The organism is Brevibacterium aurantiacum (assembly GCF_007558825.1).
Classification (GTDB): Bacteria; Actinomycetota; Actinomycetes; order Actinomycetales; family Brevibacteriaceae; genus Brevibacterium; species Brevibacterium aurantiacum_A.
Genome location: NZ_VLTK01000015.1, coordinates 57,463 through 106,989, shown reverse-complemented (window position 1 = coordinate 106,989; position 49,527 = coordinate 57,463). Strand labels below are relative to the sequence as shown.

Here is a 49,527-nt window from a genome sequence, read left to right as displayed (position 1 = left end):
TGCCAGTCCGAAGACCTCGAATAAAGGAGACATGCCCTAGTTTCCTCGAGGATATTCACCCGAACTCGGATAGCAGGGAAGGTCTGTTCGGCACCCTTCTCCCAGCCTGATCAAGCAGCTCGCTCCAGAACGATTCAGGTAACAGTCGCCGCCTCGGGGTGAGCGGATCTAGGCGCCGTCGCGCAACATCGCATACAACACCTGCCACTATGCCGCGCGGACTGTAGCGCGATTCTGATAGCGCACTTCCTTGCACCTTTAGTATGCACTGAACAGATTCGATCCTTCAGCCCTAGAGCCGACCGCCCGAGGATTCGTAACTTTGAGGTATGAAATCTGCAAAGAGCACAACGACGCCCGAACCGAAACCCAACGCAAGCCCCATGCATTTCCCCAGGCTCGAAACGACCTTGCGCGAGTACCCACTAATCAGCTTCTTCGTCCTCGCGAATCTTCTCAGCTGGCTAGCCTGGGCGCCTTATATTCTGTCTCACGACGGTTTGGGGATTCTGGATTTCAGGGTCCCTGCAATACTTGGATCCGGCCAATTGCTGGGTGTGCTTCCTGGAGCCTATCTGGGACCGATCACCTCGGCGTTTCTGCTTACCGCTCTCATCGATGGTCGGGCAGGGCTGAAATCGTGGTTGGGTCGTCTATGGCGGTGGAAGACTCCCCTTCGCTGGTACGTGATCTCAGTTCTCGCGGTCCCCGCGGGAATGGTGCTCACGGGCCTAGTCTTCTCTCAAGGCCATATTGCCGCGCCATCGGTAACAGCATTGCTTGCATTCGTTCCGATGTTCCTTTTCCAAATGGTGACCACCGGTCTGGCCGAAGAACCTGGCTGGCGTGACTTTGCCCTGCCTCGCCTCCAATGCCGGTTCTCTCCCCTGAATGCAGCGTGCATCCTCGGGCCCTTATGGGGGATCTGGCACCTACCGCTGTTCCTCACAGAGTGGGGCGGCTACCCAGACGCCACCTGGGTGCGCCCAGCCGCCTTCCTCATCTTCTGCTTCGCGTTCAACATCGTCATGTCCTGGGTCTTCAACCGCACCGGTCAGAGCCTGCCACTTTCAATGATGATGCACGTCAGCGCCAATACGTTTGCCTCACTGATGTGGTCAGAACTCTTCCCATTACTCGATGCCGACGGGGAGCTCATTTGGATCGCCATGGCTCTCGGCTCGTCTATCGCCGCCGTGATCATCGTTGCGACCACCCGTGGGCGCCTTGGACACCCCAATCAGGACCCCGCAATCTCTCCGAGCTCCTGATGATGTCACGCGCTAAGTTCCGCCGCCGCAGCCGAAACAATGACTACCATCAAGACATGGAATCAAAGGGGCGATTTGGGGGGCGTTCCTTCGTGATAGTAGCGGGAACTGCCATTGTTTCGTTGGTTACGTTGATCGCCGTAGCGTCTATCATCTCAAGTGATCCCTCGCTGCACGAATCACCCCTCCCCACCAGCGCAGTCACCGCTACCGCCTGCGCCCTGCTCCTACAGTCTCTTGCACTTCTGCTCAAGCCACGTGCCCCGATCGCTTCTCTGCTCATCATTGCAGCTCTTCCCATCTCTCTGGCCTTCATCGAACCCAATGGGCTCTTCACTGTCACTGTGGTCCCGGTCGTTGTCACCGTGTTTCTCGTCGCTGCGCACGGTTCGGTCCTCCACACCGGCAGGCAGGTCCTCCTTGCAGTTCCATTGGTCGCGATTGGCCAGTTCATCAACAGCTTCCGCACAGGGCACCCGGATGTTACAGCGGCTATCTTCGAGGCTTTCGCTCAAGCAATCGTCGTCGTCGCGATGGCGTTCTTGCCGGCCGCAGTCCTCGCGTCTCAGCGTGCGACGCTCTTAGCACAAAACGCAGAAGTGCGGGCACTCACCCGGGAACGTGACGCCCAGATCGGAGAGGCTGTAGCCCTTGAACGCACCGCAATGGCCCGCGAACTCCATGACATCGCCGCACATCATCTCTCGGGGATATCGCTCATGGCCGCAGCGATCGCACGACAAGTCGAGTCTGATCCCGCTGCCGCCCGTGATGGGGCGCTCCATGTACGGCGACAGAGCAAACTGATCTTGCAGGACCTTCGACGTCTCGTCGGCCTTCTCCGCATTGGGGAAGACGACGGCCAGATCAAAACACTGTCGACTATCAGAGAACTCGTCGGCTCCGTACGAGCTGCCGGCTCGTCCGTGAACCTCGACATCCGTTTCGCACCAAACCGTCCTCTCGGACACGGTGTAGGCCCACTCGGGCACCTCGCGGCATACCGCATGGTTCAGGAAACCCTGACGAATGCCCTGAAGCATGCCCCCGGGGCGCACTGCCAAGTTCTCATCGACGATAGAGACACAACGACGGTCGAAGTGAGTGTGAGCAATAGTCCCGCAGAGAGCGCAGCCAAGGCAGACTCTGTGAACAGTGGGTTGGGCATCCTCGGAATGCGCGAACGGGCAATCCTAATCGGTGGCTCATTCGACACCGGTCCCACCCCCGAGGGAGGATGGTCATCAACGATGATTCTTCCCCGTGAAGACGACAGCAAAGGCAACAATCCCTATGGCAATAAACCCGACACTAAACGCGAGGATGGCCGATGATCCGTGTCATCGTGGCCGATGACCAGCCACTAGCCCGAGCCGGACTCACCGCCCTGCTCTCCTCCGAGGCAGACATCGACGTCGTGGCAACGGCAGCAACCGGTTCGGAAGCACTCGAACTCGCGTCCGAGTTGCGACCCGATGTGGCATGTCTGGACATCCGAATGCCGGGCAAGAACGGTATCGAGGTAGCCGCTGCTCTCTGCGGCCCCGGCGTCGCTCCACACATTCCGGTGCTCATCCTCACAACGTTCGACCTCGACGACTACATCTTCCGCGCCCTTGAGAACGGAGTCTCAGGATTCCTCCTCAAGGACTCCGAACCCGAGGAGATACTGCGCGCTATACGGCATGTAGCCGAAGGTTTCGGTACACTCGACCGGGCTCTAACACAGCGGATCATCAGTGAATACGTTCACCGAACGCGCCTGCAGCCTGTGACCACGCAACGAGCACTCGATGCCCTCACCTCTCGAGAATGCGACATTCTTATGCTACTGGCCGAAGGAATGACGAACAGCCAGATTGCGGACTCTCTGGTCGTCGAGCTCGCCACCGTCAAATCGCATCTCGCCCGCCTGCTGCCCAAACTCGGGGTGAAATCGCGCCTTCAGGCGGTGGTATGGGCCTACCAGAACGATGTAATCATCACGGATGGTCGGGGCCCGAACGAGCATCTTCGGTCCTAAGCAGGTACCCACCCAGAGTGAGTTCCTCTCACCTTCCTGCCAATCTCCACGTCGCGAATTTCTGGGACAGGTGGTCCACGGATTCCGACATGCCCGAACCATGGGTCCGTCATTGCGGCCTATTAGGAAGAGACCCCACGGCGTGAAATCGTCAACCCTCTTGTTGCCAAGTGCGGCACAGGTGACATGCGCCACCGGCTCTCCAGTGGCCCTTGGTCGAAGAACCTCAGCCACACGGTCGATACAACCACCTGCAGGGCCAGCATTGTCATCGAGATAATGAGGCCCGCGAGGTAACCGCCGTGCGTATCGAATCGGCTGAGGTCCGGCACAATCACATGGATGGCGACGATGATGATTGTCGCGCCGACATAGATACTCAGAGCCATCCGACCCAGCGGAGAGAGCACAGAACGCAGGACCGCTTCGGCCAGAGTACGCATTAAGATGACAAGGGCGGCAAGGTAGGTGAAATCCATCGTGATACCCAAGCCCGCGTTGACCCACTGGTGCATCTGGTGGGTCTCATAGTCGGTGACGAGGAAGCCTGTCACAGTGATCATCGCGGTCAGCGAGGCGAGTAGCACGAGGTTTCCGGGGCGATCGAGGGCGCGGCGGATCAGGCCACTGTGACCGGTGGAGAAGCCAAGGAGAAACAGCCCTAGAACCTCCGTCAGTCCACCGCCGGACGCGATCGCGGCGACCAGAAGGGCAGCGCCGAGGACCCAGGTGATGATGTCTAGCCAGCGACGGGGGATCCACGTCGAGGGCAGAAGGACTACGGTGCCGACTATCGCGTAGGGCAGGAGTGCTTCGCCGAGGTGTAGAAATTGGTGGAGACCGCCGATAGCTGCGAGAAACGCGAAGCGGCGGAACAACGCCAGGCGGGGTCGAGGGCTGCGATCAGATGCGCTCAGCCACATCAGGCCGAAGCCAATGCCGAAGAGAAAAGAAAAGATCGGGAAGAAGCGGTTCTGGATAAAGTCCTCGTAAAACCGGTAGAAGCCTATTACACCGTCGCTGACGCCGAGGTGGAAGAGCGGCGGCAGGTTGACCACGACTATCCCACCGAGGGCGAATCCGCGAACGACGTCGAGGGCGACGATTCGGGAGCGAGGGTCTGTCGGACTATCGACGGATGAATGCGCGGTTGTCATGACTTCCACCCCCGTCGCCGCGTGTGCTCGGGACATCGGCTCCGCAGCCGATCTTTCCTGGGCGAGGTCAGCCTTTCGGCCGATTCATCACACCCGACTCCCACATTGCTGCGGCGATCTCGACGCGATTGCGGGCTTCGACACGCGCCCGAATGCTGCCGAGGTGTGTCTTCACTGTGCTGAGCGAGATGAACAGCGTCTCGCTGATCTCTTGATTGGTCTGGCCACTGGCGACGAGCTTCGCGACTTCGTGTTCCCGCTTGCTTAGCCGGTCGAGGATGTGGGTGTCTGCGTTCGATGCTGCAACCCGCCTGCTCAACAGGTCGAGGGTGAGAGACGGCGAGATGAGGGCATCGCCGTTCGCAGCAGCCTTGACCCCGGCGATGAGAAGGCCAGCACCTGCGTCCTTGAGCAGGAAACCGCTGGCCCCTCCGCCCAGCGCCGCATCGACGTAGTCATCATCGTCGAAGGTCGTAACCATGATGACCTTCGAATGCTCGGTCAGGTACGGCAGGGCGGCAAGACCGTCGAGGCGGGGCATGCGGATATCGAGAAGGGTGACGTCGGCTTCTCCCGGCCCGCGAGTTCGATCGCCTCGACACCATCGGCAGCCTGACCGATGACGGAGATGCCGTCTTCGGAGTCGAGAATGAGAGAGAAGCCCATCCGCACCATCTCTTGGTCATCTACCACGGCTACGGTGATCATCGCTCCTTCTCCGACTGGTCGCATGCGGGTGCTGCCGGTTGTACAGCTGCCGGCAGGCAGGTGCGCACGCTCCACCCTCCTTTAAGGTCAGGCCCCACGTCGGTGCTCCCTCCTAGGCGGCTCACACGGGTTCGCAGACTACTCAGTCCTGTTCCACTTCCAGCTCCGATACCACCGGAACCCGGACAATTCGTCACCGTCATCGTCAGCGTCTCCGGCTGTGAGTCACACCGTTCGAGACGAACGCTCACCGCGGCGTCGGGGCCGGCGTGGCGGCGGACGTTGGTGAGCGACTCGACGAGCACGCGGTCGAGTACCGGCCAGACGCGCTCATCGATATCGGTGGCTGAGTCGGCGAGGTCAACGATATCGATGGTCGCGCGGTCCCCGAAAGCAGTGACTCGGTCCCGCAGTGCCTGCGAGCCGGAGGCAACCGGGACGCGGGTAGCCGATTCTGTACGGGTGTCGGAGACGATGTGTCGGATCTCTGTGAGCGCACGGCTTCCAGAATCCTCGATCTTTTGCAACACAGTCGCGGTAAGCGGCGAATTATCGCTTCGGCTAGCGGCTTGGGCAAGGACGACAATTCCGGTTACTTCGTGGGCTATGAGATCGTGGAGGTCGGTGGCGATGCGACGTCTTTCCGCCTCAGCGGCGGTGGCCTGCCGTTCCAACAGGGAGCGGTCCATTGAGCGTAGCATCACCCCGATCGCGACGGCGGCGACGACGACGGTCGTTGCCGCGAACCCAAAAGTCAGCCCGTCAGGCATGAGAAGTGGACAGGCGATGGTGGTCGCCGCGAGGATGACGATTGCGAGGATGTCGAGACGGCCAGAAGCGAGTCTCGTAAGCATTACGATGACCACGAGACTCAACCACAGTGTGGTTGTGCTCATAGTCGGAACCAACGCGACGACGCCGAGCGCGAGGAGTTGGCCGAAGGTAGCGAGGAGAAGTTCAGACGTCCGGTCAGGTGATCGCTGGACGCGGATGAGGACGGGCATTGCGGTGGCGGCCGCTAGGCAACTGGCTGTCGACAGTGGCCATCCGGCGCCGGTGAGTACGTCAAGAGCCAGGGCCAGTGGCACGGGAACCACCCACAGCCACGCGAAGAATCGTCTCATTGATCTCCAGTTTAGTCGGGCACCTAAGATCAGCGACTGGTAAACATGATGGACGGAAACTCGATTCGAGGAGCCAGGTTTCTTCGCTTAAGAAGTGTCTCTCTGCATAGTGGGATTCGATCTTCGGCAAATCAAGAATCCCCAGCATCTGCGGCCTCGACCACCGCTGATAGGGTCGTATCCCCATAGATTTAGTGTTGGTCCTAACACCGTTCCTTCTGCTCCAGTGGCACGCTGCGCTGTCGGCGCTGCTTCGTCCGGGCGATTCCGACCTCGACTGCCACGGTGGCCAGCGGTGAGCCGAGTGCCTCGGCGCAGTTGCGGGTGACGCGCTGCGCGATGTCGGTGACCACGGCATCGATGTCGGCGCGCTCGTCGACATCGACGTGGAGGACGAGTTCGGGCTGTTTCGCACTGCCGCGCAGAATCGCCTCGGCGTCGACGACCTCGGGGGTGGCTTCGAGATCCTCGGCGACCGCCTCGGCGATGACGTTCGCCGTCACCGTGGTCACGCCGGTGCGGGCATCGCGTTGCAGTCGCAGGGGTTTCGCGGCGTCCTTGCGGGGGATCTGGGCGGCCAGCCAGCGCAGTCCGATGACTGCGAGGATGATGGCCGCGACCAGCGCAAGCAGCGCCGAGAACGGGAGGGCGAAGACTCCGGCCACCGGCTGCAGATCGGACTGAGCGCCGAGCCCGGGGACGACCGCCTCGGCGAGGCCGAAGCCGATCGCGAGGATGGCCAGCCCACCGAGGGTCAACAGCAGTCCGATGAGGATCAGGCCGGTGCGGTTGGCACCTGCTGCCATTCGTCTCATGCCTGCCTCCTGAGTGCGTTGACCTTGACCACCGGGGTGCGGACGAAGGAGATGGAATCGAATCGCTGCCTGACCGCGGCCTCGACCTCGTCACGGATCGGGGCATTGTCGCGGACCGGCGCGGAGAACGTGACGATCGTCGAGTTCGCATTCGATGCCGCACGGACACTGGACACGCCGTCGACCGAATCCGCAGCGGCAGCCGCGAGGTTCGACAGCGCCGAGGTGGGCAGTGCCACCTCGAAGCGTCCGATGTGTTCGGCAGACTCCGCCCGATAGTCGCTGAGGCGGCGGGCACCGGGGGAGATGCCTGCGATGACGAAGACGAGTCCGAGCACTGCCAGGACCACGCCGACGCCGATGACCGCGGCCGCACCCCAATGCAGGATGCCGAGCGATTCGAGGCCGGGGTAGCCCGAAGTCATCGCGGCATCGACGGTGCCGGTGGCGACGATCGCCGCCACACCGATCCACCCGAGTGCCACTGCCAGGAGCAGCAGCACGATCGCGAGGATGACCGCCGGGACCACGCGGGCCGGTCGGGTGCGCAGAAGACGTGTGCTCATGCCAGACTCCTTGCTCCACGGCCGCCTGAGGCGGATTCGGGTTTGAGCCACCGGACGGCGATATCAACCTGACGGACGGTGACGCCGGTGAGGTGCTCGACCTCGGTGCTCAGGCGTTCGCGCACGGTCTCGGTCGCCTCGGTGATGGAGGACGGATAGCTCAGGCCCAGCTGCACCGCGAGGGTGCAGCTGCGACCGGAGAGAGTCACGTCCACGGACGGTCGGTTCTCCAGGCTCGAGTTCGCACCGATGCCGAGGAATCCGGACGTCGTGCCGCCGACTCCGGGCAGGCCCTTGAGGATCTGCGAGGCGGTCTTCTCGACGACCTTGTCCGCGATCGTCAGGGTGCCAGGTGACGACACGGCCCTACCTCCGAGTGGTCGAACGGGAACTGAGAGCGGCGAGGTCGAGGCGACCGTCGAGCACGAGGCCGACGACCAGGCCGAGCCCGCCGCAGATCGCGACGACGAGGAACGCGAGGAATCCTCCGAAGTAGGCGACGATTCCCAGCGTCAGGCCGACGAGGAGTCCGATGAGAGTTTTCGACATGGCATTCCTTCTGCCGAGGTGGTGCAGCGGATGAGGGTCAGTTGAGTTCCGGCGAATCCTTGGCCGGAGCCTCTTCGTCGTCCTCTTCGGGCAGGTGGACGTCGGTGACGTCGATGTTGACCTCGACGACCTGGAGTCCGGTGCCCTGCTCGACAGCGCGCACGACGTTGCGGCGGATCGCCTCGGCGACATCGACGATCGAGGTTCCGTATTCGACGACGATGGTCAGGTCGATGGCGGTCTGCTTCTCACCCTTCTCCACGGACACGCCGCCGGAGACGTTGGTCTGCGAGCCGGGGATGCGGTCGGTGAGAGTATCGAAGGCGCGGCGTGCGGCATTGCCCATTCCGTAGACGCCGGGGACCTCACGTGCGGTGATGCCTGTGAGCTTGGCGACGACGTTCTCGGCGATGGTGGTGTTGCCCATATCGGTCACTAAGGGGCTGCGTACAGAATCGTTAGTCTTTTGCTCGGTGGCGGTTGACTGCTGAGCTTCAGGCATTGCATTTCCTTTTCTCTCTGAGGGGTCTAACACTTATCCAGATGCAAGAACCGCTCGATCCTCACGCAATCGAATGGGCCTCCCAGCGCTTTCTACTGGTACTCCCAATCATGATCAGGCGGATGTACTCTTCGAACGGCCGGTAATGAGTCCCCACACGACGAGGACAATCAGCGAACCACCGATTGCTCACAGCCAGGTGGAGAGCGAGAAGAACTTATCCATCTCCGCACCGAAGATTGCGCCGCCGATCCATCCGCCGACCAGCGCACCGATGACACCGAGAACGAGTGTGGCGATCCAGCCACCGCCTTTCAACCCGGGACTTGACAGATCGGGGCGCGATCCCATCGACTCCAGCAGTTCGACCGCCCTTGTTGCCCCGCACTCGATCCCACCCTGCTACTAGGAAGGCCGGATCGTGGACAAGGTTGAACACATCATCGAAGACACGCCCCTCATCGGCGCGCGCCCATTGGTGCAATTTCGTCTGGATCGTAAGTACCCGATGCCATGCCGATGTGATATCGACTGGCCCCGACACACCCGTGTTCACCGGTGTCACTCCTTTTCATCCCTACTTCCATTGCGGGATTGACACTGAGTCCCTTCGCCATGTCGCCAGCTTTCCCAGCCTCGGACTACTACGAACTCTCCGCCCCCACACCTCCGGCATCAGTCGGCGACGGACCTTCCCTGTCGGCCACGTGTGGAATCCGTGGCAGGCAGGGACCGGTGGCGGGGTTCCCACGTTCACTGCTGAACCGTTTGACGGGATCGGTACCCAGCTATGCTCCTGCATCCTCGCCATAGCTTGGCCGCAGGCTTTCACTATGGCCTCCCAGACCGACGACATTCTCCGGCCCCGGAGTTCCCTCGACTGGCACACCAGTCAAGGTCTGCGATGCAACCCGACCCTGATCCACCAGATTTCGAGTCGGTGGGCTGGCTTGAGGAGCGTTCGGACACTGGTTCCTGTTCGTATACCTCTCCGTCGTGTTAGCCGAACCCGGACCATCTGGCAGTACTGGGACCGTCTCGGCGTTGTCAGGGCTGCTTCCCGCCCTCACCCCCGTCCCGGGGATCAGGCTGCCCTCAACTTCATCCGACTGCTGCGGCAATCGGATGGTGGTGGTCTCTCACCTCCACTCGGTTTAACAGCGCCTTGTGGCGCACGATGTCCGCGACCCACAAACAATTCGGGGCCGGTGCTGCGAACTCGCGTTCGACGAGATCATCCGGACACTCCTCAGCACGAGCTGAGGCCGTCTTCGGACGCTTCTGCTTCCGACGGACCCCATCGATGCCTAACTGACGCATCAACCGTTCCACCGTGCAGCGGGCCACCGGCCCGAACTCATCGGCGTATTCACGGTTGATCGCCTTCCACAACTTCCGCACCCCGTAACAGGAATAGGTCGCCTCATAGACGTCCTGGATCACCACCATCAGCGCCTGGTCCCGACGGGCCCTGGCTGATGGTTGACGCTTCGTGAACGCGTAATACGAGCTCACAGCAATCCGCGCAGCTGTCCCTTGCAAGGCGCGCACGATTGGCTCGACTCCGAACTCGTGACGATTGTCGTCGATGAAGGCGACGATTTCCCCGCAAGCGGGAGGTGCCCCCCTCTTCGATGGGCGGTCGAGCTCCGCCGCGAAGAAAGCCGACTCTCTCTTCAGAATCTCGTTGGCCCGCTTCGCTTCAGCCAACTCAGCCCGGAGCCGACGGTTCTCCGCTTCCAAATCCACGGACTCAGCCGGTGTGGCTTTGCCGGAATCCTTGTGCTTACGCACCCAGACCCGCAGGATCTCTTTGCTCAGACCGAGTTCGCCGGCGACACGGGTGATCGCACCATTCGCGGTGTCGGGATCGGCCTGGGCGTGGATGACGAGCTCGACGGCACGAGCCTTGAGTTCGTCGGTGTATTTCACTGCCAAGAGAGAATCTCCTTCTTCCAATCTCCCTGCCTCTATTATCCCCGGGGCGATTCATGTTCAACCCAGTCTTGCCCGTCGACGGCCAGGTGGATCTTCGAGGTCTGCCCTCCGCGGGGTCGACCGAGGCATTCTCCAGCCATAGCGAGGGCCTCGACCGGACCAGTGCAGCCCCGTTACCTTTTAAGTAGCCCCAACATCCGTCAGGATGGAAAGGGGTCGCTGGCCTGAGGACCCCGGCATGATTGATGCCCCCAGTCATCATGATCCGGGGGGTGTAGTCACCGGGGTTCGCAGGCGCCAGGGAAATCGCTGATAGGGGCCAGAACCACTGGCAGAACCCATGCCTTGAGCCCGACCGTAACGTGGATGCCGAGCCCAGGAGCCACCACCGCACTACCGGCCAGCCGAACCACAACCAAAATATTCGGTCACCTGAGTCGAAGAAGATGAATGACATGATCACCAACCACGCTGACATCGACGTATTCATCGGCATCGATGTCGGCAAACACAACCACCACGCCGTCGCCCTAGACCGCGACGGAAAACAACTGTTGTCAAAGGTACTGCCGCAGAACGAAACGAAACTCCGGGCTTTGCTTGGCCGGCTGGCCAAGCACGGAACACTGCTGGTTGTCGTCGACCAACCGGCCACGATCGGGGCACTGCCGGTCGCGGTCGCCTATCTGCCCGGGTTGGCGATGCGCCGCATCGCCGACCTACACCCCGGTGAAGCCAAGACTGATGCCAGAGATGCCGCGATCATCGCTGATGCGGCCCGGACCATGCCGCAGACACTGCGCGGTATCCGGGTGGCGGATGAGAATGTCGCGGAGTTGTCGATGCTGTGTGGGTACGACGATGACCTCGCCAAACAAGCCACCGCGACGTCGAACCGGATCCGCGGGCTACTCACTCAGATCCACCCCGGTCTAGAGACCGTCATCGGTCCACACTTGGACCACCCGGCCATTCTGGCCCTGCTGGCGAAGTACCCGACGCCGAAAGCGCTCAAGCGTGCCGGGAAACGTCGTGTCGAGACTCTGCTGCGTAAGCAGGCACCGAGGGCGTGGAAGCGGTGGGCCGCGGCGATCTTCACAGCCCTCGAGGGGCAAACCGTGGTGGTGTCGGGTACCGACGCTGCCGGACTCGTCCTGCCCCAGTTGGCGACGTCGCTGGCGCAGACACGAACGTCACGCGATGACGTGCTCGCCCGCATCGAGGAGCTGGTTGAGGCGCATCCGCTTTTCGGGCTCCTGACGTCGATGCCGGCAGTCGGCGTCAGGACCGCAGCACGAATTCTGACCGAAGTGGTCGGTAAGGACTTCGAGTCAGCCGGACACCTCGCATCCTATGCCGGGCTGGCACCGGTGACATGGCGGTCAGGAACGTCGATCCGCGGCGATCACTCGTCCCGTCGGGGCAACAAGATCCTCAAACGTGCACTGTTTTTGTCGGCGTTTGCTGCGTTGAAGGACCCGTTGTCGAGGGCGTATTACGACAAGAAACGTGCCGAACATAAGAAGCACAACCAAGCGTTGATCGCATTAGCCAGAAGGCGCTGCAACGTCCTCTACGCGATGCTGCGTGATGGTGCCTACTTCCACGCGTCCGAGGAGGCCACTGCTGCCTGAACCGTCCTGGAGCGAAGTGCCTGATCAGTCCGGGAGGCAGTTCCCGGACCGATCATCCCTGCCCTTGGACCCCGGGCGAACATTCTTGAAGAAACTGAGTGTTACCCCTTGACTTAAAACATAGGGGCACTCCCCTTTTCCGGGCACCAGCTGCGTGGTGGTGTGCCCGCACCGACGTCGAGTCCACGGAGAGCACCCACTCGACGTCACCGATCGCATCGTCTTTGACGACGGCTTCTTCGAGGATCTTCGCCCAGGTGCCGTCCAAGGTCCAGATCCGTAATCGTTCGTGGCAGGTCTTCCACGGCCCGTACCGGTCGGGTATGTCGCGTCAGGGCGTGCCGGTGCTTAGCTTCCACAGGGTTCCGTTGATCACCTGTCGGTGATCACACCATCGGCGGCCCTTGCCGTTGATCGGTAACAGGGGCCTGATGCGTTCCCAGGCGGTGTCCGTGAGTTCTCCCCGAACGATCATGCCCCAAGGCGAATAGATCCCGGGGCTGCTGAATAGCAGCCACGCCGCTGACCTGAACACTTACAGGACACATGCTAGTGAGCCGTGCCTGTACTCGCTGTCGTTCACATTGAGCGTTCGATGTGCTGGCGGTAAACTTATATTGTGCGATGGCAACGATCTGGTCGGCGAGAGCGCCGCCGATCGCGAGTGGCACGTAGATGGCACGACCGGCTATTGGAGCTGGAGTGGCTGCAGGATTTCTCGTCTCTCACCAGGCGGGACGAGGCCTGGGCATCCTGAGAGAGCAGGAACTGGGACTTCTGAAACACCAGGTCAGCGTCCCGTTCAGGCAGAAATGCTTGGGTGGGCCGCTTTCCTGTATTCACTCCCCGTCAGCAGCGGAATCGTTCTCTGCCCACGTTTTGCCCATAATTTGTTTCCGAGCCCGGTCCATTCTCTCGGCCACATCGTCCACATCCGTGTCGAATAGATCGCTGTATACGTCCAAGGTCATGGCTGCGGAGGAGTGCCCGAGCATGTTCTGTACGACCTTCACGCTCGCGCCGGCAGACACCGCGAATGATGCCGCCGAATGTCGCAGATCGTGGAAGACGAAGCCCTCAGCCAGTCCGGCCTTCTTCCTCACGGACAGGAACCACGACTCTTGATTCTTAGGCTCGGCGAGGTCTGGGATCAGGAGTCCGTCCGGCTCAGCCTTGAGCGTGAGCGCACGGAACTGGTCGTGCATGAACTTCGGATATCCTACGGACCGTTCCCGACCGTTCTTCGATACTTCGGCACGGACCTTCACTCGGCGAGATTTGAGGTCAACATCGTCGGGCGTGAGTGTCGCGATCTCGTTCCACCGCAAACCCATGTACGCGGCAACGTAGATGACGAATCCGTACCGGCCGCGCTGTTGCCGCAGGTGGTGCTCATCGGCGGCCTGTGCCACCTTCTCGACTTGCTCGTAGGTGAGGTACACGTTCTTGCGATGGGACAGTGTGGGAAGGTTCTTGATTCCGCTAGCAGGGTTCCTGGAGATGAGGTGGTCGTCGACTGCCAGCTGCATGACCGCTTGGAGAACATAGTGGGCGCGGCGGACCGTGCGAGCCTTCCGCTTCTCCGACAGGGCAGACACCCAATTGCGAACTTGGGACCGATGTACGCGATTGACGGCGAGGGCGCCGAACTCCGGGTAGATGTGAACCCTTAGAGCGGTCTCGTAGACGATCTTTGAGGAGGGCTTCACGCTCACGGTCTTCAACCAATGTGCGCCGAGTTCTCCGACGGTGATTTTCCCCTTGGTGGGGTCGACGTAGTTGCCCTCGAGCTTCGAGACCTCGACGGTGTTGAGGAAGACCTGTGCTTCTCTCTTCGTTCTGAAGCCGCGGCGGTCGGTGGGTTTACGATCCGGCTTCGTGTACCGAACCCTGTACCGTCGGCCCTTCTTGGTTTCGTAGGGCTCGATCGTCGCCATTGCCTATCCGTTCCGTGCTTGCCCGATCAGTCGGAGCAGCACCTTCTCGTGTGGGTGCAGGAACCGTAGTCGGTCTTCGAGCACCTCTGGTATGACGTTGAGCTCGTCGGCCGCCTCGTGAGCTGTGTGGGCCCACTTGAAGATGTCGACGAGAGTGTCCCAGTCGATGAGTTTTCGGGCAGTCAGTCGACGCGCTGCTTGCTCTTCTTTCGGGTCGTCACAGTTCGTGTGCCCGAGGTCGATGTGTGCTTGTTCGTGCTGGACTGCGCAGCGTCTCTCGACCTGCAGTAGGTCGATATCGAGCCAGATGGCGTTGTTGCCGTTTGTGGCGGCTATGCGTGTGTCGTTGAACTTGGTGCGGTGCAGGACAACGCCGTCCCCGCGCTCACGTAGTTCTCTCCATGGATGGTGCATAGTTCACGACGATAGAGGGAGGGGCTGACACGACGGACGTGGTTGCCGATAGTTGCGTGAAGTTCCGCATAGTTCAGTGTTTCTCCTTGTTTCCCAATGTCTCATTGTGTGACACTGAGGCTACGGAGCGATCGCCTGCCGGGGGTTCAACCCAGCACCTGTACATGCAGCGTAAGGCGATCGCTTCGTTATATGCTCAAAAGCCACGGATGGAGGCGCTTAGTTGCGTCATTCCACGGGTGCATCTTGAGACCGTATGTTGTCATTTTCGGTGTTCCATACGGGCCCTTCCATATTCGCGGGGCCATGGCGCGAACATGAGTGGCATCGGTTCCATTTTTCGGGTGGCCATTGAACGCCGCACCGATTCCACTGGCCACAACGTCAGCCAACTGCAGCAGGTCCTCATCTTTCTTTGATCTGAGCTTGGCCCCGTGCGGCAATTGGTCCCACTTGGCCGAGCATGATGCATCCTGTTTGATCTGACGCTCGAATTCACGGAGAGTCTTCGCCTTGAAGCGAATCGTGTGCTCGATCGAAATATCTACGCTGGCATTTGCTAGTTCAGCGACCCACGAAATTCGCTCGAGCAGGTACTGGTACGTCTTGAGATACGCCTCGTCCTCCGACAGCGGAGGAAACATCGGGAAAGTTATGCTCTCACCATTGACGTCGACAGTCGCCTGAGCTTGATTGGCCAGTACACGTTTACATGCCACGACTGAGATGTATCCGAGATCGATGTAAGACCCTAGCTGGCGTGAAATCACTGACCTGTGGTCTGGACTTAGCTTCTTCCAGTGAAGCAGGTGATCCGGCTTTCTGTTTGTGAGCTTCTTGAGTTCCGCAAGATGCTCTCGTGCATGGTCTAGTCGCGTCTCCATGACCAGCACCGCCGACATGATGAAATAGTCGCTGGATTTAGCAGACGGGGATCTCTGCCCAGACTCGTCGATGAAGACGTGCATCACATTCTGCGAGCTCACTCCTCGTCGTCCCCCGGATCCTGCGACTCCTCGGCATCCTCGTCCTGCTTGTCCTTTTGCTTCTTGCCCCGGTTGGGAGCACGGTACGCAGCTGTGTCACTTGCCGGCGGGGGAGGGACGAGCGAATACACGTTGTCGCTGGCCGAGTCGTTTTCATCTACTACAAGTGGCTTGTTGTCGCTATTTACGGGGGTGGGACTGTCTGCATTTCCCTCACCTGCCTTCGTGTTTGCAACCGCCAGTTGGCGGATGATCTCATTCACAGCCGATCGCTGAGAACGCGTGAGCAAGTTTGCTGATTCGTCTGGCTCGAACTCCCCCAGGTCAGGGGCGATTCCGGCCAACCGACGAACCTCATTCGACGGCAATCGTAGGACGAATGCTAATGCTTCGAGAGTCGCCGGATCCGCAGTAGCTGGATGCGAGCCGTTGGTGTACACGGTGGCCGAATAGTTCGACAACCGGTAGCCGTTGGCTTGTGCGAGCTCGGACATCTTCCGTGTGGAGATGCCGAGCTTGTTCTTCGCTGCTGCTAGACGATCGGATAGCTCGCTCACAAGGATCACTTTCATGCAGGTGGTCTGTATATACAAACTTACCCTTGCCAGTCCTGGCACGGAACTACAACGCTGTAATTCGTTGATACCAAGCTGTATATACACATTCTTCAATCTGGGACTTGCCATGCCCTGGAAAGCGCTATACGCTAGATCTATCGACAAGGAGGTGAACATGAAATACAAAGTCAACCGACGGATCTTCAATCAGTACCTGGCGGAGGAAGTTCGAGAGCACGGATCTGAGCGTCGAGTCGCAATGCGAACCCGTCTGTCGCACACGCTTATCCAGTCGCTGCGCAAGGGGTTCGAGACCACCAAAGATGGTCGCCGCATCCCAAAGACTCAGGTGAATCTGGCGACCGCTCGCAAGATCGAAGCGGCGTGGGGGATCCCGAGGGAAGTGTGTTTTTTACCCGATGTGCTAGATGCTCGATCAATCAACGCGGCATAGGAGCCGACATGAACCAGGACAAAGAAAAGACCCCCGGTGCGGCAACACCGAGGGTCAACGATCCAGAAAGGACCAATCACATGAACCAGGATATCAGCCCAACCGGAGACGACCTCCGCGACACCGGGCAGACCATCGTCACCGCAAATGACGCGGTCGAAGCGAACGCCGGGAAGATCATCCGCGACACAATCGGCTGGCTCATCGAGAGCGGCCAGCACTTCTCCGCCGATGACATTCGAGCCGAGCTCGAAGGCAATGACCTCGTGGCACGGGCCATGTTCAAACGCCCGAACCTCCTGCCCGCCATCATCGGGGCTGCATCACGCAAAGGTCTGATCGAACCGATCGGGATTGTGAAGCCGACCCGACCGTCGCGTCACTCGAATCGAAATCTGATTTGGCGGGCCACCGCGCAAGGGAGGGCGGCCGCATGAACGTCGTCGCATTCGACTGCGGAGGCTGCATCCCTATCAGTGAGGGGCAGACAGTTCAGTCGGTCATCACAGACCACCTCACATGGTGCAACCAGTGCCCTGACGAGTGCACCGAGCACGAGAAGCACCTCGACGAGCTCCACCAGCGCACCTTGGAATCCCGCGTCAATGGGGCACTCACGGAAGCGAGAGTCCACCCATGACCGAGGTAGTCATCGTCGCCACAGCCGTGACCGTCATGGCCGCCGTCGCCCTCGGAACGATCACCGCCGTCGGTTGGGCTCAGTACGAGCTCGAACGCGACCAACACCGCAACTCACAGAAAGGACACGACTATGGCCGCACTACTCACTGATAAGGAAGTCGCTGATCAGATCGGCATCAGCGTCGACCAGCTCCAAGCAGACCGGGCCCTTGACCGCGGAGACGGTGGCGACCGGATCCCCGCATGGATCGAGGTTGGCACTTCATGGCGGCCTCGAGCTCGCGGCACACGCCAGGCTGCGGTCGACGCCTGGCTCGACCGCCACGAGACGAACGGGGTCGCAGCATGATGCACTTCAACGCCAAGACCGCGACCGTGAACCACATCAACGGGGAACTCCACGTCGAGTTCACCACCATCAAGGGCAAGCAGGTCATCGCAGTCCTCGCCGACGGTGCTGGGGAGCAATTTCTCAACGACATCGAGGACGCAGTTCTCGAGCAGTCGCACCACCGAGACGTCGGCGCAGCCTTCCCTCTCGACCGGGGAGCAGCTTAATGTCTCGCAACCTCATCCACCGTCAACGCCGATGCTGGTTCCTCTGGACCCCACTGGCCGCGCTCGGATCCGCAATCTACATCTACTCACTCGGGCTCACGCTCACCGTGAACGGGCTATCCGTCATTGGACTCATCATCCTCTCCGTCGGTGCCGGGTCCGCACTCAAAGAATCGAGAAAAGAATCATGACCACGAAACCCGACTACCGCGTCCCGAACGCGAGGCTCATCCTCCGAGCCGACGCAGACCACCAGGACTGGCTTAACACTCGCACGATCGGACTCGGTGGGTCAGACGTCGCAGTCGTTGCCGGTGGATCACGATACGTCGGCACCAATCCGTACACCATATGGCAGTCAAAGACGGACCCAGAACCGCCCGTCGATGAAGACCGTGACATCTTCTGGTTTGGCCAAGAGTCCGAAGACATGCTCTCTCGTCGCTTCACTGCCGACACCAGTATCGCGACCAGGCAGTGCGGAACGTACCAAGAGAAGGCCAACCGCTGGGCCCTGGCCAATCCTGACCGGCTCACAGCTGATGGCGGGATTTTGGAGATCAAGACGACGAGCAACTTCACCGACAACGGGAAGAACTACCTCGCCGGCATCATCCCGGAATCACATGCCGTCCAGCTGCTCTGGTACATGTTCGTCACCGGCCGCCACAAGGGCTACATCATCGCCCTCGTCGACCGGAAGCCCATCATCCTCGAACTCGAATACAACGTCGAATGGGCGCAGTCACTGTTCGAGAAGTCGCGGGAATTCTGGCAATACGTCGAGACGAACACTCCACCGCCTGTCGAGCTGGACACGGCGACGGCAGGGGAACTATCCGACCGTTACCCGCAGGTCGTTGACCCGGAATCGGCTGTCGAGATTCTCGATCCTGACGTGGAGGAAGCGATCGGAGTTCTCACAGAGGTCAAGTCAATCGAGGCCGACATCAAGGACCGGAAGGCCGACGCCGAGAAGAAACTCAAGGCTGCGATCGGCGACAAAGAGTTCCTCACTCTCGACGGCCGCCCGGTCGCCAAATGGAGCAATGTGGCCGGTCGTCGCACGTTCAACCAGGTCGCAGTCCTCGAGAAGATCTGCGCCGACCGAGGTATCGAGCCCTCGAAGAAGGCACTCGACGACATCAAACAGGAATTCACAACACAGGGGGAGCCGACCCGTCGGTTCACCCTCATCACAGAAAAGGCAGCAGCATGAGCAACGACATCACTCACAGCGGCGGCTCCGAGCTCGCGCTCGGTTCCGATCAGACATTCTGGACCCCGAACCAGCGTGCAGTCCTCGCCCAGCTCGGCGTGCAACGCGCATCCGACGAGGACCTCGCGGTGTTCTTCCACCAGTCCCAGCGCACCGGGCTCGACCCTTTCGCGAAGCAGATCTACATGATCGAACGCCAGGGCAAACAGACCATTCAGACCGGTATCGATGGCTTCCGTTTGATCGCCCGCCGAACCATCGACCGCACCAAAGAGGACTTCGGCTACCGTCCGACGCTCTGGTGTGGCCGCGACGGTCAATGGCGGGACGTGTGGCTCGAGAAGGAACCGCCGGCCGCGGCGAAGGTCATTGTGATCCGCGGTGGCCAGGAGTTCGACGCAATTGCACTGTTCGACTCATATGCAGGCAAGAAGCGCGACGGGAACCTCAACAGCATGTGGTCCACGCAAGGGGCACACATGATCGCGAAATGCGCGGAGGCTCTGGCGTTGCGTAAAGCGTTCCCGCAGGACCTCTCCGGGCTGTACACGGCAGACGAGATGCAACAGGCCGACAACTCGCAGGTTGTGCAGTCTCAGGTCCAGCGTCCTCGCACGACTCAGCAGCACCAGCGGGTGCAGTCCGCACCGGAGCCCAAGGCGGAACCGTCCGGCCGTGACTGGCTGGCCGAGCTTGACCAGTGCGCAACCGCGCAGAACATCCGCGACCTGTGGAAGGCATGCGCTGACGCAGGGGAACTCACCGACGATCTCAAGGCCGCTTTCACGTCAGCAGGAACCGCGCTCACGGCGGCACAGAACCAGCCCCAGAACGAAACAGAAGTTGTCGAGGGTGTCCTCATCGACGAGCAGGGCGAAATCCACAACGAGCAGGGAGCAGCATAACCATGGCAGACGCAACAGTGAACATTCCCGGCGTGATCGCATCCGATCCGCGTTTCAATACCACGAACAGCGGCAAGCGTGTCGCAAATATTCGAGTCCTCGCTGGTCGGTCGAAGCCTGATGGCAACGGCGGCTGGGAGCAGCTATCCACCACGGCATACGACGTGAGCTTTTGGGCCGAGCACGCCGACCTCGCATCGGCGTTGAACCCTGAGCGCGGATCCAAGGTGACCGTGACTGGCACTATCACTGGCGTCGAGAAGTACGACGGGCAGAACGGAGAATCCCTGTCGGTGAAGGTCAACGGCGACGGTCTCCGCGTGTACCCGAAGCGGGACCAGCAGCAGGGTGGCGGGAACTTCAACAGCGGACAGCAGTCCCAGCGGGCCGGCACATGGGGCAACCAGCAACAGTCCCAGCAGACACAGGGGCAGCAGTCGAGCGGATGGGGACAGAACCCAGGCGGCAACGATGAGCCACCTTTCTGAGTCACGCTACGGCGGTGACTGGGAGGGTGCCGTGTGCGCTCAGATCGGGGCGGTGGTGGCGGACGAGATGTTCTTCGCCACCGCCCGCGACCAAGTGGCTCAAGCGATTGCGCTCTGCTGGGAGTGCCCACTACGCGCAATGTGTGCACGCACGGCACTCGACGAAGAAGCCACCACACCAGTCGATATGCGCTTCGGAGTTCGCGGGGGACTCACCCCTGAGCAGCGTTCCGAGTTGCGACCGCACCGCATCTGCCCCGACTGCGGGTCACCAATCATCACCCGTGCCAAGCACTGCGAAGACGACCAGGCCAGCCACGAGCTGAAGTACCACCGGAAATACCAAAGAGAAAGACGAGCAGCATGATCACACTCACAGACCTATTCTGTGGAGCGGGCGGGTCCTCGACAGGAGCTGCCCAAGTCCCCGGTGTCCGAGTCCGGGTCGCGTCCAACCATTGGCAGTTGGCCGTCGACACCCACGAGGCGAACCACCCCGACACGGGCCACGTCTGCGCCGACCTGTCGCAGATCGACCCTCGCTACTACCCGAAGACTGACATTCTCTGGGCGTCCCCTGAATGCACAAACCATTCGATCGCGAAGGGCGGGGCCCGCGACATCGCCCCTGACCTGTTCAACCAGATGCCGAACGCGGCTGCAGAGCGATCACGCGCAACCATGTGGGACGTACCCCGCTTCACGGAGGCACACCGATACTCGATCGTCATCGTCGAAAACGTCGTCGACGTCGCCCGCTGGGCGCCCTACGGCGCATGGCTCGAGGCAATGGACTCCCTCGGCTACGCCCACGAAGTCGTGTACATGAACAGCATGCACGCCTGGGCCTCAGGTGAGGCAGCGCCACAGTCGCGGGATCGTTTCTACGCCGTGTTCTGGCGCAAGGGTAATCGGCGGCCGGACTTGCACCGCATCCAGTGCCCGCCCGCACACTGTCCGGAGCACGGACGTGTCGAGGCGATCAAGATGTTCAAGAACACGAAACGCTGGGGACGGTACAAGAGCCAGTACGTATTCCGCTGCCCGCACACCTCCTGCCGTGGACGTGAAGTTGTCCCGGAGTGGAGGCCAGCCTCGTCGATCATCGACTGGTCGGACACTGGCACCCGCATTGGTGACCGACCACGCCCTCTCGCGGAGAAGACGATGAAGCGGATTCAAGCTGGCATCGACCGTTACTGGTCAGGCGCAGAGCGTGAACCGCTGGTCGTGAACAATGTCAGCGGATCTGACACCACCCGATCGACGTCCGTTCGCGACGTCGCCCCGACGATGGTTGCCGGTGGCCTACATGCGTCTCTCCTTGTTCCCGTCGAAGGCCGCGACGGCAAAGCTGCCCGCAGTGTGGCAGAACCGTACAGGACTCAGACGACGCGCAACGAGACCGGTCTACTGACACCGTTCATTGCCGAGCTCCGCGGCGGATCGTCGGACGCACGTTCGACGAAGGAATCACTGTCGACCGTCACTGCGTCGGGCAACCACCACGGACTCGTCATGCGGAACAACACCGGTGGGGCTGAGATGACCACGCCCACCGAGGAACCAGTGCGCACGATCACCACTCACGGCCACCAGTCACTCCTCACCGGGGAAGTGGCCAGCATCGAGGACTGTTCGTTCCGGATGCTCAGCCCGAACGAAATATCCCGCGCCATGGCATTCCCCGCCGATTACCAGATGCTCGGCACGAAGCGCGACCAGGTGCGCCTCGCCGGGAATGCCGTCACACCGCCAGCCGCACGCGACCTCGTGGCCGCCTGCGCAGAATCACTTGGAGTCGCGGCATGATCGAACTCGTCGTCGACATCCATAAGGCGTATTGGATCAGCGACAACGACCGGCTGCACTGGGCCGTCAAAGCGAAGCGCACCCGACACATCCGACAACTCACGCACTTCCTCGCGAAGCAGCAGAAGCTCGTCCTGCCAACGCCTGTGCTCGTCGTCGCTGAAATCGGATTCCGAACCGGAGGGCGCGCAGATCCAGGGAACGCATCGCTAGCGGTCAAAGCTACTCTCGACGGCCTGACAGACGCTGGTGCATGGCCCGACGACGACAGCCGGCACGTCATCGGACCGGACTACCGCCGCGGCCTCAAAGCGCCGATCAAAGACCGGTACCGCATCCACCTCAAGTTCATCGACCAGCACGTCCCATTCTAAGGAGACCCCATCATGGCAATCACCGTCTATTCCTCGCCGAGTTGCTCCCAGTGCCGCATGACGAAGCACATCCTCGAACGCGACGGCATCATCTACACGCCCGTCGACCTGAGTACTGATCTCGACGCACACCGCTTCGTTACTCGTGAACTTGGCTACAAGCAAGCACCCGTCGTGTACGCCGTGTTCCCCGACGGGCACGTCGAACACTGGACCGGACTCAGGCCGGACCTGCTGCAGAAGTACATCGACGCATTCGCCCAGGAGGTAGCGGCATGAGCGACCACAGCATCATCATCGACATGCGGTATCCGCAGAGCAGCACATTCGAATGCAAGGCACCGAACGGAACACCCTGTCATGCGTCGTGGGAATGCGAGTGCGAAACCATCTGGGGATATCGCCGCCTCGGAGGAAACCCCGTGCACGATACCACCATGGAGGGCGCAGAGGGCCTGGGCAACGAGATCCACGTCGGCTATTTCGACAGCACCCAGTGCAACCTCACCGAGTGGCACGACAACCAAGACGAAGCCGTGGAAGGCACGGTGCGCGTCGACGTGAAGCCGGTCAGCGAGATCGACTGCGTGACGTTCACGGCCACGGCTGCGCGAATCGAGAAAGACTCATGACCAACAGCATCGGGTACGCGAACCCCGCGGCCGTCAGCTTCGGCACCATTTCACTCGAAGCCCTGAGAATCACTGACACCGACCGGGCCGCCGCGAGGCGCCTCATCGAGCAGCACGCACCGAGAGAAGCACATACGGAACTATGCGACATGCTCGGGCTCGAACCACCACGACCACAGGAGGCCTGAACAATGGCACGTGAGTACGCGAAACTCCTCACCCGCATTTGGGCGAACGGGGACTTCAAGGCTCTTCGCGCCTCAGACCAGCGACTGTACTTCCAGCTCATCTCCCAACCAGACATCTCCATGTGTGGCGTCGTCACCCTCGCGGAGAAACGCTGGTCCCTTCAAGTCGCCGACCAAGACGAAGGTCAAATCTCTGACTGCCTCGCGTCTCTTGAGTCGTCCAGATTCGTCGTCGTCGACCGCGGCACGCAGGAAGTCCTCGTTCGCTCATATATCCGCTCAGACGAGGCGTGGAAGTCTCCGACGACGATGAAGGGCATCGACTCGTCGGTGCGGGCTGTCCTGTCTGAAAGTTTGAAGGCTGTGCTGCGTGATGAGCTCATTCGAATCGACACTTCGAAGCTCTCGGTCAGGGTCAGTGAGAAGACCGGACAGTCGACGAAGGACTACGTCGAGGGCGTGATAAGGGTCATCGCGGACGATTTCAAAGCCCTATCGCAAGCCCCTACCGAAGGGGCATGCCAAGGGGCATCGGATACCCCTACCCAAGGGCATAAACGAAATCTGCACACAACAGAACCAGAACCAGCACCTACACCAGCAACAGCACCAGCACCAGAAACATCTTCTTGTCGACAGTCGCAAGCGACGGACGACGAGCCGAGACTACGACCCGATGTTGACGATCTTCTCGACCTCCTCGACGCCGAGATCGAAGCCAACGGCAACAAGATCCCAACTCGCACGAAACGAAATCACGACGACATGCGACTCCTCATTGACCGCGACCAGTACACGACCGATCAGATCCGCTACGTCATCGGCTGGTGCCAGCACGACAACTTCTGGAAAGCGAACATCCTGTCTCCGAAGAAGCTCCGCGAGAAGTTCCCGCAGCTCGTCGCACGCATCAAGGCGGAGCAGGAGCGACCATCCGAGCGGGGACAAGCCCGCAACCGAGCAGATGAACGCGGAGACCAGAGCCGAGCCGTCATCGAGAACCTGCGCCGCATGGAAGAACAGCACACCCAAGCCATCCAAGGAGAACTGCTATGAGACTCAGCGAAGCCGGCGAACTCCTCGCCCTCATCAAGGCATACGACAACCGAAGCTTCAACGAGGAGACCTCCGCTGCCTGGTACGACCTCCTGGGCCCTTACACACTCGCCGAGGCCAAGCACGCGGTGAAAAAACACTTCTACGAATCTACCGAGTACCTGGTGCCCGCCCACGTCGTGCGGATCATTCGCACCGAACGCAAGACCCGCCTGGCGAAGGTCGAGACGATCGTTCCCAACCGCGCCGACATGACCGACACAGCCACCGAGCTCGCCACGACCAAGGCACTCACTAAGGCCGTCGCATCCGGTGCGCTCACTCCTGAGCAGTACGAGGACTACCAGCGAGGCGAAACGCCCTGGGTCGACTACAAGCGAGGACTGCTGGCGCTGCGAGGCGCGGCATGATTCCGCTCATCATCACCGCCGCGCTCGTCCCCGCCGCAATCATCCTCGAACCACATGTGGAGTCATGGGCGACACGAAAACGTCTCACAGAGGCGCACAGGGCCTCATCGTCACCCCCTGAGAGCCGTTCAACAATCGGCAACCCCCTGCAAAATAAGGTGCCAGAGCAGCGTGTCGAGGGTGGCAACGCCTTTACGGAGAGGAGCAAGCTACGACCATGAACTCGCTACCCGGAAACCCGCACCACTATGAGGCGAACACTGACGCACCGAACGGTGACTACCAAGTCGCTCAGGCGCTTCTGGCTCTCGCGCATGAGAAACGCACCGAGAACCTCATCGCATGGCGTCGGCAATTGATGCTCCTCGCGCTCGATGCGCAGGCTTCCGATGTGGGCGGGATCATCAACGAACGCCTGGGACTGAACGGAGGCGACGATGAGCGATGCACGCAAGCATCGGCGGAAGCTACAGGTCCAGTTCCACAGCGACTTCACCCGGCATAACCGCGACCGTGATGCCCGCCCGCCCCATCACCACCCCTACGAACTCTTCGCCGGCGTCGATCTGTTTCGCGAGACGCCGAGCAAACCCCCGGTTGACGTAGCCGTAGATGTGTTTCGAACCAGGACGAGCGACAGCAATCGCATTGGGATCGTACTTGTTCTCGGGCTCCCGCCGAAGGTCAACATGTTCGCCAACCTTCAACCGTGCTGCGGGGTAGTTCTTCCACCCTCGAACGTTCAGGTAGAAGATGCCGAGCCTCGCCAGGGCCAGGTTGCCGGGGGCGGGCTGCTTACCGGACTCTTCACTGACGAACCGGTACTCGCCTTCGCGACGTTCGACTCGGAAAGCGAGTGTTCCAGCGAAGTCACGAACCAGTTCAGAATCAGCTTCTTCTTTCGACAGCCACGTTTCGCTGGTCGAAGCGCCGCTATTGGTCAGATCGGAGGTATTCGGTGCAACGGCGTCGACAGGCTGTCGAGGACTTGATGGCGCCAGGAATTTCGCCACTAACCAGCATATAAGGGCAATGCCCAGTAGGACGCCTACTACCTCCCACATGAGGAGACCTCCATGTCTGCCATAGTTGGGATTACAATCTGCTGCCTCGGTTTGTAACGACAAGGCGAAACAAAAATTCTCCACTTCCCGTCTGTTCACTATTTCAGGCTTTCCTGAGGAGTCGGAACGGAAGCCTTGCAAGGGAAGCCACTCAGTAAGTGGAAAGTGGCATAACTATACGCACCCATCATGTGAATCGACCGTTAAAGCAGGAGATGGAGGCAAATGATCCTCGGGGAATCGATGAATTGGATCTAAGGATCAACTAGGGGTATAAATCTGACTACTAAGACAGCCAGAACAGAATAGAAAGCAGGGGGAATAGGTGATGAGCTGGGAGGCAGAGGCGGCAAAAATCGCGGGTCATAGCTACCCAGAGCCGGAGTTCGACGTGTTTGGTTATTCATACTCGTTGGATGCATTGCGTGAACACAAACGGGAAGCATTCGTTGACGGTGCGCGATGGCAACGAAGCACACTCAAAAGCGACGAGAGCGTCGAACGCGTTCGAGCATACCTACACGACACCGTCGGCATAGAAGCCGACGACGAGACTTCCCGCGAACTGGTCAACGCGTTGCTTACGGGGTCCTGAGACGGTCAAGCGGCATCGGCTGCTCGCCCACCGATGGTCGACGGCGGGATGAGATGGCTTTGACGATGAGTGCTCGAGCGTGCCAGGGCCAGACAATCAACAGTTTCTCCAAAAGACTAATAATCAAGTTCTCCTCGCTTCTCGTGTCTCAACAGAACATGTTCTGGCCCCGGGGATTAACCCGGGGCCAGAAGGGGAGGCCGTGTGCGGGCCCGCTTCGTTTTCACCGTCATTGTGGCGTCACTGCCGCGCATCATGCGTCGAGCACACAGTTAGGAAGAATGGCGGGCGCGACCACACGGCTGCATAGATCAATCTAGATACGGAAAGGTTTTACCTCCTTTCGTCGGTGGTGTCAGCGTCCTTAAGCCGGGGAGGAGAACGCTGACAAGCGATAACTCGGCGAGCGGCAACCTGGGATCCTAAGGTACTAAGCGACCTGAATTGGCGCCACGGGTCGGGACGCCTGAAGACCCGACACCCGCAGCGAATCATGACCCGTGGCTCCCTGTTCGCGTGATGACTTTTGTCTAGGTCACGCAGTTCGCGGTCGCCGAGGACGATCGCCCAGAACGCAGCATCGATACCCAGCTGGTCATCTGGCGCATACGTGTTCTGCATGACAACACACCACCTGCGGGCACTATGCGCTAATGGCTGCCGGTTCAGCAGAACCCGAGTTGATAGCGATCTTGCGAGGCTTCGCTGACTCCGCGACGGGAATACTGAGTGTGAGCACGCCGGCGTCATAGTCCGCCGTGATATTGCTTGTATCGAGGTTGTCGCCGAGGACAAGCTGACGGCTGAAAGTTCCGCGGGGCCGCTCAGCAGCGACTGAAGACTCCCCATGGTCGGGGGCGGGCCGTTCGGCTTTGACGGTGACGACGTTGTTCTCAACGTCGAGGTCGATGTTGTCAGGATCGATTCCTGGTAAGTCGAGTTCGACGCGGAAGGTGTCGCCGTCGCGCCAGGCGTCCATGGGCATCATTACGGGGCGGGCAGTTGTGCCGGTGGCTCCGAAGATTTCTCTGCTCAGGCGTTCGACTTCTCGGAATGGGTCTGTGCGCATCATGATCATTGCTGAAACCTCCTTAACTCGATAGTGAAAACTTTCCAGATGATATGATCTATATCATCTGATGCACATATATTTAGCTGATAGAAGATACTTCGTCAAGAGGACGGGAGGAAAACTTTTGGAAGAGTTCTTCGCTGTGGTTGGTGCGTCCCGCGGACGTACCTTCTCTATCTCTGTGGTCGCGGAAATGACAGGCATGGGAGTGCAGACGCTACGCCAGTACGAGTCACGGGGGCTCGTCGCACCATCCCGTACGAATGGGGGCACTCGTCGGTACAACCGAGGAGACATTGCGCGATTGCGGAGGGTGCGAGAGCTGGTTGACATGGGGGCAAACCTCGCTAGCATCGGAATCATTCTCGATTTGCAGGATGAGAACGACTCGCTTCGGTACGAATTGAGGAGGACGCAATGACGACGGAAAACAACCGACCCGGTATCGAAGTACCCGAGCCGGACTGGTCCGAACAACTTATCGACGATGCCATGCGTCTCGATGCTGAGAGTCTCGACGAGCCAGAGCTTGGCGCCGACACAATTCGCGAAGCAGATCCGGGTGACATTGCCGAACAGACCATCGGCGTGGAAATCGACGACGAAGACGGATACGACGAATCCGCGCCGATCTAAAGTCAGTAACCGTGTCCAGCTACAGCCTGAAGCTGCAGTATTCTTTCCATCGACTCTGCCGCTGGCTGCTCGACAGCGGACGATACGTGCGCTCAGGGGAACAACGCAGCGCACGAGCGAGCATGCCGCTGGGGCTTCGTGTTATCGGGGATAGCGGGCCGGAACTGGTGAAACTTCAGCGCGGATAGTGATCAGGATGAGATTCAATTGTGCTCTGCATCAACTTTAACGATCACACCGGACGTGAACCACTGGACGAGAGTGGCCGCGAGAATCACTGCGGCCCGTGCTTCATTAAGGGTCGCGTCCTTGTAGTCTGCGCTGCCATGTCGGCTACCGTGTCCTCTCCACAGAGTCCGAAGCATTGCAGCGAGTGTCTTGCCACCCGGTGCCTTCTCATTGTCACGGAAGACCAGCTGCCACTTCGGTTTAGGAGACTCAAGTATCGAGAACAAATTTGCCATTGTCGGTTCATCGGTACCTGCGTCGATCACCGAGAGCGCAGCAATCTCTACTGCAACAACTGCGTGGAAAAAGGCGGTCGATGCCCTCGGAGCGACTCCATACGCGTCATGCCAGGCCTCTTGCAATTTGATCGAGGCTGAGTCTTGCGCGGACAACGCCGGCCGGACGGAATTCATGACACCGGGAGCAACTCGACGCGCCAAACGATTCGCGTTCGTACCCCACGGCATAATCGTCCAAGCGGAGCCACCGTTACTCAAGCTATTCTCAAGCTCCTCGTTAGAACTGCGGTACCGCGATCGAGAGAGAGCAAAGTCGATTATATTCGTGAAATCTTCGTCATCCAGCGTGCGGATGTGGGGCAGTATCGTATTCCTCCAGTCGTGATAACCGCCAGATTGAAAACCTATTGAATCCCTATACGAGTTCTGAAACTCAACGAAGAAGTCAGCGTAGACCCAACCGCCATTGACTTTCGCCTGCTTTGCCAGCCACGGGAAAACCGCCTCCCGCAGATAACTAGGAAATTCTTCGTTGAGTATGTCTTCGCGTCCAGTCGGCACCACCGGCCGCCACTTTTCATCCTCATTCATCCCAGCATCCTATCCCGGAAAACTACTTCCGTACCCGCGTGTCGGCACTTCTAACTCCTTTACGCGGACGCGCATGCTACGGGCATGATAGTTCGCAATCTCTCCGCCGAGGCCCTTGGGAAGACCGTCACCCTCCCGACGCTCGCCGCCCTCGGACGATGCTCACGCGGCATCCTTCACGACATCACCCTCAATAAGAGCAACGACACAAGTACGTTGACCATTGGTAATCACGTCCACTCGGTTCCGAACGGTGCCACCATCTACGTCACCACCGAACTGAGTGGACTCTGATGGCGAGCAACGGACCAAACAAGAACATTGACCGCACCGGGTGGGATAAGACCCGCTGCTGGGCGAAATCACGCCGCTCCGGCAACCAATGCCAGAACAGGCCCATCAAGGGCTCCAGCCACTGCCGCATGCACGGAGGCTCGACTCGAGTCGCCAAGGAAGCCGCCGCCCGCACTGTCGAGCAAGAGAAGCTCACTCGCGTTGCTCGTCGCCTCGGCACACCCCACACCGACCTCGACCCGGCACAAGCACTCCTGGACCTGGTCGCGTCGAAGGCCGGGGAGGTCGAATGGTTGCGGCACCAGGTCGAACTCCTCGAGACCGACGGTGAACTGTGGTGGGGGACCACGAAGCACACTGAGGGTGTGAACTCGCAGGGCATGATCGACGAGACCACCACGGAAGCCCGCCAGCACATCGTTTACACGCTCCTGCACAAAGCGCAGGACCAGCTCGCACGGTATGCGGGCGAAACACTCAAGGCCGGCGTGGATGAACGGCAAGTCCGCATCGCCGAGAGGACCGGCGAACAGTTCGAAGCCGTCATCACCGCCCTGTTGCCCGCGATCGGTGCCACACCCGAGCAGATGAAGCTTGCGGCCGCCGAGATCCCGAAGATCCTCCGCAACGTCGGGGGAGGCCCCAAATGACGATCCAGCAGGTCCAAGCCCAACGCGAACGCATCCGCCGCGCAGCCGGCCTCCTCGCAGTCGAACACCACGCAGCAGGATCCACACCCAGCGGCATGACCATCAAAGCCCACGCGCAGTCCATCTACGACGACGGCATTCACCAAGCCGAGAACACCGCCGGTGCGGGTGCGATGACTTGGGTGGCCGCCGCGGAACTCATCGCCAACACCTATGAACGACTAGTCACCGATATGCAGAAAGCAGGACGACCATGAACGATAACCCGTGGCTGCCGATCGACACCATGCCGCTGTCCACCGTGGGCGCGGATGTTGACGTGAAAGAGTCCCAGCGCCTCTACTCCAACGTGCACGTGACCGGCATCCGGTACGAACGCGAAGTTGTCGAAGAACTATTCATGTCCGGCGCGGCACCACAAATCAGTATCGGACGGATCGCCGACTTCACCATCACCCACACCACCGGCACCATCCGGGCCACGTTGAAAGCCGAATGGAGACCACATGCCTGAACCGGCACCAGCCCAGCTCATCCGCAACCTGTGCGACCAGGTCTCCGACGCCATCGAGACCATCGAACCAACAGCACCCATCTCCCAATACGGGGCCAGCGAAGGCAGCGGGGGCACCGGACAGATCAAGTACCCCATGACAGACGCCATGCTCGAAGCCCGCTCCCAACTCAAGGGCGTACTCGTCTCCTGGACTCTCCTGGTGGCCGAAGAGAAGCCCGACACCATCGACTGCAAAGATGAACCCACAAGCATTGCCGCATGGCTCTACCAGCGCGCAGGCTGGCTCGCCCTGCATCCCGCCTGCTCTGACCTCATCATGGAACTCAGAGAGGGAATCTCGGGCCTTCTCGCCGTGATGGACCGCCACATCGACGACCGACGGTTCTGCGGGTGGCATAACGGCAAACCCGTCTATGCCCGACATGATCAGACTCAGGTGGTTGTCGACGGCGCTGTTTATACCCCGAATGAGGGCCAGGACCGGCTCAAGGTACAGACGGCCAGTATGGATCTCACCGCGAAAGATTGCGCTGCAGTCCTCATGCAGGTCCACGGGATGAAGATCACGCCGAGGCAGATTCTCAAGATGCTCGAGGTCGACGAGCGCGATCGACAGTCAGGGAAGCTGGGCGAGCACGAAGGATTATCCCCAGTGGGTCAGGATGGAGACTGGAACACGGCGCCGCTGTTATTCCGATTCGAGGAAGTCCTCATCAGGGTGGGAAAGTCCCGGCGTGTTTCTGGACTACAGGCGAGTTAGGGGATAGTCTTTCAGATAGATGGGTTGAAGTCTCTCCGGAGGTTCGGTCCATCTTTCGCATTCACGGGGTGTTTACTACCTTTCTACCCGGCGAATGCGTTCCCCGCCCCCGTTGCAGCCGCGACTTCATTCACCGCTGGCTCCGGGGGCTTCAAGCTTCCCGCTGCTGTCCAGTGAACGGCTACTCACCGGACGCCAGCGGAAGACACACCAGCCACCGGCACCGGGATTCGCTACCTCGCCGTGGTTCGAGTTTCCCGTACTCGACTCAAAGCGGGGTAAACGTCAACACAGGAGGTGCGCCGTGTCCATCGACTGGATGACGGCGCTCGCCGACAAGCTGGAAACGCAAACCGGGCCGAAATGGGAATCACCCGGAGAACTCGCCCGAGTCATCACTCCCAACACCCTCCAGACTCCGGCACTCGACCTCATCGACCAAGCCCTCATCGACTGCTACACCACCGACGACGCCCGTCTCATCATCAGCATGCCACCGCAAGAAGGCAAGAGCACCAGGGCAGCGAAAGACTTCCCCATCTGGGCACTTACCCAAGACCCGGACACACGCATCTTCTCCGCGTCCTACTCGCAGCGACTCGCCGAACGCAACAGCCGCTCCATTCGCAACGCCATCGCCGAACACCCTGAACTCGGAGTTAGCCTCCAAGAGGGCAACAAGTCCGTGCAGGAATGGAAGATCCAGGACCACATCGGCGGCGTGTACTCCACGTCCATCGGCGGCTCGGGCTCCGGTCAACCAGCCGACCTCATCATCATTGACGACCCAATCAAGGACCGCAAGGAAGCCGACTCGGCGACCGAACGGGAAAACGTCTGGGACTGGTGGACCGATGTCGCAGTTGCCCGCCTCGCACCCGGCACCTCCGTCGTCGTCATCCTCACACGCTGGCACGACGACGACCTCGCCGGCCGCCTACTCAAACAGACGGACTCGGACTGGAAGTTCCTTAACATTCCTGCCCGCGCAGACCATCGCCCCGAGAAGGGCGAGTCGGACATCCTCGGCCGCGAGCCCGGGGAGTACATGATCTCCGCACGTGGGCGCACGCAGAAGCAGTGGGCGCAGCGTGAGAAGGAATCCGGGCCGCGCACATTCGCCGCCTTGTATCAGGGCCGACCGACACCAGACGATGGCGGTGTGTTCCCACCAGAGGAGGGCTGGGCACGCTATTCGCAGCCCCCGTGGATTGAACGACCCGACGGTTCGCGCATCATCCCTGGCCTGGCCGAGAACGGTTACGAGCTCATCCAATCCTGGGACATGACGTTCAAGGACACCAAGGGCTCAGACTTTGTTGTCGGTCAAGTGTGGTTGCGCGTGGGTATCAACGCGTACCTTCTCGACCAGGTTCGTGACCGTCTGAACTTCAATGCCTCCGTCGACGCAGTGAAAGCCATGACTGCGAGGTGGCCGCAAGCCGGCGCGAAGATCATCGAGGACAAGGCGAACGGCCCCGCGGTGATGACGAATCTCGCGAAGACTGTTCCCGGCATGATCCCGATCGAACCCGAAGGTTCCAAGCTGGCGCGTGCCAACGCGATCAGCCCCTTCGTGTTCGCACAGAACGTGATTCTCCCTGAAGCTGCTCTGCTTCCAAACGTCACTGAGCTGCTGGGCGAAGCGACGGCGTTCCCGAACTCCGCGAACGACGACACGATCGACGGATTGTCCCAAGCAATCTCTTACCTGTTGCTCCACGACCTCATCGACCAGGACCAACTTGTCGCTGAGGAATGGGCGGATGACGCCACACCAATCAGCTACTTCTAACCCGAAGGGAGGCCCGCATGGGTGTACTCAATTGGCTTGGCCTCCAAGAAGCAGCAGATCCGGAAGTGAAGCGACTGAAAAGCGAAGTCGACACGCTGGCGTTCAAACTAGAAGAATCCTACGACCAGTTATCTCGAATGTTCAGTGAAGATGCCGGCTGGTCTCGCATCGGCCAGGAAACCGAGAAGGATCTCACCCCCGAGGGGCGCAAGCGTTCCGCGCAGATGTGTCGCGTCATGGCCATCGCCAACCCCCTCGTCGCTCGCGCTATCGCTGTCCGCACTGGATACGTTCACGGCAACGGCGGTATTGGAGTGCAGGCCGCTGATGGGAAAGAGCTCGGCACACAGGACGTGAACAAGGTCGTCCAGGCGTTCCTTGATGACCGGGGCAACCGTTCCGCGTTCACTGGGGCCCAGTCTCATGAGGAGCTTGAAAAGCAACTGTCGACCGACGGCAACATGTACACGATCCTCTTCACGGACCCGAAGACCGGATTCGTTCGTGTGCGTACCCTCGACCCCCTCGAAGTCACCGACATCCTCATGAACCCCGAAGACGCATCAGAACCGTGGTTCTACCGCCGCGATTACGTTGAGTCCCGCATCGGGGAACGCACAGCCCGGGTCACCACTCGTCAGCGTACCGTCTGGTATCCGGCACTGAACTACGACCCAACAAAGAAGTTCCCCGTCATTGATGGTGAACCCGTCGACTGGTCTGCCTCGGTTTACCACACGGCCGTGAACCGGACGGGCAAGTTCGGTCTCGGCGACGCCCACCCAGCCCTACCCTGGGCAAGGGCCTACACGAGCTTCCTTGACGACTGGGCGAAGCTCATGAAGTCCCTGGCCCGCATCGCGTGGAGAATGTCGGGCAAGAAGTCCGGCGCCCAGCAAATGCGGTCCCAACTCAACAGCCTCACTGAGGCCGGGGGAGTCGCCGGCATGGATGCTGGCACGCAGCTCGAAGCCGTCCCAAAGACTGGCGCAACCATGGACGCAGAGTCCGGTCGACCCTTGGCGACGATGGTAGCTGCCGCCTTCGGCATCCCAGTCACGACACTCATGTCCGACCCCGGACAGACCGGCGCCCGTGCAGTCGCCGAGACACTGAACCAGCCCACACGGCTTTCCATGCAGTCCCGTCGGGATGTGTGGACCGAAACATATCGGGCGATCCTCAACCACGTCATCGACCAAGCCGTCCTCGCACCACAGGGACCGCTCAAGGGCGGCGTCACCGTGGACCCGTATACGCAGCAGCGAGAGATCTCACTGGGTAACCCCGATGATCGCACGATCACGTTCTCCTGGCCTGAGCTAGATGACACTCCCATTGACCAGATGGTCAAGGCCATCGTCGACGCGGACGCCACACAGAAGCTTCCACCCTTGGAGACTATGCGACTCCTGCTCCGCGCACTCGGCGTGCGGGACGTGGACGAGATCCTCGAAGCGTGGACAGATGATGCCGGGAACTTCATTGACCCGAACACATCGGCAGGCGATGCCGCGGTCGATGCGTTCAACCGTGGTGAGAATCCAGCCGAGGCGCTTAAGAAGAAGTAGAGGAGGTGCCGGCGTGGCAATCAACGAACTCACGCTACGCCGGGCCTCCGAACTCCGAGCAGTCGTCGACGACTACGTCGATGCCTCTACCCGGGCGCTGACTGCACGGTGGGCGCAAGCCTGGCAGGAGATCGCCCAAGAGTGGCAAGACACCATCGCCGTCGTGCTGGCCCGTCGTGCCGCTGGTGAGCCACTCACCCCGGCACAGATCACCCAGCTCGCTCGCACCCAACGAGCACTCGCCATGACCGCCTCGAAGCTACAGGAACTCGCCGCCGAGATCGGGCCACTGCTCGAGGATTCGATCCGCGAAGTCGTCGAGCGCACCGCGGACCTCACCACCTCGGTGGCGGCATCCCAGATGCCGCCCGTCGATTCCAAGCTCCTCCCATCGTTCACCCGCGTTGACCAGCCAGCACTTGAACAGATCATCGAACGAAGCCTCGGCCAGATCCAGGCATCATCGCTGCCACTGGCCGACGACGCGATCGACGCCATGAAGTCCGCACTGATCCGGGCCGTCCCCAGCGGCTGGCATCCCGACCGTGCAGCCAGGGAAATGCTCAAGCGCACGCGATCGAGCTTCAACGGTGGACTGACTCGCGCAATGCGTATCGCCCGCACTGAACAGCTGGACGCACACAGAGCCGCGAACCGGGCACAGAACATGGCCAACCCTGCCGTGACCGCAGTCGTCTGGCACGCCGAACTCTCATCCCGCACATGCCCGTCCTGCCTTGGTAAGCACGGCTCAGAGTACCCACCCGATACCCCGGGCCCATTTGATCACCAGAACGGACGCTGCACGTTCATCCCGAAAACGAAGTCCTGGGCAGACCTCGGCTTTCCCGACATTGAGGAACCACCCGACCTCACACCCAGTGTCACGGACTGGATGGAAACGAACCCCCATGACGCCATCGCTGCCCTCGGCCCCGACAGGTACCGGATGCTCCAAGACGGACAGATTGCACTCCCTGATCTCACCAAGCGCGTCGACAACCTGGCCTGGCGACCCTCATACCAAGCGACCTCACTCGCAGACCTCCGCAGGAAGGCGAACCCATGACCCAGATCAAGGAATCCGGCACCCTCACCAAAGAAGGCGGCCGCTGGCTCATACAAGCCATCTCACCCGGCAAGGGCAGCTCCGGATCCTACCCACAAGAAGTGCTCGAAGCAGCCGCAAAAGATCGAGTCTTCCCTGCCGGGACCATGATGATGGTCGACCACGCCACCGAAGCACAGGACTGGGAACGCCCCGAAGGATCCATCAAGGATCTCGCCGGCGTCCTCACCGAAGACGCTCGCTGGGACGACAAGCACGGCGCTCTCGTCGCTGAGGCGAAGATCTTCGAACACTGGCGGCCCATCCTCGAATCCATGCGCGAGGAAATCGGCATCAGCATCCGCGCCTCCGGTGAAGTCGAAGAAGCTGACGGTGGCCGCATCGTGAAGCGCCTCGTCGAAGGCCGCTCAATCGACTTCGTAACCCGTGCAGGCCGTGGCGGTCGTGTCCTCGAAGTCCTCGAATCCCAGCGCCCGTCCACCCTCGACGAAATCGCGGAGATCTTCCGCCCAAACACACCTGCCTCGGCCCCGGCTGAGGAGGATCACATCCATTCCGAAACGAAGGAGGCAGCCGCAATGGCTGACGAAATCACGGATACCAGCCGGGTCGACGAAGCCGACTCGCAGAAGCCCACACCACCCAACAGTGGCGGTGGCAACGGCGCCGGCAGTGAACTCGAGCGACTCCGCAAGGAGAACGCCGAACTCAAGGCCGAAATCGCCCGACTCAAGGCCGCCAAGGCGAAGGAAGCCCGCCGCGCTGAGGTCGCGAACGTCGTCGAGGAAGCATTCGACGGAGTCGACCCCGGCATGGTCAAGGACCTGCTCATCGACCGACTCGCCGAATCCGACGCCACCGGGGACGACCTGATCAAGGAGGCCCGGACATTCGCCGAGGACTACAAAACCAAGACAGCCGGTACCGGTCAGGTTCGTGGTCTGGGAGAGTCCCGACCCATCACCACCGACACCACTGCCACCGAAGCTGAGCTGCCGTCGTACGACGAACTCACAGCCCTGAAGGGAGCCTGACATGGCGAAGAACCAGAAGTACCCCGAGAACAAGCACATCGCCCTCACCGCCGACAAGGCCTACAAGTCCGGTCAGGCTGTCGCGATCGGCGCCTACCGGGGTGTCGCCCTCATCGACGCCGAACAGGGCGACCGAGTCACCGTGTGGCTCGACGGCTCCTGGGAGATCGACGTCACCGGTGCCCTCACCGAAGGGCAGGTCGTCTACCTCGGCTCCAGTGGTCTCACCGCAACCGCGAACGACACCCCTTGGGGTGTGTCGAACCAGGCCAAGGCCACCGGCACCGGCCCCGCCGAAGTCGCACCGTTCGGTGCCGTCCCGCCCGCCCCTGCTGGCGCCTGACCCCACCACACTCTTAGGAGATAACAATGGAACTTGATCTGCTGGCTGAGGCGGAATTCCGCACAGCCCCCAACATGAAGCAGAAGGTGCTCAGCGCCGCGAAGCTGTTCAACGAAGCCCAGAAGGGCACCAACCTGGCCCTCGCGCAGTTCCGTGAGGCCATGTCCACCAGCGACTTCCCGATCCTCCTGTCGAAGGGGTTCGAAGTCGAAGCCATCCAGGCTCAGAAGGACGCCGTCAAGGAGTACGAAGCGTTCGCGATCGAGAAGAAGGTTCCCGACTTCCGACCGAAGAAGCTGCGCGACCTGTTCGGCAACACCGAATTCGACCCCGTCGGCGAAGGTGAAGAGTACAAGGCTGACACCCTCGACGAACTCGAGGTCGAGTACAAGGTCGGCAAGTTCGGTCGCCGCTTCGGGTACACGTGGGAGCTCGCCCTGTCCGGTGATTTCACCGACATGGCTGACTTCCCTCGCCGCCTCGGTAACGGTGCTACGGAGCGTTCGAACCGGAATGTGTTCGAGACGTTCGTGTCGGAGACCGGACCGCGTGCCGACTTCTTCGCCGCGGTGGACAACAAGCCTCTGTCGCCGGAGAACCTGCAGGCCGCTGTCGAGTCGTTCGCGCTGAAGGAAGACCACCGTGGCGACCTCGTCGACACCACGGGTCTCGTGCTTCTCGTGCCGCCGTCCATGCAGATTGAAGCGAACCGCATCATCAACGCGGACGTTCTCAAGCTGAAGGTCACCGAGGGCACCAAGGAGACGACCACGGAGATGCAGAACCCGTTCCGGGGTCTCGTTACTGTGCAGGTCGCGAAGTGGCTGGTCAAGATCGACAAGTCCGACAAGCGTGCCAAGACCTGGTACCTGCTGGCGAACAAGTCCAGCGACCACCCGGCAGTCATCCACTCGCAGCTCATCGGCCACGAGAACGTGGACATTCGCACCAAGCGCGACCAGGGCAACCGGGTCGGCGGCGGCGAGATCCCGTTCGAGGAAGGCTCCTACCACGACGACACGATCGACTTCCGCGGTCGTTCCGTCGACGGTGCCGCGAAGGGTCTGCAGGATGTCGACGGTAAGGCGCTCGTCGCCTACGCCTCCACCGGCACTGCGGCCTGACCCCAACTGAGCACGGTCCCCGCTCCGCACTGACTGCCATCGTGTGGGGCGGGGAACGGCACGACGAAGGAAGTTGTAATGGTCGACTACAAGGAACCAGTGCAACAAGTCCGGCTCCTCACAGGGGATTTGGACGAGGGTGAGAACCAGATCTTCACCGACGATCAACTAAAAGGCTTCCTCGGCATCACCGACGGCTCAGTCCAACGTGCCGCCGCGGATGCCATTGACGTGATCGCCTCGTCTGAGGCTCTGATCTCCAAGGTCATCTCCACCCAGGACAGATCTACCGACGGTGCGAAGGTTGCTGATGCTCTGCGAAAGCACGCGGCTGCACTCCGGCAACGGGCCAAGGAAGAAGAGGAAGTCGCGGAACTCGAATCGTTCTTCACTGCGTTCGACCTCACCGGGCCCGGACGCCAGGAGAGTGAGGAGATGCGGTTATGAGTCCGCTCCCCGCACGAGGACGCCTCAAGGTCATTCCGGATGGGTGGAGCGCACATGCGCGTCCCACCGCCTACGGGTTCCTCACTGGGGACTGCAGTGCTTTCACAGTCAGTCCTCCGGGTGATTGGACTCCCGGTGGCGCTGGTAGTCCCAGTTATGCCTCCAAGTGGGAACATGCACCGTGTTCGGCCCAGTTCCTCACCCAATCATCCAGACCAGTCACGGTCGCCGACGGCGTTGAGATCATCGCATCCCACCGGATCAGCGTCCCCATCGCCTCAACATGGTTGCACTACGGGGACACAATCCAGATCCTCGACAACCCCGACGACCCGGCACTGAACGGTCGCGAATTCCAGGTGCTCGTAGCCGAATCCGGAACCACGAACTGGACCAGGGACTACCTGTGCCAGGACGTCAACGGACAGGAAGCGAGGGCCGCGTAATGGCCGACGACTTCGCCAGCCTCAGCGCCGACCTGCGCAACGCCGGGGAGAAGGCTCAGAAGATGGCCGGAGATGCTGTCGCGAAAACCGCGGCTGACATCACGAACGACGCGAAGGTCTTCGCGCCCGTCGATACCGGCAACCTCAAGAACTCCATCGGGTACGACCTCAATGAGGACGGTGGGGGAGTAGGTGCCGAGATCGGCCCTACGGCCTCGTACGGAATTCATCTTGAGCATGGGACTTCAGTGATGGCGCCACAGCCCTTCTTGGGTCCGGCGTTCGATCGTCGCGCTCCTGGTTTCGAGAAGGCCATGGAGTGGTTGATGGGGGAGGTGATCTGAACGGACATCATCACCCTCAACACGTGGACGCTCAACCAACTGAAAATGATCGGTGAGGACGTTCACGAGGGAGTCGTCGAAAATGTTCGACTCCTGAAGGGCGGCTGGGTGGCTCCATACCTAGCCGTGTGGACGCAGCCGCTTCGTGAGCACGCTGAACAGTCGATCGCGTTCTGTGACCCGGAGACAGCGGGATCACTCAATGTGACCGTCGCAGGAAGCACCGTCGGCACGGTCCGCAACCTATCCCAGGCCGTCGTGCAGGAACTCAACCGAGTGACAGTCCCAGGCGGTGGCGAATACGTCCACACGGATCCGCACGTCCCCATCCAGTACGACACGTCGGTGAGCCCGAACAGGTTCTACCAGCCACTGTCGTTCATATTCGCCCAACCGTAAACCGTCCCCACACCATCAAGGCCTTTGCATCCGCAGGGGCCTTTCTTAATGCCCGAAGGAGCCCCACATGGCAGCCAAGTTCGTACATGCGGTCGATACCCGCACCGGCAAGAAGGTCAAGGTGCCTGAACAGCACCTCAAGATCTTCCCCTATCTCAGAGCCCGAGACCCAAAGACACCAACCGCACCCCAGCGGCCCGCACCGCAAGTCGTACCACCAACCGCAGAAATCATCAAGGGAGGCAAATAACATGCCACGTTCACTCGCAGACGCCCGCAAGAAGGTCGTCATTCTACCCACCAAGCCCGCCGACCCCGAGGCCCCGACTATCGCGGAACTCGAAGCAGGACTTGACGCATCCTGCCGCATCGTCGCCTCCACATACACTGTCGGGCCATCCGCATCGGAAACCGTTGACGAAAAGGCACTTTGCGAAGAAGGCAACGTGCAGGCGCTGTCGACGTCGAACTATTCGGCTGAGTTCGACATCTTCCGATACTTCGACGAGACCACCGGCCTCCCCGAAGAGGGAACCGCCGGATCCGACGAGAACATCGGTGACCAGCTCTACCAGATGCTCAAAGCCAAGGGCACGATCGTCTGGCTCTACGAGCGCGAGACCGGCCTCAAGGCCCTCGAGCCATTCGTTGCAGGCGAGCCTGTCGAGGGCTACGAGCTCCTCGTCGACAACCCACAGAAGCCCCAGGACCAGGGCGGCTTCATTAAGCGCCATATCGTCGGCCTGCCGCAGAAGGCATGGCTGGACGCTGAGGTCGCTGGCACCACTCCCTGATCTTCGGATCACCTAGACCCCTGTGGGTCGGTTACTCCATGGCCGGCCCACAGGCACACCTACATGGAGAGCCCCAAAACTTTCACATGGAGGAAGAAATGACCGAGAACAGCAGCCCCACAGATGACTCCACCGCGGTCCCAGCCGGAGACGACTGGTTCGATAGCTGGCTTGAAACTGGCACCGTGTCGCAGCGCTCCGTCGACGTGTACGGTCGTCCGGACCTGTACGCCCAGTACGAGAACCTCGAACGCCAGTACGCCATCGCGCAGGCAAAAGAAAAGAACGGACCCGAGCGTGACCTCACTGAGATGAGCGCCTCAAACCAGATTCTCGAAGACATGGAGAAGCTCTACGCAGAGTGGACGAAGTCGAAGACCACCTGGTATATCCGGGCGCTCAATGAGGACGAGATCGACGCCATCAAGGACGAGATCGACTTCCCGACCGAACCGCAGTTCAAGAGCGGTATCGCCGAGGACGCGAAGAAGAAGGTTCAGGCCAAATATGAGCGGGAGAAGACACGTGCTGATGCGCAGTCGAACTACCGCATGGTTGCCTCCGCACTCGTGAAGGTCACGAACCAGGCCGGCGATGTGGTGAAGGAATCCATCACGGCTAACGAGGTGGAGCAGGTGCGTTCAAAGATCGGTGACTTGCAGATTCTGCGTCTCACCGCGGCTGCCATGGTTGCTTCGACTCAGGAGCCGACGATGCCTGTCCCTTTGTCGCCGACGAACTCGAACGACGACCAAGACTCGTAAGGAGTCTGAAAACCGCCCGCGCCTGGTCCGTTCGACCCACTGAACTCATCGAGAAGTGGTCCGAACGTGACCGGGTGCTCGCGGAAGCGTTGATCGAGTTCGAAGAATCCGCTTACTGCCCTGGGTGCGGGCAGCTCAAGTCGAAAGCTTGGGATGAAGCATCCTCCGGATCCTGGGATATGGCAACCGTCCACTGCTACGCATGCGAGCACAAGGATGACAAGGGCAAAGATTCAGAGGATCCGTCGCCCGGAGACCTGCAATTCATGACGCTGGACGAGAAGTCCATGCGCATCGTTAAGGCACGAATGAAGGCACGAGTCGAAGCTGCCGAGTAGGCCCGTCTGATTACAGTCGGGCCTACTTACGGTCCCTTGCCGTTCTCTTCAATGTGATGAGTGAAACGACCACAAACACCGCGATAACCGCGATAAGTGAGATGTAAATCGGCACCCGCAGGATCGTCAGCACAACAAAGGCCAGCAGTGTAATCGCAACCATCCACCAGTAATTGGTCTTTTTCTGCATCTCGTTTTCACCTTTTCTGTAGTTTCTGAAGTATATAGGAGGTCTCTGACATGGCCGATCGCACAATCGTCGTCACCCTCCGAGCAGAAGCGGGACAGTACCGCACGGCCATGAACCAGGCCGCCGACTCTGCCGAAAAGGCCGGGACCGCCGCACAAGGGGCGGGAAAGAACGTTCGGTCTTCCGCTGAGCAGATCGCCATGGCTAGTAAGAAGGTCACCGACTCGCGCCGCCAGCAAATGGAGGCCGCTGCACGACTGAACACCGCTGAGAAGAGGCTCGACGAAGTCAAGCGAAACTCGAAGTCCAGCGCCGCACAGGTGGCTCAGGCGGAAGAGCGTGCACTTACGTCACGCAACCGGCTAGAAAAGGCCACCGAAGGACTGTCGGATGCCGAGAAATCGCACGCGCAGTCCATGCAGGTCGCTACCAAGCAGGCGAATTCATCGCAGTCTGCGTTCTCGAAGCTTGCCAGGCAGGCTGAGGACAATCGGGAAGCTTGGACCACTGCAGGCACAGCCCTGACGGTATTCGGTGGCGCGATCGTCGGCATAGGTGTCGCGGCGGCAAAGACTGGTGGCGAGTACAACACGCTTCAGCAGACGACTCGCGCCGCGTTGAAGACCCTCATGGGTGGAGCGCGTGAAGCGAATGCCCAGATGGACAAGCTGGATGCGTTTGCTAGAACCTCACCATTCGCGAAGCAGGTCTTCATTGAAGCCCAGCAGCAGTTAATCGGGTTTGGTGTTGAGGCGAAGAAGGTCGTACCAACGCTGTCGGCAATCCAAGACACCGTTGCCGCCGCAGGTAAGGGCTCGGAAGCGATCTCGTCGATCACAGACGTGCTGGCTCGCCTGCAGTCGCAGGGAAGGCTCTCTGGTGACGCGCTGGAGCGCCTCGGCTACTACGGCGTCGATGCGGCGAAGATCATCGGCGAGCAAATGGGAATGTCTGCGGCCGAGATCAAAGACATGGCATCTAAGCCGGGCGGTATCCCGGTGGAAAAAATCTGGGATCCACTCGTCAATGGGCTGACGAAGAAGTTCGGCGGAGCCGCCGCCAATGTCAAGGAAACCATGTCGGGCGCCGCTGACCGTGTGAAGTCTGCATGGCGTGACTTGTCTGCGGTCATGGTCGAGCCGTTCGTCTCACAGAGTGGCGGCGGCATGGCCGTCGACTGGCTCAACGGCATCGCGAACAAGATGCGCGAATTCGAAGGCCTCGACGCACCGTTGCGCAATACCGCCCTAGCGATGGGTGGCATCGTCGGTGTCGCATCTCTCGCAGCCGGCGGATTCTTGGTACTCGCCCCTCGAATCCTAGAAACCCAGAGCGCGTTCAAAACCCTGGCAGGACAGTCGGGCGTCATCGGTGCGACTACTCGCGGTATGAGCAAAGTCGGCAAGGCAGCAGGTCTCGTCGCGGGCGGCTTCCTTGCCGCCCAGCTCGCCGGTGCCGCGTTCACTGCCATGCTCGACACTGGTTCGCGTTCCTCGGAGGAAATGAAGAACCGCCTCGTCCAGCTCAATAACGCGACCCAAGCGAATACAAAGAACACCCTCCTCGATCCTGCGATTTGGAAGGAAGCCAACGACTTCTGGTCCAAGGGGATCGGCTCAAAGGACATTGAGACCTGGGGCGCCGCCTTCGAACGCAGCAGTGACAAAGCCTCGAAGTGGCTCGATTCGATCCTCAACACCCGAAGTGATGCCACGATTCTGCAGGAAACGATCAACGAGACTGATACGGCCCTGACCGACATGGCCAACAACGGCGCGTATGATCAGGTCTCCAAGGGCTTCCAGGCTATCGCCGAGGAGTCTCCAGACATGCTCCCTGAGGAAATTCTTGAACGTTTCCCGACACTTAGTGAGCACCTCTCTGGAGTTGCGACAGAGATGGGGCTGGCGGCTGACGGGGCGACACTGGTCAAGCTCGCGAACGGTGAAATCAAGCCTGCGACAGTCGATGCAGCTGAGGGGTTCACTGGCCTTTCGGAAGCCGCGCAGGCAGCGCAAGAACATCTGGAGGAAGTCCGTTCCGGCCTCATTGATGGAGCCACCGGTTTTCTCGATTTCACTGCGAAAGCCAAAGAGTCAAAGACCACTCTGCAGGAGTGGATCAAGGATATGGAGAAGCAGGTCGAGGCTCAGGCCGGGTGGATGGATAACCTATCAAGACTCGCCGAAAGAGGCGCACCCCAGGAACTCCTCGATCAGCTGATGGCACTTGGACCCGAGGGTGCCTCCATGGTGAAGAAGCTCGCTGACGGTTCCGATGCTGACATGCAGCGAGTCATCGATGTGTTCAAGAAGTCGAAGAAGAATGTCAACGAGTTTGCCAACGAGATCGGCAGCCTCCCGCCGATCAACTTGGATGCCGACGCATCGAAGCTTAAGAAGCAGATTGGGACAGCGAAGGATCGTCTCAACGAGCTTGAGAAGATGCCAACCTCTCCAACAGTCGACGCTCAGATTACGCTCCTCAAAGAGAAGATCAAGGAAGCCGAAGCCAAGCTCAGGGAAGTCGAAAAAGGCAAGACCACAGCCAAGGTCGACGCCGACACCTCCGAAGCTAAGAAGGATGTTGGCGGGTTCAAGTCATGGTTCAAGAACAACTCGACCGTGACAATGACGGTGCTGACCAGCATCAAAGAATTCTTCACCGGTGGCAACAAGAAGAAGCGCGCATCCCCCTCAGACAGCATCAAGGGTAAAGGTGCTGCTAAAAAGAAGGCCACCGGTGGGCCAATCATCGGCGCCGGCACGGGAACCTCTGACGAGATCCCAGCGATGCTATCCAACGGTGAGCACGTGTGGACGGCGATGGAGGTTCAGCGCGCCGGCGGTCACGGTGCGATTGAGGCCATGCGTCGTGCTGTCATGTCTGGCAACGCGTTCGCCAAGGGCGGCGCTGTCGGTGCGGCTGAACGCCGAATCAACTCCGCGAACGCGACACTGCGCGACGCTCGGCGAGCAAAGTCTGATGCCAAATCGAACGCCGCTAAGACTGCAGCTACTCGCCGAGTTCGAGCCGCTGAGGACGAACTTGAGGAAGCTAGGAGTTCTCTCAAGTCTGCGAAGGCTAAGGCCACGGCCGATGCTCAGGCGGCACGTGCTGCCGAGCAGCAGGCCAAGGAAGCGAAACGAATTGCGGAGCAGAACGCGAAGGAAGAGCGGGAGCGCAAGGCTCGCGTGAGCGACCTCCGTAAAGATCTCCGTGTCGATGTGCGTCGCGGCAGTATCCGTGATCAGGTCACCGGTGGGCTCAGCGGCGGATACTCCGCTGTTGATCGGCTGTTTGATCTAGGCGGGAATCAGGACCTGTCAAAAGGTTCACGCTCCAAGGCGACGTCGTCGGCACGGAAGTTCGAAGCGAACCTCCGCAGTCTGTATTCGCAGGCAGAGAAGATCGACGCGAAGCTCAAGAAGGCTCAGGACAAAGCCACCGAGCTCAAAGGCATCAAAGACTCTGTCGCTTCGGGTCTGCTGAACGATCGTGATTTCGATGTGTCCACTGATGTGGTGTCGACGGGTGACGGGAACTTCAAGCAGGTCTCGTCCATGTCGTCCATGACGGGGAAGACTGCCCGCCTCAAGGAACTCGTTAATAAGCTGGGCAAGCTCTCGAAAATGGGCATCCCTGGCGCCCTCCTCCAGGAGGTCGCCGGTCAGGGCATTGAGGGCGGTAACGCTGCTGCTGATGCTCTGTTGGGTGCACCGATTGGTGAACGTAACCAACTGGTCTCGTCCTGGGCTGAGTTCGACAAGTACGCGGGTCAGGCCGGCCAGTACGTCACGGAGGGCTTCTACAAGGGTGGAGCCAACGCCGCTGACGGTGTGGTCAAGGGCCTCGAAGGTCGGAAGAAGAACGTTGAGGCCGCGATCGCGAACCTCGCGAAGGTCATGGAATCGACGTTCAAATCGGTTCTCGGGATCCATTCACCGTCGACCGTCATGGCTGAACTCGGTGGGTTCACCGCTGAAGGTCTCGTGCAGGGCATGCTCGGCGGAGTCGCGGATGTTCAGTCCGCGGCGTCCTTGCTGGGTGGGGCTGCTGTGCCTGCGCTTGGCGACATGAGTACTTCCGTGGACGTGGGCGTGAACCCTGTTGTTGCGGACGATGAGGGTATGGCTGGTTTGGCCATGCAGGACATGTCGACAACAACGCTGGATGCCATGGAGCAGATGCGGGTCGGTGTTTCTGATGGTTGGGCGGCGATGCTGCTGAACATGCAGGAGACGCAGGCCGGGATGCTTCTTGGCACGCAGACTACGAATGCTGGCCAGTTGCTGGATACGCAAACCCAGCAGGCGGCAATGCTTCTGAACACTCAGACGCAGAACGCGGCCATGTTGAGCAATACGCAGGTCCAGCAGGAAGCCATGCGATTGAGCGTGTCTCAGAAGCAGTTGGCGCAGCGCACGGTGATGACTGAGCAGCAGGAACTTATGCGGCTCATGCTCATTGACAAGCAGGCCTCGATGAAAACACGGTCTGCCACTGACTTCGAATCGTTGAAAACCACGACCGGTTCGAAGTTCGGAGAAATGCGTCGGTCAACGGACGACACCATGTCTGGCATGTACGGCGACTACACAGACCGCCTCAACGATCTGAAGTCGCTGAACAAGCGAGGCTTCGAGTTCCTTCTATCCACATCGAATGCGAACATGCGCGGCATCCGGTCGGGCATGGACAACCAGATGGAAGCGGCGAAACCCGAACTGGGCAACAACCTCAACGCCCTCATTCGAGTCTTCGCCTCCTTCACCTCATCGGTGAACAAGGCATTCGGTGATGTTGGCGTGAAGCTGGCTGCCCCGAAGTCGGTGAAGTTCGAATCCGGTGGTGTCATGCCCGGGTACTCACCGGGCCGCGATATTCACCAGTTCCGTTCACCCACGGCGGGGGATCTATACCTCTCCGGCGGTGAGGCAATCATGCGTCCTGAGTGGACTCGTGCCATGGGCGGCGAACAGGGTGTGAAGGCTCAGAACGATGCTGCACGTCAGGGTCGTCTCGATGAGCTTCTGCACATGCAGGGCAACGCTTTCGCTTCGGGCGGGGTCTTCGGGCCCGCGCCGGGTGTGAACGCGTTCGCTGATTCTGGCGTGTGGCGCAACCTGTGGGCGATCACGAAGGAGAAGTTCCCGAACGCAACATTGAACTCCGCATATCGTGGCGGGTCCATCACAGCGTCGGGCAACACGTCGCATCACTCACGCGGCAACGCGATCGATACGTCCCCGTCGATGGACATCTTCAACTTCTGGCGCAACACATACGGTTCGGATCTTGCCGAACTGATCTACTCGCCTGCAAACGGCAAGCAGATCAAGAACGGCCAGAACTACATGTACACGGGCGCGGTTCGTGGCATGCACTTCAACCACGTCCACATCGCGGCCGTGAAAGCACTGTCGGAGGCGATGGCTGGGGGACTGCCAGGCATGGGCGGGGCAATGTCTCACCCGTTCCTGGATCGTGCTGGTGTGAAGCCTGGTGACAACATGGCCAAGTCCTATGAGGCGGCAGCTGAGAAACTCACCGAGCAGATCTACGCCAAGCATTCGAAGATGCTCCCCGACGGCTACATGGGCGGTCTCGGCAAGGGCATCATGTCCCAGGTCTCCGAGGGCCTAGTCGGGAAGGCGAAGGACTACGGGAAGAACGCCGGTACGGCGGACTTCTCGAACGTCGCCGCGGGCCCGGTGAAGTCCATGGCCAAGCAGATGCTTGAGCAGATGGGCTGGGGCGACCAGTTCGGTGACCTCAACTGGCTCCTCACCAGGGAGTCGGGCTGGAACCCGAACGCCCAGAACCCAACGTCGTCGGCTTACGGCCTGTTCCAGTTCCTCAACGGAACGTGGGGCACTGTCGGTGGTTCGAAGACATCGGACCCGAAGATGCAGCTCGAGTACGGCCTCAAGTACATCAAGCAGCGCTACGGCGACGTGCAGGGTGCTCGGTCGTTCTGGGAACGCAACCACTGGTACGAGCAGGGCACCCAATCCGCTCAGTCCGGTTGGGCTGTCGTGGGGGAGAACGGGCCTGAGCTCGTCAACCTCTCCGGCGGTGAGCAGATAACCAACGCGGCCGAATCCCGGAAGCTGCTGGCCGAGAACCGCACGTTCATCCCGCATCCCGGGCGTGGGTTCGATGCGACTGCGATCGGTTCGTCCATTGCCGCCGAGATCAAGAACCACCAGTTCACCCCGTCCGAGCTTGCAAAGGCTTTGGATGGTGTCCCGGTGTCCTTGGTCGTCGACGGCAAGCAAATGCAAGCACACATTTCAACGACCGTCAGCACTATTGCTGTTGGTGCTGGGAGGGCTCACTAATGCCTATCGTCGTGAATCCGGGTTACATCTGGCCACCTGAGACTGATCCGGTAGTGTCACCGGATGGCCGGATCACGGCGATTGTCGATCCTGCACATGCTGGGGTACTTCTGCGGGCCGATTACTCATTTGATCCTTTGGTGGCGAAGGTGAGGTTCGAACGGCAAGACGGTAGCGTCGTTCGGTCTGGCAACCCGGCCTGGTCACCAGGTGGGTACGCGCACGCCTACGACCACGAAGCCACCCTCGGTGGCGGCACATTGTGGCGCGCTGTGCCCACCCATTTCGACGGCACCGAAGGCACACCATCCGAATACGTCGGCGCAGTCATCCCCGCTCTCTCGGACGGGTGGGCATGGTTGAAACCCGTGAGCGACCCCGACAAGGCGATGCTGCTGAAAGTGGAACCACCAGACCTGTCCTACGACGCCCGCGTCGACACCACCAGCATTGCCGGGTCTGCTCGTCCTGCCGCGACATGGGATGTACTCGAAGGGTTCACCACACAACTACGGTCCCTCGTGCGTGAGAAGCCCGTCGCTGACCAGCTAATGACCTTGTTGGACGAGGGGCCGGTGCTGGCACAGTTCCCGGCGTGTGCTGGTTTGCCGGATTTCTACTTCATCCGCGGGAAAGTCGACCTCGAACACGTCCACTGGGACGGCTATCCGTGGCGCCGCTACCAATGGGACGTCATATCGATCGACCGCCCCGACACCACCGACAGTCCGCTTCGGATCCCGGACCTGTCTTACGACACGGTCGAACGCGACTGGACGACTTACGACCAACTCGCGGCCACTGTCACCTCGTATAACAAGCTGCTCGAACCATAGGAGGACCAGATGTTTCCCGTCTCCGAACGTTGGCTCGAGTCGCTGTCCCTGGCCCGATATGAACCCATCGTGCAATGGTCACCGGACCGTGGCAACACGTGGCACGACCTGACCGTGCACGACG

Annotated in this window: 67 protein-coding genes and 1 pseudogene (1 of these 68 only partly in view); 48 read left to right on the top strand and 20 right to left on the bottom strand. The window is 60.4% G+C overall.

The genetic code is table 11. The features are described from left to right. The first annotated feature begins 329 nt into the window (after positions 1-329). The 3 genes from FO013_RS19630 (at position 330) to FO013_RS19620 (ending at position 3,294) form a co-directional block, all read left to right on the top strand. Positions 330-1,271: a CPBP family intramembrane glutamic endopeptidase gene (locus FO013_RS19630; RefSeq protein ID WP_260848284.1), complete on the top strand. Its 942-nt coding sequence runs from the start codon at positions 330-332 to the stop codon at positions 1,269-1,271. A 122-nt stretch (positions 1,272-1,393) separates the two neighbouring features. Beyond that, positions 1,394-2,605 (top strand): sensor histidine kinase, encoded by a 1,212-nt coding sequence (locus FO013_RS19625; RefSeq protein WP_186293224.1) that lies wholly within the window; start codon positions 1,394-1,396, stop codon positions 2,603-2,605. After that, entirely contained in the window at positions 2,602-3,294 is a 693-nt protein-coding gene (locus tag FO013_RS19620; RefSeq protein ID WP_143924244.1) for a response regulator, read from the top strand. The genes FO013_RS19625 and FO013_RS19620 overlap by 4 nt, the downstream gene beginning before the upstream one ends. A 122-nt stretch (positions 3,295-3,416) precedes the next feature. Here FO013_RS19620 and FO013_RS19615 read toward each other — a convergent pair whose 3' ends face one another. The 11 genes and pseudogenes from FO013_RS19615 to FO013_RS19565 all read right to left on the bottom strand — a co-directional run bounded on the left by FO013_RS19615 (position 3,417) and on the right by FO013_RS19565 (position 10,647). Further along, a complete protein-coding gene (locus FO013_RS19615; RefSeq protein ID WP_260848283.1) occupies positions 3,417-4,352 on the bottom strand; it encodes a DUF418 domain-containing protein in 936 nt (311 codons plus the stop codon). Between the two features lie 166 nt (positions 4,353-4,518). After that, the gene (locus FO013_RS19610) at positions 4,519-4,992 is read right to left on the bottom strand and encodes a LuxR C-terminal-related transcriptional regulator (RefSeq protein WP_313900599.1); all 474 of its coding nucleotides are present in this window, start codon (positions 4,990-4,992) and stop codon (positions 4,519-4,521) included. Further along, a complete protein-coding gene (locus FO013_RS23185; RefSeq protein WP_313900598.1) occupies positions 4,953-5,159 on the bottom strand; it encodes a response regulator transcription factor in 207 nt (68 codons plus the stop codon). The genes FO013_RS19610 and FO013_RS23185 overlap by 40 nt, the downstream gene beginning before the upstream one ends. Further along, positions 5,156-6,283: a sensor histidine kinase gene (locus FO013_RS19605; RefSeq protein WP_143924242.1), complete on the bottom strand. Its 1,128-nt coding sequence runs from the start codon at positions 6,281-6,283 to the stop codon at positions 5,156-5,158. Before FO013_RS19605 ends, FO013_RS23185 begins: the two co-directional genes overlap by 4 nt. Positions 6,284-6,486: 203 nt before the next feature. Beyond that, complete coding sequence (locus FO013_RS19600) at positions 6,487-7,098, bottom strand: Asp23/Gls24 family envelope stress response protein (RefSeq protein WP_260848282.1); 612 nt, start codon at positions 7,096-7,098, stop codon at positions 6,487-6,489. After that, positions 7,095-7,664, bottom strand: coding sequence for a DUF6286 domain-containing protein (locus FO013_RS19595; RefSeq protein ID WP_143924241.1), 570 nt, complete (start codon positions 7,662-7,664; stop codon positions 7,095-7,097). The genes FO013_RS19600 and FO013_RS19595 overlap by 4 nt, the downstream gene beginning before the upstream one ends. Continuing rightward, positions 7,661-8,026 (bottom strand): Asp23/Gls24 family envelope stress response protein, encoded by a 366-nt coding sequence (locus tag FO013_RS19590; protein ID WP_143924240.1) that lies wholly within the window; start codon positions 8,024-8,026, stop codon positions 7,661-7,663. The genes FO013_RS19595 and FO013_RS19590 overlap by 4 nt, the downstream gene beginning before the upstream one ends. Positions 8,027-8,030: 4 nt before the next feature. Then, complete coding sequence (locus FO013_RS19585; protein WP_143924239.1) at positions 8,031-8,213, bottom strand: hypothetical protein; 183 nt, start codon at positions 8,211-8,213, stop codon at positions 8,031-8,033. A 37-nt stretch (positions 8,214-8,250) separates the two neighbouring features. Further along, positions 8,251-8,715, bottom strand: coding sequence for an Asp23/Gls24 family envelope stress response protein (locus FO013_RS19580; protein ID WP_143924238.1), 465 nt, complete (start codon positions 8,713-8,715; stop codon positions 8,251-8,253). 192 nt (positions 8,716-8,907) lie between these two features. Beyond that, positions 8,908-9,066, bottom strand: a pseudogene (locus FO013_RS23355) (GlsB/YeaQ/YmgE family stress response membrane protein); the annotation flags it as partial. Between the two features lie 750 nt (positions 9,067-9,816). Further along, positions 9,817-10,647: an IS3 family transposase gene (locus tag FO013_RS19565; RefSeq protein ID WP_260848285.1), complete on the bottom strand. Its 831-nt coding sequence runs from the start codon at positions 10,645-10,647 to the stop codon at positions 9,817-9,819. 461 nt (positions 10,648-11,108) lie between these two features. Between FO013_RS19565 and FO013_RS19560 the strand changes: the two genes are divergently transcribed. Further along, entirely contained in the window at positions 11,109-12,287 is a 1,179-nt protein-coding gene (locus FO013_RS19560; protein ID WP_143924236.1) for an IS110 family RNA-guided transposase, read from the top strand. Positions 12,288-12,618: 331 nt separating this feature from the next. Here FO013_RS19560 and FO013_RS23350 read toward each other — a convergent pair whose 3' ends face one another. The 5 genes from FO013_RS23350 to FO013_RS19530 all read right to left on the bottom strand — a co-directional run bounded on the left by FO013_RS23350 (position 12,619) and on the right by FO013_RS19530 (position 16,181). Then, complete coding sequence (locus tag FO013_RS23350) at positions 12,619-12,762, bottom strand: transposase (protein WP_143924235.1); 144 nt, start codon at positions 12,760-12,762, stop codon at positions 12,619-12,621. Between the two features lie 364 nt (positions 12,763-13,126). Next, positions 13,127-14,224, bottom strand: coding sequence for a tyrosine-type recombinase/integrase (locus FO013_RS19545; protein ID WP_143924234.1), 1,098 nt, complete (start codon positions 14,222-14,224; stop codon positions 13,127-13,129). Positions 14,225-14,227: 3 nt separating this feature from the next. Next, positions 14,228-14,638, bottom strand: a complete 411-nt coding sequence (locus FO013_RS19540) for a type 1 periplasmic-binding domain-containing protein (RefSeq protein ID WP_143924233.1) — start codon at positions 14,636-14,638, stop codon at positions 14,228-14,230. A 188-nt stretch (positions 14,639-14,826) separates the two neighbouring features. Continuing rightward, entirely contained in the window at positions 14,827-15,624 is a 798-nt protein-coding gene (locus tag FO013_RS19535) for a DUF3800 domain-containing protein (RefSeq protein ID WP_143924232.1), read from the bottom strand. Further along, positions 15,621-16,181: a hypothetical protein gene (locus FO013_RS19530; RefSeq protein ID WP_143924231.1), complete on the bottom strand. Its 561-nt coding sequence runs from the start codon at positions 16,179-16,181 to the stop codon at positions 15,621-15,623. Before FO013_RS19530 ends, FO013_RS19535 begins: the two co-directional genes overlap by 4 nt. Positions 16,182-16,356: 175 nt before the next feature. Here FO013_RS19530 and FO013_RS19525 point away from each other — a divergent pair, with 175 nt between their 5' ends. The 19 genes from FO013_RS19525 to FO013_RS19445 all read left to right on the top strand — a co-directional run bounded on the left by FO013_RS19525 (position 16,357) and on the right by FO013_RS19445 (position 25,424). Then, positions 16,357-16,635, top strand: a complete 279-nt coding sequence (locus tag FO013_RS19525; protein ID WP_143924230.1) for a hypothetical protein — start codon at positions 16,357-16,359, stop codon at positions 16,633-16,635. 80 nt (positions 16,636-16,715) lie between these two features. Beyond that, a complete protein-coding gene (locus FO013_RS19520; protein WP_143924229.1) occupies positions 16,716-17,072 on the top strand; it encodes a hypothetical protein in 357 nt (118 codons plus the stop codon). Further along, positions 17,069-17,275, top strand: coding sequence for a hypothetical protein (locus FO013_RS19515; protein ID WP_143924228.1), 207 nt, complete (start codon positions 17,069-17,071; stop codon positions 17,273-17,275). The genes FO013_RS19520 and FO013_RS19515 overlap by 4 nt, the downstream gene beginning before the upstream one ends. Then, positions 17,272-17,427 (top strand): hypothetical protein, encoded by a 156-nt coding sequence (locus FO013_RS22515; protein WP_186293223.1) that lies wholly within the window; start codon positions 17,272-17,274, stop codon positions 17,425-17,427. Before FO013_RS19515 ends, FO013_RS22515 begins: the two co-directional genes overlap by 4 nt. Next, positions 17,408-17,626, top strand: coding sequence for a hypothetical protein (locus tag FO013_RS19510; RefSeq protein ID WP_143924227.1), 219 nt, complete (start codon positions 17,408-17,410; stop codon positions 17,624-17,626). Before FO013_RS22515 ends, FO013_RS19510 begins: the two co-directional genes overlap by 20 nt. Continuing rightward, complete coding sequence (locus FO013_RS19505; RefSeq protein WP_143924226.1) at positions 17,623-17,835, top strand: hypothetical protein; 213 nt, start codon at positions 17,623-17,625, stop codon at positions 17,833-17,835. The genes FO013_RS19510 and FO013_RS19505 overlap by 4 nt, the downstream gene beginning before the upstream one ends. Further along, positions 17,835-18,026 carry a hypothetical protein gene (locus FO013_RS22510; RefSeq protein ID WP_186293222.1) on the top strand — a complete coding sequence of 64 codons (192 nt, stop codon included), beginning with the start codon at positions 17,835-17,837 and terminating at the stop codon, positions 18,024-18,026. Before FO013_RS19505 ends, FO013_RS22510 begins: the two co-directional genes overlap by 1 nt. Beyond that, on the top strand, positions 18,023-19,054 hold the full coding sequence (locus FO013_RS19500; RefSeq protein WP_186293221.1) for a YqaJ viral recombinase family nuclease: 1,032 nt from the start codon (positions 18,023-18,025) through the stop codon (positions 19,052-19,054). Before FO013_RS22510 ends, FO013_RS19500 begins: the two co-directional genes overlap by 4 nt. Beyond that, the gene (gene bet / locus FO013_RS19495) at positions 19,051-19,959 is read left to right on the top strand and encodes a phage recombination protein Bet (protein WP_186293220.1); all 909 of its coding nucleotides are present in this window, start codon (positions 19,051-19,053) and stop codon (positions 19,957-19,959) included. Before FO013_RS19500 ends, bet begins: the two co-directional genes overlap by 4 nt. Positions 19,960-19,961: 2 nt before the next feature. Beyond that, the gene (locus FO013_RS19490) at positions 19,962-20,447 is read left to right on the top strand and encodes a single-stranded DNA-binding protein (protein ID WP_143924223.1); all 486 of its coding nucleotides are present in this window, start codon (positions 19,962-19,964) and stop codon (positions 20,445-20,447) included. After that, positions 20,431-20,814: a WhiB family transcriptional regulator gene (locus FO013_RS19485; RefSeq protein WP_143924222.1), complete on the top strand. Its 384-nt coding sequence runs from the start codon at positions 20,431-20,433 to the stop codon at positions 20,812-20,814. Before FO013_RS19490 ends, FO013_RS19485 begins: the two co-directional genes overlap by 17 nt. Continuing rightward, positions 20,811-22,259, top strand: coding sequence for a DNA cytosine methyltransferase (locus tag FO013_RS19480; protein WP_143924221.1), 1,449 nt, complete (start codon positions 20,811-20,813; stop codon positions 22,257-22,259). Before FO013_RS19485 ends, FO013_RS19480 begins: the two co-directional genes overlap by 4 nt. After that, on the top strand, positions 22,256-22,633 hold the full coding sequence (locus FO013_RS19475) for a RusA family crossover junction endodeoxyribonuclease (protein WP_143924220.1): 378 nt from the start codon (positions 22,256-22,258) through the stop codon (positions 22,631-22,633). Before FO013_RS19480 ends, FO013_RS19475 begins: the two co-directional genes overlap by 4 nt. A gap of 12 nt (positions 22,634-22,645) precedes the next feature. Beyond that, positions 22,646-22,912, top strand: coding sequence for a glutaredoxin domain-containing protein (locus tag FO013_RS19470; RefSeq protein ID WP_143924219.1), 267 nt, complete (start codon positions 22,646-22,648; stop codon positions 22,910-22,912). Continuing rightward, positions 22,909-23,265, top strand: a complete 357-nt coding sequence (locus tag FO013_RS19465; RefSeq protein ID WP_143924218.1) for a hypothetical protein — start codon at positions 22,909-22,911, stop codon at positions 23,263-23,265. Before FO013_RS19470 ends, FO013_RS19465 begins: the two co-directional genes overlap by 4 nt. Then, positions 23,262-23,453: a hypothetical protein gene (locus tag FO013_RS19460; protein ID WP_143924217.1), complete on the top strand. Its 192-nt coding sequence runs from the start codon at positions 23,262-23,264 to the stop codon at positions 23,451-23,453. Before FO013_RS19465 ends, FO013_RS19460 begins: the two co-directional genes overlap by 4 nt. Before the next feature lie 3 nt (positions 23,454-23,456). Continuing rightward, positions 23,457-24,509, top strand: coding sequence for a hypothetical protein (locus FO013_RS19455; protein ID WP_143924216.1), 1,053 nt, complete (start codon positions 23,457-23,459; stop codon positions 24,507-24,509). Further along, the gene (locus tag FO013_RS19450; protein ID WP_143924215.1) at positions 24,506-24,919 is read left to right on the top strand and encodes a hypothetical protein; all 414 of its coding nucleotides are present in this window, start codon (positions 24,506-24,508) and stop codon (positions 24,917-24,919) included. The genes FO013_RS19455 and FO013_RS19450 overlap by 4 nt, the downstream gene beginning before the upstream one ends. Before the next feature lie 217 nt (positions 24,920-25,136). Next, a complete protein-coding gene (locus tag FO013_RS19445) occupies positions 25,137-25,424 on the top strand; it encodes a hypothetical protein (protein WP_143924214.1) in 288 nt (95 codons plus the stop codon). Here the strand turns inward: FO013_RS19445 and FO013_RS19440 are convergent. Continuing rightward, positions 25,387-26,082 carry an HIRAN domain-containing protein gene (locus FO013_RS19440; protein WP_143924213.1) on the bottom strand — a complete coding sequence of 232 codons (696 nt, stop codon included), beginning with the start codon at positions 26,080-26,082 and terminating at the stop codon, positions 25,387-25,389. The genes FO013_RS19445 and FO013_RS19440 overlap by 38 nt on opposite strands. Positions 26,083-26,311: 229 nt before the next feature. Here FO013_RS19440 and FO013_RS19435 point away from each other — a divergent pair, with 229 nt between their 5' ends. After that, entirely contained in the window at positions 26,312-26,578 is a 267-nt protein-coding gene (locus tag FO013_RS19435; protein ID WP_143924212.1) for a hypothetical protein, read from the top strand. Positions 26,579-27,221: 643 nt separating this feature from the next. Here FO013_RS19435 and FO013_RS19430 read toward each other — a convergent pair. Then, on the bottom strand, positions 27,222-27,653 hold the full coding sequence (locus FO013_RS19430) for an Hsp20/alpha crystallin family protein (RefSeq protein ID WP_143924251.1): 432 nt from the start codon (positions 27,651-27,653) through the stop codon (positions 27,222-27,224). A gap of 64 nt (positions 27,654-27,717) precedes the next feature. Here FO013_RS19430 and FO013_RS19425 point away from each other — a divergent pair, with 64 nt between their 5' ends. Together FO013_RS19425 and FO013_RS19420 are read left to right on the top strand one after the other, a co-directional pair. Continuing rightward, positions 27,718-28,071 (top strand): MerR family transcriptional regulator, encoded by a 354-nt coding sequence (locus tag FO013_RS19425; RefSeq protein ID WP_143924211.1) that lies wholly within the window; start codon positions 27,718-27,720, stop codon positions 28,069-28,071. Next, positions 28,068-28,286 carry a hypothetical protein gene (locus FO013_RS19420; RefSeq protein ID WP_143924210.1) on the top strand — a complete coding sequence of 73 codons (219 nt, stop codon included), beginning with the start codon at positions 28,068-28,070 and terminating at the stop codon, positions 28,284-28,286. The genes FO013_RS19425 and FO013_RS19420 overlap by 4 nt, the downstream gene beginning before the upstream one ends. Positions 28,287-28,489: 203 nt before the next feature. On the opposite strand, the gene FO013_RS19415 is transcribed toward FO013_RS19420, so the two are convergent. Beyond that, positions 28,490-29,344 carry a hypothetical protein gene (locus FO013_RS19415; protein WP_143924209.1) on the bottom strand — a complete coding sequence of 285 codons (855 nt, stop codon included), beginning with the start codon at positions 29,342-29,344 and terminating at the stop codon, positions 28,490-28,492. 84 nt (positions 29,345-29,428) lie between these two features. Between FO013_RS19415 and FO013_RS19410 the strand changes: the two genes are divergently transcribed. From FO013_RS19410 to FO013_RS22500, 19 genes are all read left to right on the top strand, one after another. Next, positions 29,429-29,638 (top strand): hypothetical protein, encoded by a 210-nt coding sequence (locus FO013_RS19410; RefSeq protein WP_143924208.1) that lies wholly within the window; start codon positions 29,429-29,431, stop codon positions 29,636-29,638. After that, positions 29,638-30,288 carry an HGGxSTG domain-containing protein gene (locus FO013_RS19405; protein WP_143924207.1) on the top strand — a complete coding sequence of 217 codons (651 nt, stop codon included), beginning with the start codon at positions 29,638-29,640 and terminating at the stop codon, positions 30,286-30,288. Before FO013_RS19410 ends, FO013_RS19405 begins: the two co-directional genes overlap by 1 nt. Then, a complete protein-coding gene (locus FO013_RS19400) occupies positions 30,285-30,545 on the top strand; it encodes a hypothetical protein (protein WP_143924206.1) in 261 nt (86 codons plus the stop codon). Before FO013_RS19405 ends, FO013_RS19400 begins: the two co-directional genes overlap by 4 nt. Continuing rightward, positions 30,542-30,802 (top strand): hypothetical protein, encoded by a 261-nt coding sequence (locus tag FO013_RS19395; RefSeq protein ID WP_143924205.1) that lies wholly within the window; start codon positions 30,542-30,544, stop codon positions 30,800-30,802. The genes FO013_RS19400 and FO013_RS19395 overlap by 4 nt, the downstream gene beginning before the upstream one ends. Continuing rightward, positions 30,795-31,565 (top strand): hypothetical protein, encoded by a 771-nt coding sequence (locus tag FO013_RS19390; protein ID WP_143924204.1) that lies wholly within the window; start codon positions 30,795-30,797, stop codon positions 31,563-31,565. Before FO013_RS19395 ends, FO013_RS19390 begins: the two co-directional genes overlap by 8 nt. Before the next feature lie 304 nt (positions 31,566-31,869). After that, a complete protein-coding gene (gene terL, locus FO013_RS19385) occupies positions 31,870-33,360 on the top strand; it encodes a phage terminase large subunit (protein WP_260848281.1) in 1,491 nt (496 codons plus the stop codon). A gap of 17 nt (positions 33,361-33,377) precedes the next feature. Further along, complete coding sequence (locus tag FO013_RS22505; protein WP_186293219.1) at positions 33,378-34,931, top strand: hypothetical protein; 1,554 nt, start codon at positions 33,378-33,380, stop codon at positions 34,929-34,931. 13 nt (positions 34,932-34,944) lie between these two features. Next, positions 34,945-36,000: a phage minor head protein gene (locus FO013_RS19380; RefSeq protein WP_186293218.1), complete on the top strand. Its 1,056-nt coding sequence runs from the start codon at positions 34,945-34,947 to the stop codon at positions 35,998-36,000. After that, on the top strand, positions 35,997-37,034 hold the full coding sequence (locus tag FO013_RS19375; protein ID WP_143924202.1) for a hypothetical protein: 1,038 nt from the start codon (positions 35,997-35,999) through the stop codon (positions 37,032-37,034). The genes FO013_RS19380 and FO013_RS19375 overlap by 4 nt, the downstream gene beginning before the upstream one ends. A gap of 1 nt (position 37,035) precedes the next feature. Continuing rightward, the gene (locus FO013_RS19370; protein ID WP_143924201.1) at positions 37,036-37,377 is read left to right on the top strand and encodes a DUF2190 family protein; all 342 of its coding nucleotides are present in this window, start codon (positions 37,036-37,038) and stop codon (positions 37,375-37,377) included. Between the two features lie 26 nt (positions 37,378-37,403). Continuing rightward, on the top strand, positions 37,404-38,501 hold the full coding sequence (locus tag FO013_RS19365; RefSeq protein WP_143924200.1) for a phage major capsid protein: 1,098 nt from the start codon (positions 37,404-37,406) through the stop codon (positions 38,499-38,501). Between the two features lie 78 nt (positions 38,502-38,579). Beyond that, the gene (locus FO013_RS19360; RefSeq protein ID WP_143924199.1) at positions 38,580-38,948 is read left to right on the top strand and encodes a hypothetical protein; all 369 of its coding nucleotides are present in this window, start codon (positions 38,580-38,582) and stop codon (positions 38,946-38,948) included. After that, positions 38,945-39,394, top strand: a complete 450-nt coding sequence (locus FO013_RS19355) for a DUF6093 family protein (protein WP_143924198.1) — start codon at positions 38,945-38,947, stop codon at positions 39,392-39,394. Before FO013_RS19360 ends, FO013_RS19355 begins: the two co-directional genes overlap by 4 nt. Continuing rightward, positions 39,394-39,738, top strand: coding sequence for an HK97-gp10 family putative phage morphogenesis protein (locus FO013_RS19350; protein WP_143924197.1), 345 nt, complete (start codon positions 39,394-39,396; stop codon positions 39,736-39,738). The genes FO013_RS19355 and FO013_RS19350 overlap by 1 nt, the downstream gene beginning before the upstream one ends. Before the next feature lie 45 nt (positions 39,739-39,783). Beyond that, entirely contained in the window at positions 39,784-40,137 is a 354-nt protein-coding gene (locus FO013_RS19345) for a hypothetical protein (protein WP_143924196.1), read from the top strand. 67 nt (positions 40,138-40,204) lie between these two features. Further along, complete coding sequence (locus FO013_RS19340; protein ID WP_143924195.1) at positions 40,205-40,387, top strand: hypothetical protein; 183 nt, start codon at positions 40,205-40,207, stop codon at positions 40,385-40,387. Position 40,388: 1 nt separating this feature from the next. Then, positions 40,389-40,931, top strand: coding sequence for a phage tail tube protein (locus tag FO013_RS19335; protein ID WP_143924194.1), 543 nt, complete (start codon positions 40,389-40,391; stop codon positions 40,929-40,931). 98 nt (positions 40,932-41,029) lie between these two features. Next, positions 41,030-41,695, top strand: a complete 666-nt coding sequence (locus FO013_RS19330; protein WP_143924193.1) for a hypothetical protein — start codon at positions 41,030-41,032, stop codon at positions 41,693-41,695. A gap of 179 nt (positions 41,696-41,874) precedes the next feature. Then, positions 41,875-42,033 (top strand): hypothetical protein, encoded by a 159-nt coding sequence (locus FO013_RS22500; protein ID WP_186293217.1) that lies wholly within the window; start codon positions 41,875-41,877, stop codon positions 42,031-42,033. Between the two features lie 22 nt (positions 42,034-42,055). Here the strand turns inward: FO013_RS22500 and FO013_RS22495 are convergent, their stop codons facing one another. Further along, complete coding sequence (locus FO013_RS22495; protein ID WP_186293216.1) at positions 42,056-42,223, bottom strand: hypothetical protein; 168 nt, start codon at positions 42,221-42,223, stop codon at positions 42,056-42,058. Between the two features lie 50 nt (positions 42,224-42,273). On the opposite strand from FO013_RS22495, the gene FO013_RS19325 reads away from it, so the two are divergent. The 3 genes in view from FO013_RS19325 to FO013_RS19315 are tightly spaced (at most 9 nt apart) and all read left to right on the top strand, a layout consistent with a single transcriptional unit that may run on beyond the window. Further along, entirely contained in the window at positions 42,274-48,567 is a 6,294-nt protein-coding gene (locus FO013_RS19325) for an aggregation-promoting factor C-terminal-like domain-containing protein (protein ID WP_143924192.1), read from the top strand. Next, positions 48,567-49,403, top strand: coding sequence for a hypothetical protein (locus FO013_RS19320; RefSeq protein WP_143924191.1), 837 nt, complete (start codon positions 48,567-48,569; stop codon positions 49,401-49,403). Before FO013_RS19325 ends, FO013_RS19320 begins: the two co-directional genes overlap by 1 nt. Before the next feature lie 9 nt (positions 49,404-49,412). Beyond that, positions 49,413-49,527, top strand: the start of a protein-coding gene (locus tag FO013_RS19315) for a DUF5047 domain-containing protein (RefSeq protein ID WP_143924190.1). It continues 1,040 nt past the right edge of the window; only the first 115 of its 1,155 coding nucleotides appear in the window; it begins with the start codon at positions 49,413-49,415; its stop codon lies off the right edge, out of view.

Coding starts and splice junctions, on each gene's coding strand:
- FO013_RS19630 (WP_260848284.1), top strand. CDS start 330: ATGAAATCTGCAAAGAGCACAACGACGCCCGAACCGAAACCCAACGCA.
- FO013_RS19620 (WP_143924244.1), top strand. CDS start 2,602: ATGATCCGTGTCATCGTGGCCGATGACCAGCCACTAGCCCGAGCCGGA.
- FO013_RS19610 (WP_313900599.1), bottom strand. CDS start 4,992: ATGCCCCGCCTCGACGGTCTTGCCGCCCTGCCGTACCTGACCGAGCAT.
- FO013_RS23185 (WP_313900598.1), bottom strand. CDS start 5,159: ATGATCACCGTAGCCGTGGTAGATGACCAAGAGATGGTGCGGATGGGC.
- FO013_RS19605 (WP_143924242.1), bottom strand. CDS start 6,283: ATGAGACGATTCTTCGCGTGGCTGTGGGTGGTTCCCGTGCCACTGGCC.
- FO013_RS19600 (WP_260848282.1), bottom strand. CDS start 7,098: ATGAGACGAATGGCAGCAGGTGCCAACCGCACCGGCCTGATCCTCATC.
- FO013_RS19595 (WP_143924241.1), bottom strand. CDS start 7,664: ATGAGCACACGTCTTCTGCGCACCCGACCGGCCCGCGTGGTCCCGGCG.
- FO013_RS19585 (WP_143924239.1), bottom strand. CDS start 8,213: ATGTCGAAAACTCTCATCGGACTCCTCGTCGGCCTGACGCTGGGAATC.
- FO013_RS19580 (WP_143924238.1), bottom strand. CDS start 8,715: ATGCCTGAAGCTCAGCAGTCAACCGCCACCGAGCAAAAGACTAACGAT.
- FO013_RS19560 (WP_143924236.1), top strand. CDS start 11,109: ATGATCACCAACCACGCTGACATCGACGTATTCATCGGCATCGATGTC.
- FO013_RS23350 (WP_143924235.1), bottom strand. CDS start 12,762: ATGATCGTTCGGGGAGAACTCACGGACACCGCCTGGGAACGCATCAGG.
- FO013_RS19545 (WP_143924234.1), bottom strand. CDS start 14,224: ATGGCGACGATCGAGCCCTACGAAACCAAGAAGGGCCGACGGTACAGG.
- FO013_RS19540 (WP_143924233.1), bottom strand. CDS start 14,638: ATGCACCATCCATGGAGAGAACTACGTGAGCGCGGGGACGGCGTTGTC.
- FO013_RS19525 (WP_143924230.1), top strand. CDS start 16,357: ATGAAATACAAAGTCAACCGACGGATCTTCAATCAGTACCTGGCGGAG.
- FO013_RS19520 (WP_143924229.1), top strand. CDS start 16,716: ATGAACCAGGATATCAGCCCAACCGGAGACGACCTCCGCGACACCGGG.
- FO013_RS19515 (WP_143924228.1), top strand. CDS start 17,069: ATGAACGTCGTCGCATTCGACTGCGGAGGCTGCATCCCTATCAGTGAG.
- FO013_RS22515 (WP_186293223.1), top strand. CDS start 17,272: ATGACCGAGGTAGTCATCGTCGCCACAGCCGTGACCGTCATGGCCGCC.
- FO013_RS19510 (WP_143924227.1), top strand. CDS start 17,408: ATGGCCGCACTACTCACTGATAAGGAAGTCGCTGATCAGATCGGCATC.
- FO013_RS19505 (WP_143924226.1), top strand. CDS start 17,623: ATGATGCACTTCAACGCCAAGACCGCGACCGTGAACCACATCAACGGG.
- FO013_RS22510 (WP_186293222.1), top strand. CDS start 17,835: ATGTCTCGCAACCTCATCCACCGTCAACGCCGATGCTGGTTCCTCTGG.
- FO013_RS19500 (WP_186293221.1), top strand. CDS start 18,023: ATGACCACGAAACCCGACTACCGCGTCCCGAACGCGAGGCTCATCCTC.
- bet (WP_186293220.1), top strand. CDS start 19,051: ATGAGCAACGACATCACTCACAGCGGCGGCTCCGAGCTCGCGCTCGGT.
- FO013_RS19490 (WP_143924223.1), top strand. CDS start 19,962: ATGGCAGACGCAACAGTGAACATTCCCGGCGTGATCGCATCCGATCCG.
- FO013_RS19485 (WP_143924222.1), top strand. CDS start 20,431: ATGAGCCACCTTTCTGAGTCACGCTACGGCGGTGACTGGGAGGGTGCC.
- FO013_RS19480 (WP_143924221.1), top strand. CDS start 20,811: ATGATCACACTCACAGACCTATTCTGTGGAGCGGGCGGGTCCTCGACA.
- FO013_RS19475 (WP_143924220.1), top strand. CDS start 22,256: ATGATCGAACTCGTCGTCGACATCCATAAGGCGTATTGGATCAGCGAC.
- FO013_RS19470 (WP_143924219.1), top strand. CDS start 22,646: ATGGCAATCACCGTCTATTCCTCGCCGAGTTGCTCCCAGTGCCGCATG.
- FO013_RS19465 (WP_143924218.1), top strand. CDS start 22,909: ATGAGCGACCACAGCATCATCATCGACATGCGGTATCCGCAGAGCAGC.
- FO013_RS19460 (WP_143924217.1), top strand. CDS start 23,262: ATGACCAACAGCATCGGGTACGCGAACCCCGCGGCCGTCAGCTTCGGC.
- FO013_RS19455 (WP_143924216.1), top strand. CDS start 23,457: ATGGCACGTGAGTACGCGAAACTCCTCACCCGCATTTGGGCGAACGGG.
- FO013_RS19450 (WP_143924215.1), top strand. CDS start 24,506: ATGAGACTCAGCGAAGCCGGCGAACTCCTCGCCCTCATCAAGGCATAC.
- FO013_RS19445 (WP_143924214.1), top strand. CDS start 25,137: ATGAACTCGCTACCCGGAAACCCGCACCACTATGAGGCGAACACTGAC.
- FO013_RS19435 (WP_143924212.1), top strand. CDS start 26,312: ATGAGCTGGGAGGCAGAGGCGGCAAAAATCGCGGGTCATAGCTACCCA.
- FO013_RS19425 (WP_143924211.1), top strand. CDS start 27,718: ATGCACATATATTTAGCTGATAGAAGATACTTCGTCAAGAGGACGGGA.
- FO013_RS19420 (WP_143924210.1), top strand. CDS start 28,068: ATGACGACGGAAAACAACCGACCCGGTATCGAAGTACCCGAGCCGGAC.
- FO013_RS19415 (WP_143924209.1), bottom strand. CDS start 29,344: ATGAATGAGGATGAAAAGTGGCGGCCGGTGGTGCCGACTGGACGCGAA.
- FO013_RS19410 (WP_143924208.1), top strand. CDS start 29,429: ATGATAGTTCGCAATCTCTCCGCCGAGGCCCTTGGGAAGACCGTCACC.
- FO013_RS19405 (WP_143924207.1), top strand. CDS start 29,638: ATGGCGAGCAACGGACCAAACAAGAACATTGACCGCACCGGGTGGGAT.
- FO013_RS19400 (WP_143924206.1), top strand. CDS start 30,285: ATGACGATCCAGCAGGTCCAAGCCCAACGCGAACGCATCCGCCGCGCA.
- FO013_RS19395 (WP_143924205.1), top strand. CDS start 30,542: ATGAACGATAACCCGTGGCTGCCGATCGACACCATGCCGCTGTCCACC.
- FO013_RS19390 (WP_143924204.1), top strand. CDS start 30,795: ATGCCTGAACCGGCACCAGCCCAGCTCATCCGCAACCTGTGCGACCAG.
- FO013_RS22505 (WP_186293219.1), top strand. CDS start 33,378: ATGGGTGTACTCAATTGGCTTGGCCTCCAAGAAGCAGCAGATCCGGAA.
- FO013_RS19375 (WP_143924202.1), top strand. CDS start 35,997: ATGACCCAGATCAAGGAATCCGGCACCCTCACCAAAGAAGGCGGCCGC.
- FO013_RS19370 (WP_143924201.1), top strand. CDS start 37,036: ATGGCGAAGAACCAGAAGTACCCCGAGAACAAGCACATCGCCCTCACC.
- FO013_RS19365 (WP_143924200.1), top strand. CDS start 37,404: ATGGAACTTGATCTGCTGGCTGAGGCGGAATTCCGCACAGCCCCCAAC.
- FO013_RS19360 (WP_143924199.1), top strand. CDS start 38,580: ATGGTCGACTACAAGGAACCAGTGCAACAAGTCCGGCTCCTCACAGGG.
- FO013_RS19355 (WP_143924198.1), top strand. CDS start 38,945: ATGAGTCCGCTCCCCGCACGAGGACGCCTCAAGGTCATTCCGGATGGG.
- FO013_RS19350 (WP_143924197.1), top strand. CDS start 39,394: ATGGCCGACGACTTCGCCAGCCTCAGCGCCGACCTGCGCAACGCCGGG.
- FO013_RS19345 (WP_143924196.1), top strand. CDS start 39,784: ATGATCGGTGAGGACGTTCACGAGGGAGTCGTCGAAAATGTTCGACTC.
- FO013_RS19340 (WP_143924195.1), top strand. CDS start 40,205: ATGGCAGCCAAGTTCGTACATGCGGTCGATACCCGCACCGGCAAGAAG.
- FO013_RS19335 (WP_143924194.1), top strand. CDS start 40,389: ATGCCACGTTCACTCGCAGACGCCCGCAAGAAGGTCGTCATTCTACCC.
- FO013_RS19330 (WP_143924193.1), top strand. CDS start 41,030: ATGACCGAGAACAGCAGCCCCACAGATGACTCCACCGCGGTCCCAGCC.
- FO013_RS22500 (WP_186293217.1), top strand. CDS start 41,875: ATGGCAACCGTCCACTGCTACGCATGCGAGCACAAGGATGACAAGGGC.
- FO013_RS22495 (WP_186293216.1), bottom strand. CDS start 42,223: ATGCAGAAAAAGACCAATTACTGGTGGATGGTTGCGATTACACTGCTG.
- FO013_RS19325 (WP_143924192.1), top strand. CDS start 42,274: ATGGCCGATCGCACAATCGTCGTCACCCTCCGAGCAGAAGCGGGACAG.
- FO013_RS19320 (WP_143924191.1), top strand. CDS start 48,567: ATGCCTATCGTCGTGAATCCGGGTTACATCTGGCCACCTGAGACTGAT.